General features: G+C 65.3%; 63 protein-coding genes and 1 tRNA gene (1 of these 64 running past the window's edge). 34 read left to right on the forward strand and 30 right to left on the reverse strand.

The genetic code is table 11. From position 1 onward, the window contains the following. The 6 genes from AC6H42_RS09430 to gabD all read left to right on the forward strand — a co-directional run. Positions 1-582: ATP-binding cassette domain-containing protein (locus tag AC6H42_RS09430; RefSeq protein ID WP_497547902.1), on the forward strand; the 582-nt coding region annotated here is incomplete at its 5' end. Then, the gene (gene araH, locus AC6H42_RS09435) at positions 579-1,622 is read left to right on the forward strand and encodes an L-arabinose ABC transporter permease AraH (protein WP_057158673.1); all 1,044 of its coding nucleotides are present in this window, start codon (positions 579-581) and stop codon (positions 1,620-1,622) included. The genes AC6H42_RS09430 and araH, both read left to right, overlap by 4 nt. Before the next feature lie 9 nt (positions 1,623-1,631). Continuing rightward, positions 1,632-2,417, forward strand: coding sequence for an SDR family oxidoreductase (locus AC6H42_RS09440; RefSeq protein WP_497547903.1), 786 nt, complete (start codon positions 1,632-1,634; stop codon positions 2,415-2,417). Positions 2,418-2,442: 25 nt separating this feature from the next. Continuing rightward, the gene (locus AC6H42_RS09445) at positions 2,443-3,396 is read left to right on the forward strand and encodes a LysR substrate-binding domain-containing protein (RefSeq protein ID WP_057158671.1); all 954 of its coding nucleotides are present in this window, start codon (positions 2,443-2,445) and stop codon (positions 3,394-3,396) included. 46 nt (positions 3,397-3,442) lie between these two features. Next, positions 3,443-4,255, forward strand: a complete 813-nt coding sequence (locus AC6H42_RS09450; RefSeq protein ID WP_057158669.1) for a PPK2 family polyphosphate kinase — start codon at positions 3,443-3,445, stop codon at positions 4,253-4,255. 74 nt (positions 4,256-4,329) lie between these two features. Beyond that, positions 4,330-5,781, forward strand: coding sequence for an NADP-dependent succinate-semialdehyde dehydrogenase (gabD, locus tag AC6H42_RS09455; RefSeq protein ID WP_497547904.1), 1,452 nt, complete (start codon positions 4,330-4,332; stop codon positions 5,779-5,781). On the opposite strand, the gene AC6H42_RS09460 is transcribed toward gabD, so the two are convergent. Then, a complete protein-coding gene (locus AC6H42_RS09460) occupies positions 5,778-6,227 on the reverse strand; it encodes a hypothetical protein (RefSeq protein ID WP_057158664.1) in 450 nt (149 codons plus the stop codon). The two genes, gabD and AC6H42_RS09460, sit on opposite strands and share 4 nt — an antisense overlap. Before the next feature lie 9 nt (positions 6,228-6,236). Continuing rightward, the gene (locus AC6H42_RS09465) at positions 6,237-7,493 is read right to left on the reverse strand and encodes an extracellular catalytic domain type 2 short-chain-length polyhydroxyalkanoate depolymerase (RefSeq protein WP_497547905.1); all 1,257 of its coding nucleotides are present in this window, start codon (positions 7,491-7,493) and stop codon (positions 6,237-6,239) included. A 134-nt stretch (positions 7,494-7,627) separates the two neighbouring features. On the opposite strand from AC6H42_RS09465, the gene AC6H42_RS09470 reads away from it, so the two are divergent. Next, entirely contained in the window at positions 7,628-8,227 is a 600-nt protein-coding gene (locus AC6H42_RS09470) for a glutathione peroxidase (protein ID WP_497547906.1), read from the forward strand. A 12-nt stretch (positions 8,228-8,239) separates the two neighbouring features. Further along, the gene (locus tag AC6H42_RS09475; RefSeq protein ID WP_057158660.1) at positions 8,240-9,490 is read left to right on the forward strand and encodes an esterase/lipase family protein; all 1,251 of its coding nucleotides are present in this window, start codon (positions 8,240-8,242) and stop codon (positions 9,488-9,490) included. A gap of 33 nt (positions 9,491-9,523) precedes the next feature. Here AC6H42_RS09475 and AC6H42_RS09480 read toward each other — a convergent pair whose 3' ends face one another. Further along, positions 9,524-9,934: a rhodanese-like domain-containing protein gene (locus tag AC6H42_RS09480; protein WP_057158733.1), complete on the reverse strand. Its 411-nt coding sequence runs from the start codon at positions 9,932-9,934 to the stop codon at positions 9,524-9,526. 94 nt (positions 9,935-10,028) lie between these two features. Here AC6H42_RS09480 and ftrA point away from each other — a divergent pair, with 94 nt between their 5' ends. Then, the gene (ftrA, locus tag AC6H42_RS09485) at positions 10,029-10,985 is read left to right on the forward strand and encodes a transcriptional regulator FtrA (RefSeq protein ID WP_057158659.1); all 957 of its coding nucleotides are present in this window, start codon (positions 10,029-10,031) and stop codon (positions 10,983-10,985) included. A gap of 97 nt (positions 10,986-11,082) precedes the next feature. Next, on the forward strand, positions 11,083-11,442 hold the full coding sequence (locus tag AC6H42_RS09490; protein ID WP_057158656.1) for a DUF1428 domain-containing protein: 360 nt from the start codon (positions 11,083-11,085) through the stop codon (positions 11,440-11,442). Here AC6H42_RS09490 and AC6H42_RS09495 read toward each other — a convergent pair. The 4 genes from AC6H42_RS09495 to AC6H42_RS09510 form a co-directional block, all read right to left on the reverse strand. Next, on the reverse strand, positions 11,429-12,040 hold the full coding sequence (locus tag AC6H42_RS09495) for a DUF6058 family natural product biosynthesis protein (RefSeq protein ID WP_497547907.1): 612 nt from the start codon (positions 12,038-12,040) through the stop codon (positions 11,429-11,431). The genes AC6H42_RS09490 and AC6H42_RS09495 overlap by 14 nt on opposite strands. A 97-nt stretch (positions 12,041-12,137) precedes the next feature. After that, entirely contained in the window at positions 12,138-13,985 is a 1,848-nt protein-coding gene (gene pabB, locus AC6H42_RS09500) for an aminodeoxychorismate synthase component I (protein WP_497547908.1), read from the reverse strand. A 20-nt stretch (positions 13,986-14,005) separates the two neighbouring features. Beyond that, complete coding sequence (slmA, locus tag AC6H42_RS09505; protein ID WP_497547909.1) at positions 14,006-14,581, reverse strand: nucleoid occlusion factor SlmA; 576 nt, start codon at positions 14,579-14,581, stop codon at positions 14,006-14,008. A 40-nt stretch (positions 14,582-14,621) separates the two neighbouring features. Then, the gene (locus AC6H42_RS09510) at positions 14,622-15,323 is read right to left on the reverse strand and encodes an HAD-IA family hydrolase (RefSeq protein ID WP_082552239.1); all 702 of its coding nucleotides are present in this window, start codon (positions 15,321-15,323) and stop codon (positions 14,622-14,624) included. Positions 15,324-15,400: 77 nt separating this feature from the next. On the opposite strand from AC6H42_RS09510, the gene AC6H42_RS09515 reads away from it, so the two are divergent. After that, positions 15,401-16,300, forward strand: coding sequence for a TraB/GumN family protein (locus AC6H42_RS09515; RefSeq protein WP_082552238.1), 900 nt, complete (start codon positions 15,401-15,403; stop codon positions 16,298-16,300). Positions 16,301-16,364: 64 nt separating this feature from the next. Here the strand turns inward: AC6H42_RS09515 and AC6H42_RS09520 are convergent. Together AC6H42_RS09520 and argB are read right to left on the reverse strand one after the other, a co-directional pair. Further along, positions 16,365-16,439, reverse strand: a tRNA-Thr gene (locus AC6H42_RS09520). Between the two features lie 43 nt (positions 16,440-16,482). Continuing rightward, complete coding sequence (gene argB, locus AC6H42_RS09525; RefSeq protein ID WP_057158646.1) at positions 16,483-17,409, reverse strand: acetylglutamate kinase; 927 nt, start codon at positions 17,407-17,409, stop codon at positions 16,483-16,485. 112 nt (positions 17,410-17,521) lie between these two features. Here argB and AC6H42_RS09530 point away from each other — a divergent pair, with 112 nt between their 5' ends. Genes AC6H42_RS09530 through AC6H42_RS09540 form a run of 3 tightly spaced genes read left to right on the forward strand, consistent with a single transcriptional unit; the run spans position 17,522 to position 18,522 of the window. Next, positions 17,522-18,103, forward strand: a complete 582-nt coding sequence (locus AC6H42_RS09530) for a sigma-70 family RNA polymerase sigma factor (RefSeq protein ID WP_057158645.1) — start codon at positions 17,522-17,524, stop codon at positions 18,101-18,103. Between the two features lie 9 nt (positions 18,104-18,112). Further along, entirely contained in the window at positions 18,113-18,313 is a 201-nt protein-coding gene (locus AC6H42_RS09535) for a zf-HC2 domain-containing protein (protein WP_057158643.1), read from the forward strand. Further along, positions 18,310-18,522 carry a cysteine-rich CWC family protein gene (locus AC6H42_RS09540; protein ID WP_497547910.1) on the forward strand — a complete coding sequence of 71 codons (213 nt, stop codon included), beginning with the start codon at positions 18,310-18,312 and terminating at the stop codon, positions 18,520-18,522. The genes AC6H42_RS09535 and AC6H42_RS09540 overlap by 4 nt, the downstream gene beginning before the upstream one ends. A gap of 23 nt (positions 18,523-18,545) precedes the next feature. Here the strand turns inward: AC6H42_RS09540 and AC6H42_RS09545 are convergent, their stop codons facing one another. Together AC6H42_RS09545 and AC6H42_RS09550 are read right to left on the reverse strand one after the other, a co-directional pair. Further along, positions 18,546-19,937, reverse strand: coding sequence for an extracellular catalytic domain type 1 short-chain-length polyhydroxyalkanoate depolymerase (locus tag AC6H42_RS09545; RefSeq protein WP_229418385.1), 1,392 nt, complete (start codon positions 19,935-19,937; stop codon positions 18,546-18,548). Positions 19,938-19,965: 28 nt separating this feature from the next. Further along, positions 19,966-20,379 carry a ribbon-helix-helix domain-containing protein gene (locus AC6H42_RS09550; protein ID WP_057158639.1) on the reverse strand — a complete coding sequence of 138 codons (414 nt, stop codon included), beginning with the start codon at positions 20,377-20,379 and terminating at the stop codon, positions 19,966-19,968. 141 nt (positions 20,380-20,520) lie between these two features. Here AC6H42_RS09550 and AC6H42_RS09555 point away from each other — a divergent pair, with 141 nt between their 5' ends. From AC6H42_RS09555 to AC6H42_RS09585, 7 genes are all read left to right on the forward strand, one after another. Further along, a complete protein-coding gene (locus AC6H42_RS09555; RefSeq protein ID WP_057158637.1) occupies positions 20,521-20,892 on the forward strand; it encodes a VOC family protein in 372 nt (123 codons plus the stop codon). A 31-nt stretch (positions 20,893-20,923) separates the two neighbouring features. Beyond that, on the forward strand, positions 20,924-21,139 hold the full coding sequence (locus AC6H42_RS09560) for a DUF1289 domain-containing protein (protein ID WP_057158635.1): 216 nt from the start codon (positions 20,924-20,926) through the stop codon (positions 21,137-21,139). 8 nt (positions 21,140-21,147) lie between these two features. Next, positions 21,148-22,059 carry an MBL fold metallo-hydrolase gene (locus tag AC6H42_RS09565; RefSeq protein WP_057158633.1) on the forward strand — a complete coding sequence of 304 codons (912 nt, stop codon included), beginning with the start codon at positions 21,148-21,150 and terminating at the stop codon, positions 22,057-22,059. Positions 22,060-22,139: 80 nt separating this feature from the next. Next, positions 22,140-23,093: an NAD(P)H-dependent flavin oxidoreductase gene (locus tag AC6H42_RS09570; protein WP_057158631.1), complete on the forward strand. Its 954-nt coding sequence runs from the start codon at positions 22,140-22,142 to the stop codon at positions 23,091-23,093. Positions 23,094-23,284: 191 nt separating this feature from the next. Then, positions 23,285-23,539 carry a FitA-like ribbon-helix-helix domain-containing protein gene (locus AC6H42_RS09575; protein WP_057158629.1) on the forward strand — a complete coding sequence of 85 codons (255 nt, stop codon included), beginning with the start codon at positions 23,285-23,287 and terminating at the stop codon, positions 23,537-23,539. Continuing rightward, entirely contained in the window at positions 23,536-23,949 is a 414-nt protein-coding gene (locus AC6H42_RS09580) for a type II toxin-antitoxin system VapC family toxin (RefSeq protein ID WP_057158627.1), read from the forward strand. The genes AC6H42_RS09575 and AC6H42_RS09580 overlap by 4 nt, the downstream gene beginning before the upstream one ends. 178 nt (positions 23,950-24,127) lie before the next feature. Then, entirely contained in the window at positions 24,128-24,595 is a 468-nt protein-coding gene (locus AC6H42_RS09585) for a helix-turn-helix domain-containing protein (protein ID WP_057158626.1), read from the forward strand. A gap of 10 nt (positions 24,596-24,605) precedes the next feature. Here AC6H42_RS09585 and AC6H42_RS09590 read toward each other — a convergent pair whose 3' ends face one another. From AC6H42_RS09590 to AC6H42_RS09635, 10 genes are all read right to left on the reverse strand, one after another. Next, a complete protein-coding gene (locus tag AC6H42_RS09590; protein WP_497547911.1) occupies positions 24,606-25,208 on the reverse strand; it encodes a transcriptional regulator in 603 nt (200 codons plus the stop codon). Positions 25,209-25,253: 45 nt separating this feature from the next. Next, the gene (locus AC6H42_RS09595; protein WP_057158622.1) at positions 25,254-25,832 is read right to left on the reverse strand and encodes a hypoxanthine-guanine phosphoribosyltransferase; all 579 of its coding nucleotides are present in this window, start codon (positions 25,830-25,832) and stop codon (positions 25,254-25,256) included. Between the two features lie 92 nt (positions 25,833-25,924). Beyond that, on the reverse strand, positions 25,925-27,190 hold the full coding sequence (locus tag AC6H42_RS09600) for a phenylacetate--CoA ligase family protein (RefSeq protein ID WP_497547912.1): 1,266 nt from the start codon (positions 27,188-27,190) through the stop codon (positions 25,925-25,927). Further along, on the reverse strand, positions 27,187-27,540 hold the full coding sequence (locus AC6H42_RS09605; RefSeq protein WP_057158620.1) for an MmcQ/YjbR family DNA-binding protein: 354 nt from the start codon (positions 27,538-27,540) through the stop codon (positions 27,187-27,189). The genes AC6H42_RS09600 and AC6H42_RS09605 overlap by 4 nt, the downstream gene beginning before the upstream one ends. A gap of 7 nt (positions 27,541-27,547) precedes the next feature. Beyond that, positions 27,548-28,375, reverse strand: coding sequence for an ABC transporter ATP-binding protein (locus tag AC6H42_RS09610; RefSeq protein ID WP_057158619.1), 828 nt, complete (start codon positions 28,373-28,375; stop codon positions 27,548-27,550). 72 nt (positions 28,376-28,447) lie between these two features. Next, a complete protein-coding gene (locus AC6H42_RS09615; RefSeq protein ID WP_057158618.1) occupies positions 28,448-29,752 on the reverse strand; it encodes an ABC transporter substrate-binding protein in 1,305 nt (434 codons plus the stop codon). Between the two features lie 30 nt (positions 29,753-29,782). Then, positions 29,783-30,841 (reverse strand): branched-chain amino acid ABC transporter permease, encoded by a 1,059-nt coding sequence (locus tag AC6H42_RS09620; RefSeq protein ID WP_057158617.1) that lies wholly within the window; start codon positions 30,839-30,841, stop codon positions 29,783-29,785. Positions 30,842-30,853: 12 nt separating this feature from the next. Continuing rightward, on the reverse strand, positions 30,854-31,750 hold the full coding sequence (locus tag AC6H42_RS09625; RefSeq protein ID WP_200954126.1) for a branched-chain amino acid ABC transporter permease: 897 nt from the start codon (positions 31,748-31,750) through the stop codon (positions 30,854-30,856). 16 nt (positions 31,751-31,766) lie between these two features. Then, positions 31,767-32,579: an ABC transporter ATP-binding protein gene (locus AC6H42_RS09630; RefSeq protein ID WP_057158615.1), complete on the reverse strand. Its 813-nt coding sequence runs from the start codon at positions 32,577-32,579 to the stop codon at positions 31,767-31,769. 20 nt (positions 32,580-32,599) lie between these two features. Then, positions 32,600-34,531, reverse strand: coding sequence for an AMP-binding protein (locus tag AC6H42_RS09635; protein ID WP_082552246.1), 1,932 nt, complete (start codon positions 34,529-34,531; stop codon positions 32,600-32,602). Between the two features lie 158 nt (positions 34,532-34,689). On the opposite strand from AC6H42_RS09635, the gene AC6H42_RS09640 reads away from it, so the two are divergent. Continuing rightward, positions 34,690-35,385: a Crp/Fnr family transcriptional regulator gene (locus AC6H42_RS09640; RefSeq protein ID WP_057158613.1), complete on the forward strand. Its 696-nt coding sequence runs from the start codon at positions 34,690-34,692 to the stop codon at positions 35,383-35,385. Here AC6H42_RS09640 and AC6H42_RS09645 read toward each other — a convergent pair. Beyond that, positions 35,382-35,654 (reverse strand): hypothetical protein, encoded by a 273-nt coding sequence (locus tag AC6H42_RS09645; RefSeq protein ID WP_057158612.1) that lies wholly within the window; start codon positions 35,652-35,654, stop codon positions 35,382-35,384. The two genes, AC6H42_RS09640 and AC6H42_RS09645, sit on opposite strands and share 4 nt — an antisense overlap. Before the next feature lie 295 nt (positions 35,655-35,949). Here AC6H42_RS09645 and AC6H42_RS09650 point away from each other — a divergent pair, with 295 nt between their 5' ends. From AC6H42_RS09650 to AC6H42_RS09680, 7 genes are all read left to right on the forward strand, one after another. Next, the gene (locus tag AC6H42_RS09650; protein ID WP_057158611.1) at positions 35,950-36,237 is read left to right on the forward strand and encodes a hypothetical protein; all 288 of its coding nucleotides are present in this window, start codon (positions 35,950-35,952) and stop codon (positions 36,235-36,237) included. Positions 36,238-36,298: 61 nt separating this feature from the next. After that, positions 36,299-38,125, forward strand: a complete 1,827-nt coding sequence (locus AC6H42_RS09655) for an aminopeptidase P family protein (protein ID WP_057158610.1) — start codon at positions 36,299-36,301, stop codon at positions 38,123-38,125. Further along, a complete protein-coding gene (locus AC6H42_RS09660; protein WP_056400700.1) occupies positions 38,122-38,388 on the forward strand; it encodes a hypothetical protein in 267 nt (88 codons plus the stop codon). Before AC6H42_RS09655 ends, AC6H42_RS09660 begins: the two co-directional genes overlap by 4 nt. 13 nt (positions 38,389-38,401) lie before the next feature. Continuing rightward, the gene (locus AC6H42_RS09665) at positions 38,402-39,154 is read left to right on the forward strand and encodes an MgtC/SapB family protein (protein ID WP_057158609.1); all 753 of its coding nucleotides are present in this window, start codon (positions 38,402-38,404) and stop codon (positions 39,152-39,154) included. Positions 39,155-39,163: 9 nt separating this feature from the next. Beyond that, on the forward strand, positions 39,164-39,751 hold the full coding sequence (locus AC6H42_RS09670; protein ID WP_057158608.1) for a DUF924 family protein: 588 nt from the start codon (positions 39,164-39,166) through the stop codon (positions 39,749-39,751). Continuing rightward, positions 39,751-40,596, forward strand: a complete 846-nt coding sequence (locus AC6H42_RS09675; protein WP_057158607.1) for a Rossmann-like and DUF2520 domain-containing protein — start codon at positions 39,751-39,753, stop codon at positions 40,594-40,596. The genes AC6H42_RS09670 and AC6H42_RS09675 overlap by 1 nt, the downstream gene beginning before the upstream one ends. Before the next feature lie 127 nt (positions 40,597-40,723). Beyond that, positions 40,724-41,086, forward strand: coding sequence for a hypothetical protein (locus AC6H42_RS09680; RefSeq protein WP_057158606.1), 363 nt, complete (start codon positions 40,724-40,726; stop codon positions 41,084-41,086). 27 nt (positions 41,087-41,113) lie between these two features. On the opposite strand, the gene AC6H42_RS09685 is transcribed toward AC6H42_RS09680, so the two are convergent. After that, complete coding sequence (locus tag AC6H42_RS09685; RefSeq protein ID WP_057158605.1) at positions 41,114-41,695, reverse strand: putative pterin-binding protein; 582 nt, start codon at positions 41,693-41,695, stop codon at positions 41,114-41,116. 18 nt (positions 41,696-41,713) lie between these two features. Here AC6H42_RS09685 and AC6H42_RS09690 point away from each other — a divergent pair, with 18 nt between their 5' ends. Beyond that, on the forward strand, positions 41,714-42,316 hold the full coding sequence (locus tag AC6H42_RS09690; protein WP_057158604.1) for an alpha-ketoglutarate-dependent dioxygenase AlkB family protein: 603 nt from the start codon (positions 41,714-41,716) through the stop codon (positions 42,314-42,316). 203 nt (positions 42,317-42,519) lie between these two features. Beyond that, positions 42,520-43,113, forward strand: a complete 594-nt coding sequence (locus AC6H42_RS09695; protein WP_057158603.1) for an outer membrane beta-barrel protein — start codon at positions 42,520-42,522, stop codon at positions 43,111-43,113. A gap of 151 nt (positions 43,114-43,264) precedes the next feature. Here the strand turns inward: AC6H42_RS09695 and AC6H42_RS09700 are convergent, their stop codons facing one another. The 4 genes from AC6H42_RS09700 to AC6H42_RS09715 all read right to left on the reverse strand — a co-directional run bounded on the left by AC6H42_RS09700 (position 43,265) and on the right by AC6H42_RS09715 (position 46,975). Further along, positions 43,265-43,744 (reverse strand): DUF6265 family protein, encoded by a 480-nt coding sequence (locus AC6H42_RS09700; protein ID WP_057158602.1) that lies wholly within the window; start codon positions 43,742-43,744, stop codon positions 43,265-43,267. 63 nt (positions 43,745-43,807) lie between these two features. Further along, on the reverse strand, positions 43,808-45,475 hold the full coding sequence (ettA, locus tag AC6H42_RS09705) for an energy-dependent translational throttle protein EttA (RefSeq protein WP_057158601.1): 1,668 nt from the start codon (positions 45,473-45,475) through the stop codon (positions 43,808-43,810). A 106-nt stretch (positions 45,476-45,581) separates the two neighbouring features. Further along, on the reverse strand, positions 45,582-45,914 hold the full coding sequence (locus tag AC6H42_RS09710) for a DUF5710 domain-containing protein (RefSeq protein ID WP_057158600.1): 333 nt from the start codon (positions 45,912-45,914) through the stop codon (positions 45,582-45,584). Between the two features lie 26 nt (positions 45,915-45,940). Beyond that, a complete protein-coding gene (locus AC6H42_RS09715) occupies positions 45,941-46,975 on the reverse strand; it encodes an alpha/beta fold hydrolase (protein ID WP_497547913.1) in 1,035 nt (344 codons plus the stop codon). A 130-nt stretch (positions 46,976-47,105) separates the two neighbouring features. Here AC6H42_RS09715 and AC6H42_RS09720 point away from each other — a divergent pair, with 130 nt between their 5' ends. After that, a complete protein-coding gene (locus tag AC6H42_RS09720; RefSeq protein WP_057158732.1) occupies positions 47,106-47,903 on the forward strand; it encodes a helix-turn-helix domain-containing protein in 798 nt (265 codons plus the stop codon). On the opposite strand, the gene rarD is transcribed toward AC6H42_RS09720, so the two are convergent. Further along, a complete protein-coding gene (gene rarD / locus AC6H42_RS09725) occupies positions 47,900-48,802 on the reverse strand; it encodes an EamA family transporter RarD (protein WP_057158598.1) in 903 nt (300 codons plus the stop codon). The genes AC6H42_RS09720 and rarD overlap by 4 nt on opposite strands. Before the next feature lie 175 nt (positions 48,803-48,977). Between rarD and AC6H42_RS09730 the strand changes: the two genes are divergently transcribed. Next, positions 48,978-50,855 (forward strand): potassium transporter Kup, encoded by a 1,878-nt coding sequence (locus AC6H42_RS09730; RefSeq protein WP_057158597.1) that lies wholly within the window; start codon positions 48,978-48,980, stop codon positions 50,853-50,855. Positions 50,856-50,986: 131 nt separating this feature from the next. Beyond that, positions 50,987-51,793, forward strand: a complete 807-nt coding sequence (locus AC6H42_RS09735) for an FKBP-type peptidyl-prolyl cis-trans isomerase (RefSeq protein WP_162249956.1) — start codon at positions 50,987-50,989, stop codon at positions 51,791-51,793. Positions 51,794-51,861: 68 nt separating this feature from the next. On the opposite strand, the gene AC6H42_RS09740 is transcribed toward AC6H42_RS09735, so the two are convergent. Continuing rightward, on the reverse strand, positions 51,862-53,094 hold the full coding sequence (locus AC6H42_RS09740) for a DUF4382 domain-containing protein (protein WP_497547914.1): 1,233 nt from the start codon (positions 53,092-53,094) through the stop codon (positions 51,862-51,864). A 143-nt stretch (positions 53,095-53,237) separates the two neighbouring features. Then, a protein-coding gene (locus tag AC6H42_RS09745; RefSeq protein WP_057158594.1) for an ABC transporter permease crosses the window boundary here: on the reverse strand, positions 53,238-53,399 show its 3' portion. 2,238 nt of this gene lie beyond the right edge of the window; 162 of the gene's 2,400 nt are visible here — the last part of the coding sequence; the start codon falls outside the window, past its right edge; the stop codon is at positions 53,238-53,240.

Genomic DNA, 53,399 nt, shown 5'->3' on the forward strand with positions numbered 1-53,399 from the left:
CCCGCCGGCGGCCCGTCGGCCGCCATCGCGGCCGGCATCGTGCTGTGCCCGGAGGACCGCAAGGAACAGGGCATCCTGGCGCGCGCCTCGGTGGCCGAGAACATCAACATCAGCTGCCGCCGCAACAACCTGCTGGGCGGCCTGTTCCTGCGCCACAAGCAGGAGGCGGCGCGGGCCGACGATTTCATCCGCCGCCTGCGCATCAAGACCCCCAGCCGCGAGCAGGAAATCCGCCTGCTCTCCGGCGGCAACCAGCAGAAGGTGATCCTGGCGCGCTGGCTGGCCGAGCCGGACCTGAAAGTGCTGATCCTGGACGAGCCCACGCGCGGCATCGACGTCGGCGCGCGCAACGAGATCTACCGCATCATCCATGAAGTGGCCGAACGCGGCTGCTGCGTCATCGTCATCTCCAGCGACCTGCCGGAAGTGCTGGGCGTGGCCGACCGCGTGCTGGTCATGCGCGAAGGCCGCATCAGCGGCGAACTGTCCCGCGCCGACGCCAGCGAAACCGCCGTGCTGCGCCTGGCGCTGCCCGACGCAGTGGACACCACCGACAACACCCCATCCCGGAGTTTGCAATGAACAGCCTCAGTTCCCCCCCATCCGCCGCGCCGGATGCGCCAGCCTCCGCGGCAGCTCCAGCCACCGCTGCCGCGCCTGCCGTCGCAGCCAGCCACCGCAAGCACGCCTGGCTGGCCGACTACAGCATGCCCCTGCTGTACATCGCCCTGTTCACCGTGCTGGCGCTGACGGTTGAAAACTTCTTCTCGGCCGGGAACGTGGTCGGCCTGATGCTGTCGGTGGCGCAGATCGGCATGGTGGCCTGCACCATGATGTTGTGCCTGGCCTCGCGCGACTTCGACCTGTCGGTCGGCTCCACCATCGCCTTCTCCGGCGTGCTGGGCGCCATGCTGCTGGAACGCACCGGCAGCGTGGTGGTCGCCGTCGGCGGCGGCCTGCTGGCCGGCGCCCTGATCGGCGCCGGCAACGGCGTGCTGATCGCCTACCTGCGCATCAACGCGCTGATCGCCACGCTGGCCACCATGCTGATGGTGCGCGGCCTGGCCTTCATCGCCTCGCAAGGCCAGGCGGTGGGCATCGCCGATGAAACCTTCATCAGTTTCGGCGACGCGCGCGTGTTCGGCATGCCGTTGCCGGTGCTGGTGGTGGCGGCCTGCTTCCTGATCTTCGGCGTGCTGCTGAACCACACCGTGTTCGGCCGCAACACGCTGGCCGTGGGCGGCAACCCGGAGGCGGCGCGCCTGGCGGGGGTGAAGGTGGAGAAGCTGCGCGTATGGATCTTCCTGCTGCAAGGCCTGGTCACCGCGATGGCGGGCCTTATCCTGGCCTCGCGCATCACCAGCGGCCAGCCCAACGCGGCGCAGGGTTTCGAGCTCGATGTGATTTCGGCCTGCGTGCTGGGCGGCGTATCCCTGCAGGGCGGCAAAGCGCGCATCATCGGCGTGCTGGTGGGCGTGCTGATCATGGGCACCGTGGAAAACGTCATGAACCTGATGAACGTGGACGCGTTCTACCAGTACCTGGTGCGCGGCCTGATCCTGCTGGCCGCCGTGCTGCTGGACCAGCTCAAGACGCGCGGCGCCAGCGGCCACCGCGACTAAGCGGCGGCCATGGCTTCCCGCATACAGGGCAGGGTCCAGGACAAGGTCGCCATCGTCACCGGCTCCACGCTGGGCATCGGAGCGGCGGTGGCGCGCCTGTTCGCGCAGGAGGGCGCGCTGGTGGTGCTCAACAGCCACCGCGACGACGATGCCGCCGCCGCCATGCGCGCGCAGCTGGATCCGGCGCGCACGCTGTTCGTGCAGGGCGACGTGTCCGACAAGGCCGCCATGCAGGCGCTGGCCGGGCAGGCGGTGGCCCGCTTCGGCCGCATCGATATTGTCGTAAACAACGCGGGCATGAATATGTTCACCGACCCGCTGGAAATGAGCGAAGACCAGTGGCAGCGCTGCTTTGCGGTGGACCTGGAAGGCGCCTGGAACGCCACCCGTGCTGCGCTGCCGCACATGCTGGCGCAGGGCGGCGGCAGCGTGGTCAACATCGCCTCGGTGCACGGCCACAAGATCATCCCGGGCTCCTTCCCCTACCCGGTGGCCAAGCACGCGCTGATCGGCCTTACCCGCTCGCTGGGGATTGAGTACGCCGCGCGCGGCATCCGCGTAAACTCGATTTCACCGGGCCTGGTCATGACGGAGAACGTCGTGGCCTGGCTGGATTCCTGCCCCGACCCGCAGGCCGAACGCGCCAGGCAGGCGGCCCTGCTGCCTTGCCGGCGCATCGGCGAACCGCGCGAAGTGGCTTACACGGCGTTGTTCCTGGCCAGCGACGAGGCCCGTTTTATCAACGCCACGGACATCCTGATTGACGGTGGAAGGTCACAGATCTATCATGACTGATGACTTTTTGCCGCCATAGGCCTGCATGCCCGATCCACGCTCCGACCGATTTGTCCGTTCACACCTGAAGACGCGCCACCTGGTTCTGTTGGTAGAACTGGGCCGGCATGGCTCCATCCTGCACGCCGCACAAGCCGCCAACCTGACGCAACCCGCCGCTTCCAAGCTGCTGGGCGAGCTTGAACACGCCCTCAACGTCCAGCTATTCGAGCGCCTGCCGCGCGGCGTGGTGCCGACCTGGTACGGCGAAGTGATGATACGGCGCGCCAGCGCGGCGCTGGCCGAGATGGACGCGGCCCACCAGGAAGTGATGGAGCTGCTGTCCGGCTTGAGCGGCCGGGTGGCGCTGGGCACCGTGCTGACACCGTCGGCTGGGCTGGTGACGGACGCCGTGAAATTGATCAAGAGCCGCAACGCGCGCTTGCAGGTGGCCATCACGGTCGACACCAGCAAGGTGCTGGCGGAGCGCCTGCGCGCCGGCGAACTGGACCTGGTGATCGGCCGCATCCTGGACACGGCGCTGACCGCCGAACTGAATTTCGAGCCGCTGACGGACGAACCGCACAGCGTGATCGCCGGCGCGGGCCATCCGCTGGCCGGCCGCAAGGACCTGCAGCTGGCGGATTTGTCGCGCGAAGGCTGGGTCCTGCCGCCGGCCGGCAGCATCCTGCGCGACCGCCTCACCGCCCTGTTCCTGTCGCAGGGCCTGGAGCCGCCGTCGGAAACGGTGGAGACGCTGGCGCTGCCGGTGGTGACCAACCTGCTCAGCGGCAGCCGCATGGTGGCGGCCTTGCCGGAGGAGCTGGTGCGGCCCTATCTGGACGCGGGGCTGCTGGTGGTGCTGCCGTATGAGCTGGGCCTGCGCATGGATTTGTATGGGATCGTCACGCGCCGCCAGCACCAGCTGTCGCCGGGCGCCGAGGCCATGCTGGCCACCGTGCGCGAAGTGGCCGCGCTGCGCTATCCGGCGCGGACCTGAGCGCCGATCTGCTAGTCTGGCGGCTTCAGCATAAAGAGGCCTCGCCATGAAAGCCCGCGAACTTTTTCGTCTTGCCACCGATGTGAAGCTGCGCGATGCCGACGCCGCGCGCCAGCCCCTGGACAAGGGAAATGCGGACAAGCAGGACACCAAGGACGCCGCCCAGCGCCTGCTGGAGCGCATCGCCGAACTGCAGCCCATGCTGCACGCGCAGGGCAAGCACAAGGTGCTGCTGGTGCTGCAGGGCATGGACACTTCCGGCAAGGACGGCGCCATCCGCAGCCTGTTCGGCGCCATCAACCCGGTCGGCTTGCGTGCCGTGTCCTTCAAGGCGCCGACGGAGATCGAGGCCGGCCACGACTTCCTGTGGCGCGTGCACCGCCAAGCGCCCGCCAAAGGGGAGATGGTGGTGTTCAACCGCAGCCACTACGAGGATGTGCTGATCACCCGCGTGCTGGGCATGGTAGACGCCAAGGAATGCAAGCGCCGCTACGCCCATATCCGCGATTTCGAGCGCATGCTGGCCGAAACCGGCACCACCATCATCAAGGTCTTCCTGCACATCTCCAAGGACGAGCAGCGCGCGCGGCTGCAGGCGCGCCTGGACGACCCTGCCAAGCAGTGGAAGCTGGACCCGGCCGATTTCGAGCAGCGCAAGAAGTGGACCGCGTTCCAGCGCGCCTACGAGGACGCCATGCGGGCCACTGACGCCGATCACGCGCCCTGGTACGTGGTTCCGGCCGACTCCAAGCCGCACCGCAACCTGGCCATCGCCTCGCTGCTGCTGGAGACGCTGGATAGCCTGAAGCTGGCCTGGCCCAAGCCCGACCCGGCCCTGCTGGCGCTGAAGATCAAGTAAGCGCCGGCTTCCTGCACGCGCGCCGGCTCTGTGGCATAGTAGGCAATGATATTCACTATGCACGGAGACCCGCTATGCAATTGAAAGATCCCACCCTGCTGCGCCAGCAAGCCTACATCAACGGCGAGTGGACCGATGCCGACAGCGGCAAGACGCACGCAGTGACCAACCCCGCCAACGGCGAACAGATCGGCACCATTCCGGACTGCGGCGCCGCCGAAACGCGCCGTGCCATCGAAGCGGCCAACGCCGCCTGGCCGGCCTGGCGCAAGAAAACCGCCAAGGAGCGCGCCGCCGTGCTGCGCAAATGGTCCGACCTGATCGTGGAGAACGTGGACGACCTGGCACTGCTGATGACCACCGAGCAGGGCAAGCCGCTGGCCGAGTCCAAGGGCGAGGTGATCTTCGGCGCCTCCTTCATCGAATGGTTCGCCGAAGAGGGCAAGCGCGTCGCCGGCGACACCCTGGCGTCGCCATGGCCGGACCGCCGCCTGATCGTCACCAAGGAGCCGATCGGCGTATGCGCCGCCATCACGCCGTGGAACTTCCCGGCCGCCATGATCACCCGCAAGGCCGGCCCGGCGCTGGCGGCGGGCTGCCCCATGGTGCTGAAGCCGGCCGAAGCGACGCCGTTCTCGGCGCTGGCGCTGGCCGTGCTGGCCGAGCGCGCCGGCGTGCCGCCGGGGGTGTTCAGCGTGGTGACCGGTTCGCCGCGTGAAATCGGCGCTGAAATGACCGGCAACCCCATCGTGCGCAAGCTGACCTTCACCGGCTCGACCGGGGTGGGCCGCCTGCTGATGGAGCAGTGCGCGCCCACGATCAAGAAATTGTCGCTGGAGCTGGGCGGCAACGCGCCCTTCATCGTGTTCGACGACGCCGACCTGGACGCGGCGGTGGAAGGCGCCATCGCCTCCAAGTACCGCAACGCCGGCCAGACTTGCGTCTGCGCCAACCGCATCTACGTGCAGGACGGCGTGTATGAAGCCTTCGCCGAGAAGTTCGTGGCGGCCGTGTCCAAGCTGAAAGTGGGCGCGGGCACCGAGCCGGGCGTGACGCAAGGCCCGCTGATCGACGGCAAGGCCGTGCAGAAGGTGGAAGAGCACGTGGCCGACGCGCTGGCCAAGGGCGGCCGCCTGTTGTTGGGCGGCAAGCGCCACGCGCTGGGCCACAGCTTCTTCGAGCCGACCGTGATCGCCGACGTGACGCCGACCATGCGCGTGTCCGACGAGGAAACCTTCGGCCCGCTGGCGCCGCTGTTCCGTTTCCACACCGACGACGAAGCCGTGGCGCTGGCCAACAGCACCGAGTTCGGCCTGGCCAGCTATTTCTACTCGCGCGACATCGGCCGCATCTGGCGCGTGGCGGAAGGACTGGAATCGGGCATGGTGGGCGTGAACACCGGCTTGATTTCCAATGAAATCGCGCCCTTCGGCGGCGTCAAGCAATCCGGCCTGGGCCGCGAAGGGTCGGTGTACGGCATGGAAGACTACCTGGTCATCAAGTACATCTGCCTGGGCGGCATTTAAGCGTCCGGCATGACGGTGGCGGGCGCGGCGCTCGCCGCCGGCTGCAGCAAGTGCAGCAACTGCTGGCTTACCGCTTCATAGCGCGCGCGGTCCTGGGTGCGCAGCGTGCGCAGATAGTCGGCGATCAGTTCGCCGCTCAGCTCTCCCGGCGCCAGGTAGCGTCGCTGCAGCTTCATGCGCTGGATGTCGGCGTTGGCCAGGCGCAGCTTGCCGAGCGGACTTTTCTCGTCCGCCGGCACATCCTTCATGGTTTCCAGCAGCACTTCCGTGATCCAGCCCAGCTGGCTGCCATAGGACGCGCGCTTGAACGCCGCTTCCTCGATGTCGCCATCGCCGGCCGAGCGCGGGATCGCGTTGAAAAACCGGTCCAGCTCGATGTCCTGCCTTACACTGCCGCTCCACGGCAGGAAAAACTGCGGCGATAGATTCCAGAACAGGGGAAACATGGCGATCTCCTATGGGCAACTGCCTACGACGAAATGGCTGGGCGCGGTGCGCCGCAGCGTGGTGCGCACGAACAGGCTGTTCAGGCCCATGCTCTGGCCTGATCCCTGCGCATACGCGAAGAAGAAACGCTCGTAGGCGCGGCCGGCGAGCACATGGTCGGGATTGCTGGCGGTGAAGCAGACCGCGTCGCCGGGCGGCGGCGGCGCGGCGCCGCCGCCGGTCAGCCGGTCCGCCATGGCCTTCACGGCAGCCATCTGGCGGCCGTTCTTGCGGGCGAAATTGGCGTCGTCGTAGTTGAACCAGTCCCAGCAGGCGTTCGGGTTGGCCAGCGGAAATACCGGCGCCGCTTGCGGGAACAGCACCAGGATGCGGTTGCTGTCGGCCCAGCGCAGGTAGCCGGTGTCGCGGATGAATTTATCGCCGATGCTGCGCGCGTCCTGCTTGCAGCCGTGGAAAGCCACGTGCAGCTTGCAGCCCTGGCTGCCGCCGCCGTCGCAGGCGGGCGGGATGTACAGGAAGCCGCTGGCGGCCATGCCGTGCGCGGTGGGGTCGGCCAGGTATTGGCCCTGGTCGAATTCCAGCAAGCGGCCGGCCGGGGCGCTGGCGCTGCGCGGCGCCAGGCCGGGGTAAATCCACTGCAGCAGCTGGCCGGCGGCGTCGACGCCGCAGTTGTTGATGTAGGGCGAGCCCAGGCTGGCGCAGGCGTTGCCGGCGCTGTCGGTGGGCATGGCATGCTGGGCGGCAACGTCCTTGCGGTAGCTGATGTTGTCGGCCCCCATGAAGCGCCGGTAGTAGCCGTGCAGGTCGTTCATGACCGCTTGCGGCACGACGGTGTCGGCGGTGCCGGAAAACAGCCAGATGCGCTGGCCGGCAAGGTTGGAAACCGGATCGATGCTGCGGGCGGCGGCATATTGCTCGGTGAGGGCGGCCAGCGCGGCCACATTGGTGCCGCCGGGGCTGACCCGGCACATGCCGAGGCCGGTGCAGCTGCACAGGGTGGTGGCGGTGTCCACGCTGCCGCGCGAGCAGCTGTAGGGACCGCCCGCCACCACGCCTGCCCCCTTCACGCTGGCGGAATAGGCTACGCCATACTGGACCGCCATGTAGCCGCCGGAGGACAGGCCCGACACCGACACGTCGGAGGCCTGCATGGCCGGCAGTCCGGGCAACTGGGCGCGCAGCGGCAGCAGTAGCAGCGCGATGCCGATCAGTGCCAGCAGGACCGCCACGTGCAATACGCGGCGTGAGCGGGGGAGGCGATGCATGGGAAAGCTCGTCGATGGCAAAGTAGACGGCCATTTTGCTGGCGCGGCGCAGGCATGGGTTTAATCTGCATCAATAGTGCGGCGCTTATGGCTTTGGCATAGAATGGATTTTTTTATCAGATTGCGCACCCACCATGTCCAAGAAACCTGCCGCCTTCGCCTTTGTGTCCTCGCTGGGACTGCTCGCATGCGTTGCCGCCGCTGCGCAACCGGCGGCTCCCGCCGCCGCGCCGGCTGCAGCACCGGCCGCCAGCTGCCCGGCCATCCTGAAACAGTCGTTCAACCGCCTGCAGGACGAGGCGCCGCAGGACCTGTGCCAGTACGCCGGCAAAGTGATTCTGGTGGTCAATACCGCCAGCTATTGCGGCTACACCAAGCAGTACGAGGGGCTGGAAGCGCTGTACGGCAAATACAGCGGCAAGGGCCTGGTGGTGCTGGGCTTCCCGTCGAACGACTTCGGCAAGCAGGAACCGGGTTCGGCCAAGGAAATTGCCGACCTGTGCTACAACACCTATGGCGTGAAGTTCCCGATGTTCGCCAAGACAGTGGTGTCCGGCACGGCCGCCAATCCCTTGTACGCCAGCCTGATCAAAGCCACCGGCAAGAGCCCGGTCTGGAACTTCCACAAGTACCTGATCGATCGCAACGGCAAAGTGGTGGAGAGCTTCCCGAGCAAGGTCACGCCGGAAGACAAGCAGCTGGTCGGCGCGGTGGAAAAGGCGCTGGGCGGCTAAGCGGCCCGCGCCATGGCCGCCAAGCCAGCCAAGCCGGCCAAGGCAGCCCCGGCGGCGCGTGTCCGGCCCGTGGCGCCGTCCGGATCGTCCCGCGTGGCCGACCTGATCGGCGCAACCCGCCTGGCGGCAAGCGCGGTAGGCGGCGTGGCCGAGCTGGCGGAGACGCTGCACATGGCCGTGCTGGGCAATATCGCCGCGCCTGTGGGCCGGCCGCTGGCGCGGGCAAGCGCGCTGGTCTACCGCAGCGTGCGCGGCGTGGCCGGACTGGCCGGCGGCGGCCTGGAGCGCACCCTGGCGCGCCTGCAGCCCCTGCTGGGCGAGCGTAGCGGCTGGTCCGGGCGGGAAGCCGTCCTGGCCGCGCTGAACGGCGTGCTGGGCGACCAGCTTGCGCGCGACAACAATCCTCTCGCCATCCCCATGCAGTTGCGCCGCGCCGGCGTGCTCCTGGCCTTGCCGGACGCTCCGGGCGCGGCTGCAACTGCGTGGAGCAGCCGTGTCCTGGTGCTGGCGCACGGCCTGTGCATGAACGACTTGCAATGGCGGCGCAACAGCCACGACCACGGCGCCCTGCTGGAGCGCGAACGGGGCTATACGCCCGTCTATTTGCATTACAACACCGGCCGCCACATCTCCGAAAACGGCGACGAATTCGCCCACAAGCTGGAAGCGCTGCTGGCGCAATGGCCAGTGCCGGTGGCAGAACTGGTGATCGTCGGCCACAGCATGGGCGGCCTGGTGGCGCGCAGCGCCTGTCACTACGGCGCGCAGGCCGGCCACCGCTGGCTGGCGCGGCTGAGCAAGCTGGTCTTCCTCGGTTCGCCGCACCACGGCGCGCCGCTGGAGCGCGGCGGCAACTGGGTGCACCTGCTGACCGAACTCACGCCCTACACCGCGCCCTTCACCCGCTTGGCCAAGCTGCGCAGCGCCGGCATCACCGACCTGCGCCACGGCAGCTTGCTGGATGATGACTGGGCCGGCCGCGACCGTTTTGCCCACGGCGGCGCGCCGCCGGCACCGGTGCCGCTGCCAGCCGGCGTGGCCTGCTACGCCGTCGCCGCCACCATCGGCAAGGATGCGGACCAGCTCAGCGGCCGGCTGGCGGGCGACGGCCTGGTCCCCCTGGCCAGCGCCCTCGGCCGGCACCCTGACCCGCAGCGCAGCCTCGACATCCCCGCCGAACGGCAGGCGACCGTGTACGGCGTCAACCACATGGAACTGCTGGACGCCCCGCAAGTCGCCATGCATCTGCTGGCCTGGCTGTAGTCTTGTTGTGGGCTCCCTGCGGCCCGCATGGAATTACGCGGCGGCGGGGAGGGCGGAGCGCTCCAGCGAAAAACCTTCATCCAGCCATCCGGTGATGCCGCCTGTCATCAGTTTGACGGGCAGGCCCAGCCTGGCCAGGCGGATGGCGGCCCGCGCGGCGCCGTTGCAGTGCGGCCCGGCGCAATAGACCACGAACAAGGTGCCGTCCGGGTAGGCCGCCATCTTCGAGCCGATGATCTTGCGGTGCGCCAGGTCCACCGCGCCCGGCACATGGCCGGCTGCGTATTTTTCGCTGCCGCGCACGTCCAGCAGTACGAAATCCTGCTTCCCGGTACTGAGCGCGTCGTGCACGTCCCAGCAGTCGGTTTCGAATCTGAATTGCGCTTCAAAATGCGCCAGGGCGAGCCGGCTGGGGGCGGCGGCGGTTTCGGTGACGAACGACATAACGGACTCCTTGTTGGTTGCGGTGAGGCCATTATCGAAGTTGCCGGCGGCGCCCGGCAGTGGCGCATATGCCAATATGCAGTAAGATTGCGCCATGAGAAAGCATCTTGTCGTCGCGCTGGCCTATGACCGGCTGTGCACCTTCGAGTTCGGCTGCGTGGTCGAACTGTTCGCGCTGGAGCGCCCTGAACTGGGCGTGGACTGGTACGACTTCAAGGTGTGCGCAGTGGAGCCCGGCCCCATCCGCGCAGCGGGCGGCATCACCGTGCAGGCGCCTTACCAGCCGGAACTGCTGGCGCTGGCCGACACCATCGTCATCCCCGGCTGGCGCGATGCCGACGAAGCGCCGCCGCCAGCGCTGCTGGACGCCATCCGCGCCGCCCATGCGCGCGGCGCGCGCCTGTGCTCGATCTGCTCCGGCGTGTTTGTGCTGGCCGCCGCCGGGGTGCTGGACGGCCTGCGCGCCACCACCCACTGGCGCTATACCGAGCGCCTGGCGCGCCGCCACCCGCGCGTGGTGGTGCGGCCGGACGACCTGTACGTCGACCAGGGCCAAATCATCACCTCGGCCGGCTCCGCCGCCGGCATCGATATGCTGCTGCACCTGGTGCGGCGCGACCACGGCGCGCGCGTCGGCAACCTGGTGGCGCAGCGCCTGGTGGTGGCGCCGCACCGGGAGGGGGGCCAGGCCCAGTTCCTGCCGCGCCCCATGGCGCACGACGAGCAGGGCCGCCTGTCGCGCCTGATGGACTGGCTGCGCGCCAACCCGGCCCAGCCGCACACCGTCAAATCGATGGCCGCGCAAGCGGCCATGAGCGCGCGCACCCTGCAACGCCAGTTCCAGGATGCAACCGGCATGGGGCCGGCCGAATGGCTCACGCGCGAACGCATCGCCATCGCCAAGGACCTGCTGGAAGCGGCCGATGTGCCCTTGGCGCAAGTGGCCGAGCGCGCCGGCTTCGGTTCCGAAGAGTCGCTGCGCCACCACTTCCGCCGCCTTGCCGCCACCAGCCCCGGCGCCTACCGCCGCCGCTTCGCTGCCATCGTTTAGCCGCACCGCCTTTGATCCCGCGCTATCGTGCGCGCCTTGTGTTGCACGCGGGCTTGGCCTAATCTGGGAAGTTCACAACCCCCCGAAGGAGACAGCCATGCCTTATGTCGATGGATTTGTTTTGCCGGTACCGTTGAACAATATGGACGCGTACAAGAAGATGTCCAACGCTTGCGGCGCCATCTGGCGCGAGTATGGCGCGCTCGAATATCGCGAGTGCGTGGGCGACGATGTGAAGCCGGGCGAGCACACTTCGTTCCCGCAAGCCGTGAAGCTGGAGGAGGGCGAAACGGTGGTGTTCTCGTGGATTATTTATGAGTCCCGCGCCAAGCGGGACGAGGTCAACGAGAAGGTGATGAAGGACCCCCGCCTGGCCGACTGGATGAAGCCGGAGAGCTTGCCGTTCGACGGCAAGCGCATGTTCTGGGGCGGCTTCGAGATGATCATCGATTTGTAGCGGCCAGCTGCGCACGCAGCGTGTCGATTAGTGTGTGTCGCGAGCTGCGCGCGCGTTCATGCGGGGCGAATGGCGAGCTGGCCAGGTCCAGCAGGGCTATGGCCGCCACCAGCCGCTCGTGCTGCGCACCTGTCAGCTCGGCCACGCCGTCCGCCGACAGGCTGCGGATGGTGGCGGCGGCCAGCTCCTTGGCCGCGATGTCCTCCGGCAGTCCGGAGCGCGTGCACAGCCCGTAGGTGCCGTTCAGGAAGTGGCGCCATTCGTCGCGCAGGTCCGGCCGGTGCGCCGCGCCGCCCAGCGCTTCCAGCCGTGCCAGATAGCGCCCGGCAAACAGCCTGAAGCCATCCTCTTCGTGCGCCAGCGCGCGCACCGCGCCGATCCACGCTACGCAGCCTTGCGCGTAGTAGCGCGCGCCGCTTTGTTCCGTATGCGCGCCGAAACAGGAATCGCAGGCGACACCCAGTTGCAGCGTGTAAGAAGGCCGCGGCATCAGCTTGCGCGCTTGCAGGTCCATCAGTCCGGCCGCGTCCAGGCCGCTTGCCGAGAGCAACTGTTCCTCGCTGAGATAATTTGTTTCCAGGTAGCGTATCAGTTCCATGTTTGTTCCGCGCAGTGATCGATGGCGCTCACTGTACGGCGGCGGCTGCAGCCTCGCTTCGGGCTGCGGCGAAACGAGGAATGCTTACAGGGAGCGCTTACAGGACCGCGCGCACCGCGCCGCGCAGGGCGTTGCAGATCATGATGTCTTCGGCCTGCGCCAGCATGGCGCGCGTGATTACGCGTTCGCTGGCGTTCCAGGCCGGATCGTCCAGCATGGCCGCGCGCATCACGCCGGGCAGCAGGCCGCTTGCCAGCGGTGGCGTGTACCAGCGGCCATCCAGCTTGACGAACACGCTGCTGCGGCCGCCTTCGGCCAACTCGCCGCGCTCATTGAAGAACAGCATGTCGAATGCGCCCTGCGCCTCGGCCGCGCGCCAGGCGGCGTCGTAGCGGGCGCGCAGGTTGGTCTTGTGGCGCAGGAACAGGTCGCCGCTGTCGGTGGCGTCGTCGGACAGCAGCACGCGCACCGGCTCGGCCAGCGGCGCCAGCACGCCTTGCTGCACGGCGAAAGCGCCGGCCTGGTTCAGCGCCAGGCGCAAGCGCGTTGGCGTGGCGGGCGCCATCATATTGCAGGCCATGGCGACGTAGGCGCGCGCGGCGCCGTCGTTGTAGGCGAAGCCGAAGTAGCGCGCGGATGCGGACAGGCGCTGCAAATGCCGCTCAAGATTGCGCGCACCTTGTTCGCGCGTGGCATACATGGTTTCGAACAGTTCGAAATCGTTGGTCAGGCCGGTCAGGAAGCGCGCCTTCAGCTGGCACTCTGCGAATTCGTCGTTCGCTTCGCTGTCGTAGACGATGCCGGCGCCAACGCCCATTTCTCCGGCCCGGACGCCATTCACCGGCGCTTGCAGCGCCAGGGTGCGGATCGGCACCGACAGGCAAAAGTCGCCCACGCCGTGGTCGGACGGCTGGAACCAGCCGATGGCGCCGGTGTACAGGCCGCGCGGCGCCGGCTCCAGTTCCGCGATGATCTCCATGGTGCGGCGTTTGGGGGCGCCCGTGATGGAGCCGCAGGGATAGAGCGCGTGGAAGATGCCGGCCATGTCCACGCCGTCGCGCAGCCTGGCGCGCACGGTGGAGGTCATCTGCAGCACGCTGCTGTAGCGCCGCACTTCGAACAGCGCCGGCACTTCCACCGTGCCGGTCTGCGCGATGCGGCCTATGTCGTTGCGCAGCAGGTCCACGATCATCAGGTTTTCCGCGCGGTTCTTGGCGTCCGCCGCCAGCGCCGCCGCGCGCTGCGCGTTCTCGGCCTCGTCGTTGCCCGCCGCTGCGGGGGCCGTGCCCTTCATCGGGCGTGCGGTCAGTTCGCCGTCGGCGTGGCGCACGAACAGTTCGGGCGACAGCGACAGCACCGCCGTGCCGTCCTCCAGCGCCACCAATGCGCCGTAGGGCACCGGCTGGCGCGCGCGCAGGCGTTCGTACAGGCCGAAGATGGAGCCGAAGGTGTCGAAGCGCAGGCGGTAGGTGTAGTTCACCTGGTAGGTGTCGCCCGCCGCAATGTACTCGCGGATGCGGTTGATGGCATCGGTAAATTGGTCCTGGCCGACATTGGCGCGCACGCCGGCGATGCCGGCCGGCGTTTCGTCGGCTTCCGAGCAGGCGGCCAGCCAGGCCGCCACTTCGGCTTGCGACAGCAGGTCGCAACGGTTGAAGATCAGGATCTGCGCCAGCGGCGCGCCGGGCTGCTGCTGCTGCTGCTGCTGCTGCGCCGGCATGCCGGCGATATGCGCACCCAGCTCGTAGGCGCACAAGGTGACTGCATGCTGGCCGTTGCCCAGCGCGGTCTCCATCTGCTCGAGGATGCGGTGCCAGCCGGCCAGGTCGTGGCAGCGCAAGGTGGCAGCATGGCTGGTGTACAGGCGCGAGCGCGCCGTGGCCATGCCGTCCGGGCTGGCATCGTCCAGCAATGCGAAGCACTGCACACTCGGTTCAATACGCATGTTCTTGCCCGTTCCCTTACTCAGCTCAGCAGCAGGGAGATCTGCAACGCCGCGTCCTGCGCCGGATTCAGCCTGAAGCCGCTCTTGGCGTAGCGGTGCCAGCGGCCCGCCACATAGCTTACCAGCATGGCCGCGCGTGCGGCGACGTCGGCCTCGTGGCCATGGCCGGTGCTGGCTGCCAGGCGCAAGGCCTGCTTGAGCGCCAGCTCCACGCGGTCATAAAACTGGTTCATGCGCTGCTGCAGGCGCTCGTCCTCGTTCACCAGCGCGTCGCCGATCAGCACCCGCGTCATGCCCGGATTGCTGCTGGCGAACTGCAGCAGCATGCCGACGATGCCGCGTGCCTGCGCCATGCCGTCCTCCTCGCGTTCCGCGATCTGGTTGATCAGGCCGAACACGGTGGCCTCGATAAACTCGATCAGCCCTTCGAACATTTGCGCCTTGCTGGCGAAATGGCGGTACAGGGCCGCTTCTGAAAATTCCAGTTTACGGGCCAGCGCGGCGGTGGTGATCTTGTCGCCTTTGGGCTGCTCCAGCATCTCGGCCAGAGCTTCCAGAATTTGTTGCCTGCGTTGGCCTGGCGGTGTGCTTGCCATGGGATCTCGACGGTTGGTAAGAAAGCGGGATGAAAAAGAGTCAGCGCAACCGGGACAGGCGCGCAGGCAGATGCCTTACGGATTTTACTTTGACATCGACCCAAGCGGGGCGAATAAGTCTTTTCGGCACGTGGGCCGCGCCGATAGGGTCGGCCATTTTCAGGTATTGCGTCACCCACGCGGTGCGCATGCCCATGCCGTGCGCGGTACGCAAGTTGGCCAGCGTGTCCTCCACCAGGATGCAGCGGCCCGGCGTCAGGCCCTGTTTACGCATCAGCTTGCGCAGCATCAGGCGCGATGGCTTGGGCCGCAGCTGGCGGTGCACGCGCATCGATTCGATCGCGATGTGGTGCGAGAAGTGGCGGTGCAGCCCCATGTGCCGCAGCACCATGGCGGAATAGCGGTGCGGCGCGTTGGTCAGCAAGACCTTGCGGCCGGGCAGGGCGCGCAGCAAACGGCCCAGGCCCTTCTCGGCCCGTATCATGTGCGCCAGGCCGGGCATGTTGTGGGTCTCGTGCAGGAAGTGCTCGGAGCGTACGCCGTGGTGCTTCACCAGGCCCAGCAGGGTAGCGCCGTAGCGCTGCCAGTACAGCTTGCGCGCTGCGTTGACCTCATCCGCGCCGGCCGGCGTGCCTTCCTTGCCCAGCACGCGCGCGATGTAGGCGTTCATGTTGGCGGTAATGGCCGGGAAAATGGCATGCGACGCGTTGTGCAGCGTATTGTCCAGATCAAACAGCCACACAGGTGCCCTGGTGGAAGGTTTATTATTCACAGCTAAGCTCAGTACAAAAGGTAAACATGCGACGCCAGATTATAGTGATGTTTTGCAGTCTCTTCCTGCTGGCCTTTGGGCTGGCCCAGGCGGAGGCGCCGGCGCCGCAAATCGCCGTCCCCAACCGCGGCGCGCTGTTCAAGCTGGAGCAGGGCGGACATACAGCTTACCTGTTTGGCACCATCCATGTCGGTGCGGCCGATTTCTATCCGCTCGAGCCGCGCGTGATGCAGGCTTTGCAGCAGGCCACGGTGCTGGCGCTGGAAGTCGATCCGCTGGGCGACCCTGCCAAGATCGGCCACGCGGTGCGCGAGCACGGGCTCTACCAGCGCGGCCGCGGCCCGGCCGCCGCCGAGCTGCCCGCGCCGTACCGGCCGCGCCTGGAGCGCCTGCTGCGCCGCTACGCCATCGCCGACGAGGCGGTGGCGGCGATGAAGCCCTGGATGCTGGCCAGCCTGCTCACCGTCAGCGAATTCGCCGCGCAGGGTTATGAGGCCGGCCTGGCGGTGGACGCCTGGCTGTCGCAGCAGGCGCGCGCGCGCAAGCTGCGCGTGGTGGAACTGGAGTCGGTGGCGGGCCAGATGGCGCTGTTCAACCGCATGACCATGGCCGAACAGTCGCTGTTCCTGCAGGAAGGCATCGCCGCCATCGAGGACCAGGAGCAGGCCGCGCAGGCGCGCGAGATCGCCAATGCCTGGCGCAACGCCGACGTCGCCGCGCTGGACGCGCTGGCGCGCAAGGCTGCCGGCGACGACAGTTTCTCGGGCCGCTTCGTGCAGAAGGTGCTGCTGGACGGGCGCAATCCCGCGCTGGCGGACAATGTGGTGAAACTGATGGCGCGCGAAAAGAACAGTCTGGTGGCGATCGGCATCCTGCACCTGGTGGGCACGGGCAGCGTTCCGGAATTGCTGAAGCAGCGCGGCGTTGCGGTGGAGCGGATTTACTAAGGGAGATGTACTGCAGGAGATGTACTGCAGGAGATGTGCTACGGGAGGGTGCTGCAGGAAAGGATGGTGCCCTTGACGTGGATTGAACACGTGGCCTCTCCCTTACCAAGGGAGTGCTCTACCACTGAGCTACAAGGGCATACACATCGGCGGTGCAAGTGGTCTTCAGCACCGCCAAAACTTTAGTGAGACCGGATCATAGTGCCAAAAGCCTGTTCCGTCAAGACTTCGAGCAACAAAGAATGCTCGATGCGGCCATCGATGATGTGCACCGTGTTCACGCCGGACTTCGCCGCGTCCAGCGCTGACGAAATTTTAGGCAGCATGCCGCCGGAGATGGTGCCGTCGGCGAACATCTCGTCGATCTCGCGCGCCGACAGGTCGGTCACCAGGTTGCCGTTCTTGTCCTGCACGCCGGCGATATTGGTCATCATGATCAGCTTTTCGGCTTTCAGGATTTCCGCGATCTTGCCCGCCACCACGTCGGCGTTGATGTTGTAAGCCTGGCCATCCTGGCCGAAGCCGATCGGCGAAATAATTGGAATGAAGGCGTCGTCCTGCAGCGCTTTCACCACCGCCGGGTTGATCGCGTCGATCTCGCCGACGAAGCCGATGTCCAGGAACTGGCCCGGATTCTCGCGGTCGGGCATGGCCATCTTGCGCGCGCGGATCAAGCCGCCGTCCTTGCCGGTCAGGCCCACTGCCTGGCCACCGTAGTGGTTAATCAGCATCACGATGTCCTGCTGCACTTCGCCGCCCAGCACCCACTCCACCACTTCCATGGTTTCTTCGTCGGTGATGCGCATGCCCTGCACGAAGGTGCCTTGCTTGCCGATTTTCTTGAGCGCGTTGTCGATCTGCGGACCGCCGCCGTGCACCACCACCGGATTCATGCCCACCAGTTTCAACAGGATCACATCGCGCGCGAAGCCGTGTTTCAGGCGCTCGTCGGTCATCGCGTTGCCGCCGTATTTGATGACGATGGTCTTGCCATGGAAATTACGGATGTAGGGCAGCGCCTCGGCCAGGATCTGTGCCTTGATTGCGGGCGAGACCGCAGTCAGGTCGTCAGGGGGTACGGCCAGGTTCAGGTTGGTGAGTTGGGTCATGGCGAATCCGGTAAAAAGGTGAGCGATTTTAAGTCAAAAGCTGGCTTCCAGCACGCATTATAGGGCCTTTTGCTGTTGTAATTTCCGGGACGTTCCGCTAGGCTGGGCCAAAATGGATCCTACCGTGCCAACCACCCAACCACTCCATAGCCAGCTCGAGGCTATGCGGCCCCAGCTCGTCCGCTTCGCACTGTTGCAATTGCGGAATCAGGCGCTGGCGGAAGACGCGGTGCAGGACACGCTGATCGCGGTGCTGGAACAGCCCGAACGCTTTCAGGGCCAGTCGTCTCTGCGCACCTATGTCACCGGCATCCTGAAGTACAAAATCATCGACAACCTGCGCGCTTCCACCCGCGAACGCCAGATCGACACTGCCGAGGACCAGTCCGAGGACGATGCCATCGACGCGCTGTTCGCCGCCGACGGCCATACGGTGGACATGCCGCGCCAGTGGGGCGATCCCGACCGCACACTGGAGCAGAAGGACTTTTTCAAGGTGTTGGAGGTGTGCCTGGAAAAGCTGCCCGCCAAGAATGCGCGCATATTCATGATGCGCGAGTGGCTGGAACTGGAGACGGAAGAAATTTGTAAGGAATTGACGATTACTTCGGCTAATGCCTGGGTGCTGCTGTACCGGGCGCGTTTGCGCCTGCGCGAATGCCTGGACTTGAACTGGTTCGGCGCACGGGGATAAAGCGGAGAGATGATGAGTCAGGACGGCCTGAAGCCAACTTGCAGGGAAGTGCACCGCCTGGTATCCGAAGGCATGGACCGGGAACTGTCGCTGGTCGAGCGCACGCGCATGCGCCTGCACCTGATGGTGTGCGGCGCCTGCACCCGCTTCAACAACCAGATGGATACCCTGCGCAAAGCCATGCGCGTGTTTCCCGGGGACGAGCCTTGAGCGTATGCAAGCGCTGCGGCGCTGCCTTCAGCTGCGCCATGGTGGACGGCAACGATGGCGGCCCATGCTGGTGCACCGCCATGCCGCCGGCCGTACCCGTGCCCGACGTCAGCACGGACCTCACATGCTGGTGCCCCGCGTGCCTGAAGCAGCACATCGCCGAGCGTGAAGCCCGCGCCGCCACCGCAGGGCGGCTTAGCGGAGCGTAACCCGCCAGCGCCGCGGCAAACGCCTATCCTGCCACGGTACGGAAAAACCGCATCATCTCCCTGCTCGCGTCCGGCCCTTTGCCGTCGGTATAGCTGCCCGCCGCACTGCCGCCCGACCACGCATGGCCCGCGCCATGCACCACCCAATGCTCGCCCAGCGGCGTGCCGTCCTCGTGACGGTGCGTGGTCACGGTGTAGCGGTGCCCATTCGGCACGCTGCCCGCATCGGCTTCCGCCCTGGCCTGCGCCAGGCCGTGCGCGCGCAGCTTCTGCTCCATCACCTGCTCGCCGTTGCGCGGATGGACCGTGTGGTCCTGGTCGCCATGGAACACGATGATGGGCGGGCTGGCGCCCTCGGTGTGCGCCGCCTTGTTTACATTGCCCGATGCGCCGCGCTTCATGGCGCTCAGCGCCGAAGGCAGATCCTGCGCCGACGCGTACGGCAGGCCCGAATGCACACCCACGGCCGCGAACAGGTCCGGGTACAGCGTGCCGGCGATCACGGCCATCGCGCCGCCCGCCGACAGGCCGGCCACGTATACCTGGCGTTCATCGACCGGATAGTCGGCGATCACCTGTTGCGCAATGCCGGCAATGATGGACGGTTCGCCCTGGCCGCGCTGCTGGTCGAGCGCATTGAACCAATTCCAGCACTTGTGGTTGTTGGCTTGCTGCGACTGCGCGGGATACACCACGAAGCACTGCTTCTCCTCCGCCACGGCGTTCATCTGGGTGCCGGCCGCGAAATCGTCAGGATCCTGGGTACAGCCGTGCAGCATCACCAGCAGCGGCATGGCCTGGCCATGATAGGTGCTGGGGATGTACAGCTTGTAGCCGCGCGTGCCGGCATGGTTGGTGTAGCTGCCGCTGATGAATTGCGCCCCTTCCGGCAGCGGCGCCGGTTTGCCGCCCTTCATGCCGGGCAGGTCGAAATCCGGCATCTCGAAATTGCCGAGGTCCAGTCCTTGCGGCAGCTTGCCGCCATTGACGCCCAGCTGGCCCAGCAAGTCTTCGACGAAAGCTTGCGCATTGGGCGGCATCTGCGGCATGGCCGGCGGCGTCCAGGCCTGGCCCGCTGCTGCTTCGGTTTCCGCGTGAGCGCCGCGTGGGCCAGCGTGCTGGCCTCCACTGCGCGAAGGCTGCGCAAAGCTTGCTGCATCGGCATGCGGCGCCGCGCCGCTGCCGTGCGTGGCGTCGGCGCGCGCGGCGCCGGGGGGGGGATTGATGTCGCGCATCGGCGGCGCTTCGGGCGCTGCTCCCGGCGCGGATTGGGGCCGGCGGCTGCCCAGGTTCAGACCGGCCAGCGCCTGCTGGATCGCGGCGGTGGCCGCCGCCGCCCCCTTGCCTGGTCCTTTACCGAACAATTGCTGCGTGGCCGCTCGCATCTGGCTGAATAGTTGATGATTCAATTTCATGTCCTGCCCCTCAAGCGCCAAATCGGCGCTAATGAATGCGCCCTGCAAGCGCGGTTTTCAATACGGCGCTGGCGTGCAATGCACCCAGCACGAATATCGATTCTATGGTCGCCAGTGCCAGTTCCACCGACACGTCGTTGGCAATGCTGGCCAGTCCCAGCACATGGATGCGCAAGCGCTCGCCGGCCGCCTGCAACTGCTCCAGGTCCTGCCGGCTGTAGTGCTGCATACCCAGTACCAGGCTCTTGCGCGCGACGGTCTGCTTCACCACGTCGGCATGCTGCGCCAGCTGGTTGCGGATCGCGGTGCGGATCAGATCGGTGCGGTTGGCGTAGAACCCTTCCTGCACCAGCAAATCGATTTGCCCGAGGTCGATCGGCCCCAGGTTGATCGTGATCTTTTCCGAATCGCTTGTTTTCAATCTCAGTTCTTGCGTTGCCATAGTCTCCTGTTCCTTCCGGATGGCATCTGTGTGCCATCCACCTGGATGGTAGTATAGGGCCGAACCTTCTAATTGCAAGCGCCTTTTCCGGGCTTGGAGTATGGTTGAGGGATGTTCACATAGGTAAACCTCGGCAAAACCATGGCAAAAATAATTGGACTCGACCACGTGCAGGTGGCCCTCCCGGTCGGCGCGGAAGATGCAGCGCGTGATTTTTATGGCAATGTTCTGGGCATGCAGGAGCTGGAAAAGCCGGCCAACCTGGCCGTGCGCGGCGGCTGCTGGTTCGCCGCCGGCAAGCAGCAGATCCATCTGGGCGGAGAAAGCAACTTCCTGCCGGCAAAGAAAGCCCACCCCGCCCTGCTGGTGGACGACCTGGCCGGCTATCTCGCGGAATTGAAGCAGCGCGGCCTGGACGGCGGCTTCGACGAGCCGGTGCCGGGCGCACTGCGCGCCACCATCTTCGACCCCTTTGGCAACCGGATTGAACTGGTCGAACGCCTGGCGCGGTAAAATGCGCACATTCTTCCCGTAAAACTGCGCAATGAGCACTGAAAATCCCACCGGCACGCCCGAACTGGCCTCCCCGGTGCCATCCCCCTGCGTCAGCCTGTGCAAAATGAACCGCGACACCGGTTATTGCGAAGGCTGCATGCGCACCATCGATGAGATCGTCCAGTGGTCGCGCGCCGACGACGATTTCAAGCGCACCGTGTGGGCCGAAATCCGCCGCCGCGAGCAGCTGATCGATTTTGAGTAGACGTAACAATGAAAGCATTGCCCGATAATGTCCACGTCTTCGAACGTGGCTGGCTCTCGTCCAACAACGTGCTCATGCTGGGCCGCCACGAGACCACGCTGGTCGACAGCGGCTACCTGATCCACGCGCCGCAAACGCTGGATCTGGTGCGCCACGCCCTCAAGGGCCGCCGCCTGGACCGCATCGTCAACACCCACCTGCATTCCGACCACTGCGGCGGCAACGCCGTCCTGCAGGCGCACTATGGCAGCGAAACCCTGGTGCCGGTTTCCGAGCTGGACAATGTGCGGCACTGGGACGAGGAAAAGCTCAGCTTCAAAGCCACCGGCCAGCAATGCCAGCGCTTCAACGCGGACGGCGTGCTCACACCGGGCGACAAGCTCACCATGGCCGACCTGGAATGGCAGGTGATGGGCGCGCCCGGCCACGATGCGCACTCGCTGCTGCTGTACTGCCCCCAGGAAGCCATCCTGATCTCGGCCGACGCGCTGTGGCAGAACGGCTTCGGCGTGATTTTCCCCGAGCTGGACGGCGAGTCCGGCTTCATCGAGGAACGTGCCACGCTGGACCTGATCGCCTCGCTGGACGTGCGCACCGTCATCCCGGGCCACGGGGCCGTGTTCACCGACGTGGCGGCGGCGCTGAAACGCGCCCGCACCCGCCTCGATTTCCTGTCCGGCAACCCGGTACGCAACGCCGAATACGCCGTCAAGGTGCTGCTCAAGTTCCTGCTGCTGGAGCGCCAGCGCATGGCGCTGGACGAGCTGCCTGCGCTGTTCGCCTCGCTGCCCATCATCCAGGCCGCCTCCCGGCGCTACCTGGACAAGACGCCGGAAGAAACGGCCGAGTGGACTATCAGGCAGCTGGTGCGGGCCTGCAGCGCCCGCATCGAGAGTGGGTACTTACTCAACGACGGCTAGAGGCGAAGTTATCGCACGATCGTACTTTTTTCGTTTTATAATGGATTGATCGTTTTCAACCATATCATTCGGAGTCCGACATGGCCTTGCCTACCGTGCTGCAAAACCTGACCCTTCCCGTCATCGCCTCGCCGATGTTCATCGCCAGCGGCCCGAAACTGGTGGCGGCGCAGTGCAAGGCCGGCATCGTCGGCTCCTTCCCGGCGCTCAACGCGCGGCCGGCCGAGCTGCTGGACACCTGGCTGACCGAGCTGCAAGCCGAGCTGGCCGAGTTCCAGGCCGCCAATCCGGGCAAGCGCGTCGGCCCGATTGCCGTCAACCAGATCGTGCACCAGTCGAACGACCGCCTGGCGCATGACGTGGAAGTATGCGTGCAGCACCAGGTACCCATCATCATCTCCTCGCTGCGCGCGCCGCCGAAGGAGATGATGGACGCCATCCACAGCTACGGCGGCATCGTGCTGCACGATGTGGTGTCGATCCGCCACGCGCAAAAGGCGCTGGAAGCGGGCGTGGACGGCCTGATCCTGGTGGCCAGCGGCGCCGGCGGCCACGCAGGCACCCTGTCCCCGTTCGCGCTGGTGGGCGAGGTGCGCAAGTTCTTCAAAGGCCCGATCGCCCTGTCCGGCTCGATCGCCACCGGCGACGCCATCCTGGCCGCGCAAGCCATGGGCGCCGATTTCGCCTACATCGGCTCGCGCTGGCTGGCCACGCAGGAATCGAACGTGACCGACGCATACCGCGACGCCATCGTCGAGTCGGCGGCGGCGGACATCGTCTACACCAACCTGTTCACCGGCGTGCACGGCAACTACCTGAAGAAATCCATCGTCAATGCCGGCCTGGACCCGGACGCGTTGCCGGAATCGGACAAGAGCAAGATGAGTTTCGGCTCCGGCAGCGCCAAGGCCTGGCGCGACATCTGGGGCGCCGGCCAGGGCGTGGGCCTGATGGACGACGTGCCGAGCGTGGCCGAGATGATGGAGCGCCTGAAGGCCGAATACGCGGCAGCCCGGGCCCGCCTCAGCCTGTAACGATTGCTGCTGGCGTAGCGGTCAAAGAAAGTGCGCGCCACGATTGTGCCGCTTGGCTGCGCTGCTTTCAGCAAGCCTTCGCATTCAGCAGTAAGTCGCGTTCGGTCTTATCACTCGGCTTGAGTGCTCCTTGCGGTACTGCATGCAATTGCATACGATGAATGCATTGAAGGCGCTTCCGGGGTGATGTCATGGCTATGCTAACAATACGCAACTTGCCCGACGAGGTGCACCGCGCCTTGCGGATGCGGGCTGCACAACATGGGCGTAGCACGGAGGCTGAAGTGCGCGAAATACTGGCCAGTGCAGTGCAGCCGCAGACGCGCGTCCATATGGGCGACGCTCTCGCCGCATTAGGGCGCGAGCTTGGCCTTGCCGACGAGGATTTTGAAGTTTTCAACGAGATCAGGGACAAATCCCCGGCTGAGCCACCGAGGTTTGAATGATCGTCCTTGATACCAACGTTGTTTCTGAAGCGATGAAGCCGGCTCCCAATCCGCACGTGCGTGCCTGGCTGAACAATCAAGCCGCAGAAACGCTGTATCTGACGAGCGTGACATTGGCTGAATTGTTGTTTGGAATACGGCTACTGCCGTCAGGCAAGCGTAAAGACATATTGGTCCAGGCCCTTGACCGTCTGATGGCGTTGTTTAGGGATCGGGTACTTCCATTCGATACCGATGCTGCCAAGTTTTATGCTGAGCTTGCGGTAGCGGCCAGAGGTGCCGGACGCGCATTTCCGACGGCAGATGGTTACATAGCCGCGATCGCTGCCTCCCGGCGGTTCATGGTGGCTTCGCGCGATGTGGCGCCCTATGAGGCAGCCAAAATCGTTGTCATTAACCCGTGGGATTGATCCGCAGTTGCTGTCGCCCAGGCCGCCAAGAGTTTCTCATGCAACGCCAACCCCTGCAGGTTGGCGTTGTCGTTTCTGGCCTAAAACTCCCGCTGTCGGGTAAAAGTCAGGTAGATTTCGTCACCGACAGGGCAGGTCACGCTGGATACTCAAGGTTCACAAGCACCGGAGCGCATGAATGATACTCAAGCAACTACGCCTCAGCCGCAATCTATCCCAAGAGCAGTTGGCTCAGATGTCCGGCCTGAACGTCCGGACCATCCAGCGGATCGAAAGCGGCCACAAGGCCAGTGTCGAGTCTCTGAAATGCCTGGCTGCGGCGCTCGAAGTGGAGATATCAACTTTGAACCAGGAGAAATTCGTGATCGACAAACATACGCATAACTGGGAGAGCCTGCCGTTGTGGCTCAAATGCTGTTTCTCCCTGAACTTGCTCGCTGTCCAGCCAGCCCGGAAGGCCGCCCGCAGGATCGAAATCATTTCCCATGTCAGCGGTTTCGTGTTTTGCCTGCTCGGCCTCATCAACGAGGCTGCGCTGGCCGGCGGCTTGCTGATGCTGGCGAACGCCTACCTGTTTCATCTGCTGATATGGCAGGGCGACAAGCTCGGCATCTGGTACGACGCGCCCGAGATCGCCGCGCACTGAACGGACGCCGTCAGGGATGCTGGGCCAGCCTGATCAGTTCGGCCTCCGTGCCCTGGATGAAAATCTTGGGCTGTTCCAGCACGGCGCGCAGCGCCGCGTCGCCGCTGCGCCATAGCTGGCCGAATTGCCCGGCCGTGTGGAAGGCCGGCCGCACTTCGCGGCCCAGCTCGCCCGTCAGCGCTCCCAGCGCCTGGCGCAGTGCAAGCTGCCGGATCTGGGGCGCAATCACCATCAGATCGATGCCGCTGCTGGCGTGCACCGTGCCCGCCACCGCGTCGCCGTGGATGAAAACGGCGTCCAGCTGTGGCAGCTGGGCTTGCAGCGCGGCGCGGATCAAATCCCCCGCGCCGAAGGTTTTCACGACGATGCTGTGCAGTTCCTCGAAGATGGTGGCGTCGCGGTCGACCTGGTAGTGCTTCTGGTTGCCGGCGCGCCAGCTGTGCACCAGGCCGGATTCTTCCAGGCTGGCCAGCTCGCGCTGCACCGCGCCGGAACCGCAGGCGGCCAGCGCGATGATTTCGTTGGCGTAAAAAGACCGGTTGGGCTGGCCATAGAGCACGGCCAGCACCCGTTGCTGCGTCTTGGTGAATAGTACGTCGGCGAAGATACCCATATTGGGTATCTTAGTTCGCCCCGGCACGAACGTCCAGAAGCGTGTCTAGACGTTCAGGTCGTCGGTGTTGATGGCCCACAGCCCCGGCAGGTTGCGCCAGTAGCCATAGGCGTCCATGCCGTAGCCGACCACGAAGCGGTTCGGGATGGTGATGCCGACGATGTCGGCCGTCACCGGCTTGACCTTGCCGATGGCCTTGTCGCAGAACACGGCCAGGATCACTTCGGCCGCGCCCATGTCCAGCAGGCGCTGTTTCACGTGGGCCAGGGTTTCGCCTTCGTCCAGGATGTCGTCCAGCACGATCACGGTGCGGCCCACCACGTTGGAGCGCGGGATCACTTTCCACACCACGGCGCCACCCTTGTCCTCGTCGCCATAGCGGCTCACATGGATATAGTCGAATTCAAGCGGGAAGGTCAGTTGCGGCAGCAGGTTGCCGGTGAATACCACCGCGCCGCCCATCACGCCCAGCACCAGCGGGAAGGCTTGGTCTTCCGGCCGGTCGAAGCGTTCGTTCAGCTCGCCGGCCATGCGGCTGACGGCTGTCTGCACGGCTTCTTGGTCGAAAATTTCTTCTGCGTTCTTCAGCAGGTCACGGGCGCGGTTGTGATGAAAGTCTTGCATGATCTGGTCTTATTCTGACATCGGTAGGAATGGTCTTTATTATCCGCCATATCCCGCGCGCCCGCTCCGGCGTTGGATTCCTGCTACAGATGTCAGGAATAATCGCGTACGTCGTCGATCACCTTGCCATCGTTCGGCAAACTGCCTTTAACCGCAAACGCCACCTCGCCCCGCAGCTTGGTCAGGTCGCGAATAGTTTCTATGATGGAATTGGCCTGTACAACGCCGGGATTGTCGACTTCGCAATGCAAGGTCATCACGTCGTTGGCCATCTTGCCCGACACCACCAGCCGCGCCTTCAGGATTTCCGGGTGCCGGCGCGCGATTTCATGCACTTGCGAAGGGTGGACGAACATGGCGCGCACCTTGGTGGTCTGGTCGGCGCGGCCCATCCAGCCCCGGATGCGCAAGTTGGTGCGCCCGCACGGCGAGGGCGGGGCGTCGGTCAGGATCGCCGACAGGTCGCCGGTGGCGAAGCGGACCAGCGGATAGTCGGGGTTGAACAGGGTTACCAGCACTTCGCCCACTTCGCCCGGCGGCACCGGTTCGCCGCTGCCGGGGCGCACGATTTCCAGCAGCACGTCCTCGTCCAGCACCATGCCGGGATGGACCGTGCCGCCGCTGCGGGTTTCGTAGGCGATGCTGCCGATGTCGGCCGAGGCGTAGGTTTGCAGCACGTGCGGCACGCCGTTCTCGGCGAACCAGCGGCGCAATGATTCGGGCAGCGCTTCGGCGCCCATCATGGCCTGCTTCACGCTGCTGATGTCGGCGCCCATTTCGCGCGCCTTCTCGATGATGATCTTGAGGAAGGACGGCGTGCCGATATACGTGTCCGGCTTGAGCGATTCCATGGCCTGCACCTGCATCTCGGTCTGGCCGCTGCCGGCCGGGATCACCGCGCAGCCGATGCGGGCCGCGCCGCCTTCCACCATGAAGGCGGCTGGCGTGAAGTGGTAGGCGAAGCAGTTTTGCAGCAGGCCGCCGGCGCGCACGCCGGCAGCGTACATCGGCCGCGAGAAGCGCCACCAGTCGGCGCCGCGTCCCTCGGGATCGAAGATGGGGCCGGGCGACATGAACACGCGTCCCAGCTGGCCCAGCGGCGTGGCGTTCAGGCCGCCGAACGGCTTGATCTCCTGCTGCAACCCCTTCAGTTCGGACTTGCGCGTAACCGGCAGCGCGGCCAGCGCTGCGCGGCTGTTGATGGTGTTGGGGTCCACGCCGGCCAGGATGCGGCCCCAGCCCGGCGCACTTTGCGCGCGCGCTATCAGGCCGGGAAGGCGTGCCAGCAGTTCGCGTTCGCGCTGCTCGGGCGCGCGCGTTTCCAGGCTGTCCAGGGTGTCGCTCAGGATTTCGTTCATGACGGCGTGTCTCCGATTTCGCGCTGCAGTTTCTTGGTCAGTTTGCCGAAAATGATTTCGTAAGAACGTTTCAGCAGCGCGGCCGCTTCGGCATCGCTCACCGCTTTCAGGTCTTCAATCTTTACCCACTTGGCGCGCGCCAGGTAGGGCGCGGGGACGATGCCCGGACGGTCGGTCAGCTCGAGGAAGCGGTCATCGTCCACTTTGAAACTGATGCCGTCGGCCGCTTCGCTGCCGGTGACGGCGAACATTTTCTCGCCCACCGAGAACACCAGGTCGGCGCCCCATTTGATGTCTTCAGTGGCGCCGGGCAGGGCGCGGCACACGGCTTTCGCCTTCTCGATATTCATGCTCGCCTCATGCCAGCCAGCGCTTGCGGCGGCGGTAAAACTTCATGTCGCGGAAGCTCTTGCGGCCGGCGCCGGACATGCCGAGGTAGAACTCTTTGACGTCCTCGTTGTTGGCCAGTTCGGACGCTTCGCCTTCCATCACCACGCGGCCGTTCTCCAGGATGTAGCCGAAGTCCGCGTAGCGCAGGGCCACGTTGGTGTTCTGCTCGGCCAGCAGGAAGGACACATTTTCCTTCTGGTTCAAGTCCTTCACGATGCCGAAGATCTCGTCGACGATCTGCGGCGCGATGCCCATCGACGGCTCGTCGAGCAAAATCATGGAAGGCTTGGCCATCAAGGCACGCCCGATGGCGCACATCTGCTGCTCGCCGCCCGAAGTGTAGCCGGCCTGGCTGGCGCGGCGCTCCCTCAGGCGCGGGAAATAGTGGTACACCTTGTCCAGCGATTCCTTCAGTTCTGCGCGGCTCAGGCTGCGCGTATAGGCGCCGGTCAGCAGGTTTTCCTCGATGGTGAGGTGGCCGAAACAGTGGCGCCCTTCCATCACTTGCGACAGGCCGCGCTTCACCAGTTCGTTCGGCGTCAGCTGGTCCACGCGCTCGCCCTTGAACTGGACTTCGCCCTTGGTGACGTCGCCCCGTTCTCCGCGCAGCAGCGTGGACACGGTCTTGAGCGTGGTGGATTTGCCAGCCCCGTTGGCGCCCAGCAGCGCCACGATTTTCCCTTGCGGGACTTGCAGCGAGACGCCTTTGAGCACCAGGATCACGTGGTCGTAGATGACCTCGATGTTGTTCACCGAGAGGTAGGGAGGCGGAGCGGCGATGGCGGCAGTGTTCATATGCGTTCTCGATCAGGTTTGGTAGGGCGGGTGGGCACGCCAGTGCGTCACCCGCCAGCGCGGCAGGCCGGCTTACTTGGCGCAGGCCGGCGTAATGCCTTTCTCGGCCGCGTACTTGGCGGACGATTCCTCCACCAGCTTGCGGGTCAGTGCCTTGTCGCCCACCACCCAGTTCGGCGTGATGGCGACCCACTTCTTGCCATCCCATTGCTGCACTTTCACCGCACCCGAACCTTCGTGGTCGTCGCAGGTTGTTTTCACCGGCGGGAACATGCCCAGTGCGCCCAGCGCTTTCTGGCGCGCTTCGTCGATGTTCAGGTTCTCCAGGCCCCAGCGGATCTGGTCGCCGGTCATGACCTTGCCCTTGCCGAATTTTTCCTGCGCGGTGCGGATCGCCTCGCCGTACAGCACGCCGGCCGTTACGCCGCGCATGTGGTACACCGAACCGATGCGGCCCTGGTCCGCCAGGTTGCCTTTGCCGGCCGCATAAACCTTCTTGCGCAAATCATCGAGCAAGGGGTAGTTGCCGGGGGTGTTGAAGGTCATCGAGGTGTAGCCTTTGGCGGCGTCGCCCGAGGCGATGGTGTCCTCCTCCGAGCCGGCCCACCACACGCCCAGCATCTTCTCGCGCGGGAAGCCGTTGCGCTGCGCGGTCTTGATGGCGACCGAGTTCATCACGCCCCAGCCCCACAGGATCACGTGGTCCGGGTTGGCCTGGCGGATCTGCAGCCACTGCGACTGTTGCTCGCTGCCCGGCGGCGCCACGGCGATCTTGATCAGCTCAAAGCCGTGCTGCTTGGCCAGCTCCTCCAGCACAGGCAAGGGTTCCTTGCCGAATGCCGAGTCGTGGTACAGGTGCACGATCTTTTTGCCCTTCAGCTTGGCCATGCCGCCGTTTTTGTCGCCCAGGTATTTGATCATGGCGGCGGCCTGGTTCCAGTAGCTGGTAATCAGCGGGAACACATACGGGAAGACCTTGCCGTTGGCGGCGTCCGAGCGGCCGTAGCCCAGGGTGGTCATCGGCACTTTGTCCTTGGCCACGCGGTCCAGGATGCCGTAGGCGATGCCGGTCGACAGCGGCTCGACCAGGGTGGCGCCGCCGTTCTTGGTCTTCATGCGCTCGTAGCATTCGATGCCGCGCGACGGGTTGTATTCGGTCTCGCATTCCTCCCACGAGATCTTGGTGCCGTTGATGCCGCCATTGGCGTTCACCAGGTTAAAGTAGTCGATGATGCCGCCGTAGAAGCCGGAGCCGCCGGCTGCGTAAGGGCCGACGCGGTAGGACGGCAGCGCGATGAACTGTTCGGACTGGGCGAAGGCGCCGCCCACGGATGCCAGCAGCGTTGCGCCTATCACCAGGGATTTGATCGATTTCATTTTTGTCTCCTTCGTTGTTGTAGGTCGCGCTCAGTGCGGGAAAGGCCACAGGCGCAATTTCTCTTTGCCGATTTGCCACAAACGCGCCAGACCGTGGGGTTCCACGATCAGGAAAAAGATGATGAGGGCGCCAAACACCATCAACTCGAGATTCGATGCCACGCTGGTCGGCAGCCCCAGGCCGTGCGCCAGAATGTTGAGGAACACCGGCAGCAGCACGATGAATGCCGCGCCCAGGAAGGAGCCCAGGATGGAGCCCACGCCGCCGATGATGATCATGAACAGGATGCGGAACGACAGGTCCAGGTTGTATGCTTCCGGTTCCACTGTGCCGAGGTAGGCGAAGGCGTACAGCGCTCCTGCCACGCCGCAGTAGAAGGAGCTCACCGCGAAGGCCATCAGCTTGGTGCGCAGCGGGCGAAAGCCGATCACTTCGGCCGCCACGTCCATGTCGCGGATCGCCATCCAGGAGCGGCCCACGTTGGAGCGCACCATGTTCTTGGCCAGCAGCGCCATCACCGACACCACCAGCAGCACCAGCAGGTACTTGCGGGCCGGAGTGTCGAAGGCGTAGCCAAGGATTTCCATTTTCTGCGCGGTGATCACGCCGGACGAGCTGTAATTGGTCAGCCAGCCTATCTTGGTCAAGCACCACACCACGAAGAACTGCGTGGCCAGCGTGGACGCGGCCAGGTAGAAGCCGCGGATGCGCAGCGACGGCAGGCCGAAGGCGATGCCCACCATGGCCGCGCACAGGCCGCCCAGCACGAAGGCCAGCAGCACCGGAATGCCGGGAATGCGCAGGATGAAGTTGTAGGAGGCGAAGGCGCCCACCGCCATGAAGGCGGCGGTGCCGAGCGACAGCTGGCCGGCATAGCCGGTGAGGATGTTCAGTCCCAGTGCGGCCAGCGCAAAGATCAGGAAGGGGATCAGGATGGCCGACAGCATGTAGGGCGACGCCAGCAGCGGCAGCACCAGCACGGCCACCACCATGGTGACGGTGACGGCGATGCGGTCCTGGCGGATCGGAAAGATCTGGCCATCGGTTTCGTAGCGGGTTTTGAATTGTCCTGCTTCACGGTAGAACATGGTGGAGTCCTCTCAAATCCTGCGGATGATTTTTTCGCCGAACAGGCCTTCGGGCCGTACCAGCAGGAACAGCAGTGCCAGCACGTAAGGGAACCAGCCCTCGATGCCTCCGCCCACCATGGGGCCGATGTAGACTTCCGCCAGCTTCTCGGAAGCGCCGATGATCAGGCCGCCGACAATCGCACCGGGCACCGAGGTGAAGCCGCCCAGGATCAGCACCGGCAAGGCTTTCAGCGCGATGAAGGTGAGCGCGAACTGCACGCCGTTGCGCGCACCCCAAAGCAGGCCGGCCACCAGGGCCACCATGCCGGCCACCGCCCACAGGATGCCCCAGATGCGCTGCAGCGGAATGCCCACCGCCAGCGCGGCCTGGTGGTCGTCGGCCACGGCGCGCAGCGCGCGGCCTACCTTGGTCTTGGAGAACACCAGGGAGAGGATCAGTACCATGACGCCGCACACCGCCGCCGCCATCACGTCGAATTGGGAGACGATGATGTTGAACTTGTCCATCAGGATCTGCAGCGGCACGTCCTCGATGGGCAGCTCCAGGCGGTGCACTTGCGAGCCCCACATCAGCTGCGCCAGGCCTTCGATGAAGAAGGCCAGGCCGATGGTGGCCATGAACAGCGTGATTTCAGGCTGGTTTACCAGCGGCCGCAGCACGACGCGTTCGATCGCCAGGCCGAGGATGATCATGGCCACCACCGTGGCCGGTATCGCCAGCCACAGCGAAAAGCCGAACTTGTCCATCAGGCCGACGCAGGTCAGGGCGGCGAAGAACACCATCGCGCCCTGGGCGAAGTTGAACACGCCGGACGCCTTGTAGATCAGCACGAAGCCGATTGCCACCAGCGCATACATCACGCCGGACAGCAGGCCGCCGATCAGCACTTCAAAGAAAAAACTGATATTCATGTGGCGCCCCTTAATGCGTGCCGAGATAAGCGTTGATCACGTCCTGGTTGCTGCGCACTTCGTCCGGCGTGCCGTCGCCGATCTTCTTGCCGTAGTCCAGCACCACCACGCGGTCCGAGATATCCATCACCACGCCCATGTCGTGCTCGATCAGCACGATGGTGGTGCCGAACTGGTCGTTCACATCGAGGATGAAGCGGCACATGTCCTGCTTCTCCTCCACATTCATGCCGGCCATCGGCTCGTCCAGCAGCAGGATTTCCGGCTCGGCGGCCAGCGCCCGGCCCAGCTCCACGCGCTTTTGCAGGCCGTAGGGCAGGCGGCCCACCGGCGTCTTCCGGATGGCCTGGATTTCCAGGAAATCGATGATCTCCTCGGCCTTCACGCGATGTTCGATTTCCTCGCGCCGCGCCGGTCCCCAGTACAGGGCCTGCATCAGGAAGTTGGATTTCATCTTCAGGTTGCGGCCGGTCATGATGTTGTCCAGCACCGTCATGCCCTTGAACAGCGCGATGTTCTGGAACGTGCGCGCGATGCCGGACTTGGCCGCCGCGTAGCAGTCCATGCCCTTGCGCTGCTGGCCCTTGTGGATGATGGCGCCCTGCTGCGGGCGGTACACGCCGTTGATCACGTTCAGCATCGAGCTTTTGCCGGCGCCGTTGGGGCCGATGATGGCGCGGATCTCATGCTGGCGCACGTCGAAGGAAATGTCGGTCAGCGCCTTCACGCCGCCGAAGGACAGCGAGATGTTCTTCAGGTCCAGGATCACGGGGCCAACGCGCCGCGTGGCGCGCAGCAGCGCGTCGGGTTCGTTCATTTGCATGGAAGTCTCCTCGATCGCGCTCACGCGGCTTTCCCGACGATGGGATAGGTTTTGCTGTCCTGGATGCGCAGGTCTGCGGCGGCCGTGCCCACGCGGCCATCCTCGAATTTCACCTGCGTCTCGATGTACTGCGATGGCTTGCCGCTGTAGAGCGCATCGATCAGCACCGCGTACTTTTCGGCCACGAACTTGCGGCGCACCTTGCGGGTGCGGGTCAGTTCATCGTCGTCCGGGTCCAGCTCCTTGTGCAGCACCAGGAAGCGCGAGATCTGCGTGTTGCCCATCAGCGCTTCCGAAGCCAGGTCGGCGTTGACCTTCTCGATGCATTCCTGCACCAGCTCATAGGTTTGCGGCAGGCCGGCCAGGTCGGTGTAGCCCGAGTAGGCGATGCCGCGCCGCTCGGCCCAGTTGCCCACCGCTTCGATGTCGATGTTGATGAAGGCGCACACCTGGTCGCGCTCATGACCGAAGGCCACCGCCTCCTTGATGAAGGGGAAGAACTTGAGCTTGTTTTCGATGTAGTTCGGCGCGAAGATGGTGCCGCACTTCATCTTGCCCACGTCGGCCGCGCGGTCGATGATCTTCAGATGGCCTTCGCTGTCGAACACGCCCGCGTCGCCGGTGTGGAAGTAGCCTTGCTCGTCCACTGCCTCGGCGGTGGCGTCGGGTCGCTTGTAGTAGCAGTGCATGGTGGAGGCGGACTTCACCAGCACTTCGCCATTGGACGCCAGCTTCACTTCCACGCCCGGCGCAGGCAGGCCCACGCTGTCGAACTTGATGTTGCGGTCCGGCTGCAGGCAGATGTAGGCGCAGGTTTCGGTGGAGCCGTAGAACTGCTTCAGGTTCACGCCGATGGAGCGGTAGAAGCGGAACAGGTCCGGGCCGATGGCGGCGCCCGCCGTGTAGGCGACGCGCACGCGCGACATGCCCAGCACGTTTTTCAGCGGGCCGTAGACGAAGAAGCGGCCCAGCGCGTACTTGATGCGGTCGCCCATGGGAACCGGCTTGCCGTCCAGGATGTCGGCGCCGCTGCGGCGCGCCACGTCCATGAAGTAGTGGAACATGCGCTGCTTGATGGCGCCGGCGTCTTCCATCCGTATCATCACCGTGGTCAGCATGTTCTCGAACACGCGCGGCGGGGCGAAGTAGAAGGTGGGACCGATTTCGCGCATGTCCGTCATGACGGTGTCGCCGGACTCCGGGCAGTTCACGGTGAAGCCGGCCACCATGGCTTGCGCCATCGAGAACAGGCAGTCGCCCACCCAGGCCATCGGCAGGTAGGACAGCACGTTCTCGTCGTCGGTCAGCTTCTCGAAGGTCACGCCGCCCTCGCCGGCCTCGATAAAGGCGGCGTGGGTCTGGCACACGCCTTTCGGGCGGCCGGTGGTGCCCGAGGTGTACAGGATGATGGCGGTGTCGCCGGCCTGGCCGGCCTGCACGGCGGCGTCGAAGAAGCCGGGGTTGGCCTTGTCGTAGGCGCGGCCCAGTTCCTGCAGCCTGGCAAAGGAGATCAGCTCCTTGTGCGTGTAGTGGCGCATGCCGCGCTCATCGTCGTAGGCGATGTGCTCGATGTGCGGATAGAGTTCGGCCAGCTCGTGCAGCTTGTCGACCTGTTCCTGGTCTTCCACGATGGCGTAGCGGATTTCCGCGTTCTCCAGCACGTAGGCCATGTCGGCGGCGGGCGCGTCCTGGTACAGCGGCACCGGCACGCCGCCCAGGCATTGCGCGGCCAGCATGGACCAGTACAGGCGCGGACGGTTGTCGCCGATGATGGCCAGGTTCATGCCGCGCTCGAAGCCGAGCGCGGCCAGGCCGCAAGCCAGGGCGCGCACTTCCTCGTTCACCTGGCCCCAGGTCCAGGTCTGCCAGATGCCCAAATACTTTTCGCGGAACGCAGGCTTGTGCGCTCTCACTTTCCCGTGCTGCAATAAGCGGCGGGGGAATGTCTCCAGATCTTTCTGCACCGTTGTCTCCTTCGTGGCCCGTGAGAGCGAGGGGTATACTAATGTCTGGTTCAGTGCTTTTTTGTGTGATGATAGTAGCTCGCGATTTGCCGGCGCGTTGTCTTTTCGGTGACAATTCACTCATATTTTGACGTTGCTATGCAACAATGACAAACAACCAACCGACTCTTAAAGAAGCGCTGCGCTCCGCCATCTGGGCGCAGGCGCTCACGCCCGAGCAAATGGCCCGGGTAGAAGCCGACACTTACGAGACGTTCGTGCCGAAAGGCGGCTTTGTGTGCCGTAAAGGCGAAGAGGTCGACAACTGGGTGGGCATCATTGCCGGCATGGTGAAGATGAACAATTTCTCCCCGTCCGGCAAGAGCGTCACCTTCACCGGCGTGCCGCCCGGCGGCTGGTTCGGCGAAGGTTCCCTGCTGAAGAATGAACCGCGCAAGTACGACGCCATGGCGCTGCGCGACAGCCGCATCGCGCGCATGCCGGCCGACACTTTTAACTGGCTGCTGGAAACGAGTCTACCGTTTACCCGCTTTTTATTGATGCAGCTCAATGAGCGGCTGGGGCAGTTCATCGGCATGGTGGAAAACGACCGCCTGCTCGACATCGACACACGCGTGGCGCGCTGCCTCGCCGGGCTGTTCAACTCGCTGCTGTATCCGGGGATCGAGAAGCTGGTGCAGATTTCGCAGGAAGAAATCGGCCTGCTGTCGGGCGCCTCGCGCCAGCGCGCCAACCAGGCCTTGCAGGTGCTGGAGAAGCAAGGCCTGCTGCGCCTGGACTACGGCGGCATCCGCATCCTCGACCTGGAAGGCTTGCGCCGCTTCGAGACGTCCGAGCCTTAGAACCAGTTGCGCCTGAGGCCGAAGGCGATCCCCAGCAATGCGGCGCCGGCCAGGGACAGGACGGCGGCGCGCTTGCTTTGCATCATAAGCGGCGTTTGCCCGTCAACTCGCAGCCGCAGCCATTCGAGCAGGTAGGCCAGCGCGAACGCAAAGTATCCCAGACTGGCGAGCAATTCGTACTTCTTCCCTTCGGAAATTCCGGCAAGCAGATCGGAAATCGCGGCAATCAGGAACAGGCCGGCAATCCAGGGGGCGTATTTTCTTTGCATGCAGCAATTTTATCATCTGACAACATTGTTGGGGGGTGTTGCTCAGCGGGTGGAAGGGGAAGCCCGGTTTGTTCATCTGCGTCGGAGCCTGAGCCGCGTCGAGCGCAACCAGTAGCGGCGCGCGCATGGCTGGACAAGCTGGGCCTTGACTACAGCACCGGGCGCAAAGCGCGTACTGGGAAAGCGCAAGGCGTGCGCTGTCCGGGCCGCTGGCAGTGTTAGTGGCATAACACTGCGCGGTGAGCAGTTGGTATAAGCTGTGGGGTATCACTCACCTGTTGCAGGAGGGCACAGCATGGATACCCTGGCACGCCGGATCGGCGAAATGTTGGTGTTGCGCGGCGCGGCGTCGGCCGTGGCACGGTGGGGGTTGATGCGCGTGGTCGGCGTGGCCGGCCTGGCGGCGCTGGCCGGCTACTACCTGTTCTCCCACAAGAAAGACGAGCAGCAGCAGCGCCTGCTACCGGCGCCCGATGCCGGCGAACGCAGCGCTTCGAGCGGCTGGCCCGGCGAAGACCGCCGCCGCGCCCCCGAACTGGAACCTGGCATGACCTATCCTGGCGAGCGGCGCACCCTGCATTGAGGTCTACATCAAAGTTTGCTGCAAGGTATGATAGAGCCAAGTCGACTGCATCACTTTGCTCATGCCTAACTTAGAACTTTCTTCCATCGCCGGCCGCCTCGCCGCATTGCGGGCGGCCATGCGGGACCACCAGATCGACGCCTGCATGGTGCCGTCCGCCGATCCGCACCTGTCCGAATATTTGCCGCAGCACTGGCAGGGCCGCGAATGGCTGTCGGGCTTCACCGGCTCGGTCGGCACCTTCATCATCACGGCCGATTTTGCGGGCGTGTGGACCGACGGGCGCTACTGGACCCAGGCCGAGTCCGAGCTGGCCGGCAGCACGATACAGCTGATGAAGATTTCATCCGGCGCCAGCGTGCAGTATGTGGACTGGCTGGCCGAGCATATGCAGCCCGGCCAGACCGTGGCGGTCGACGGCGCGGTGCTGGGCCTGGCCGTGGCGCGCCTGCTGCAGCAGGCGCTGGCGGCCAAGAGCGTCACCCTGCGCACGGAGCGCGATCTGCTGAACGACATCTGGCAGGAACGCCCCAGCCTGCCAGCGGCGGAAGTCTACGAACTGCTGCCGCCTTACGCCACCACCAGCCGCACCGAAAAACTGGCCGACCTGCGCGCGGCGATGGCCAGCCACGGCGCCGGCCGCCACGTGATTTCCACGCTGGACGATATCGCCTGGCTGTTCAACCTGCGCGGCGCGGACGTCAATTACAACCCGGTTTTCCTGGCACACGCCCTCATCGATCCGGTACGCGCGACATTATTCGTGGCCGAAGGCAAGGTGCCGGCCGCGCTGCGCGCCGCTTTGGCGGAGCAGGGCGTCGACCTCGCGCCGTATGCCGGCTTCACCGCCGCCCTGGCGGCGCTGCCGCTGGACCAGCCGGTGCTGCTGGACCCGCGCCGCGTCACCTACGGCACGCGCCAGGCGCTGCCGGCCGGCGTGAAAGTGGTGGAAACGGTCAACCCGACCACCTTGGCCAAGTCCAGGAAATCCGCTGCCGAGGCCGCGCACGTGCGCGCTACGATGGAGCAGGACGGCGCCGCGCTGTGCGAATTCTTCTGCTGGCTGGAACAGACCCTGGCCGACCCGCAGCGGGCACCGTTGACCGAGCTGGACATCAACACCCGCATCACGGCCGCCCGCGCGCGCCGTCCGCGCTTTGTGAGCCCTAGCTTCGGCACCATCGCCGGCTTCCAGTCGAACGGCGCCATCATGCACTACCGCGCCACCGAGGCCAACCACGCGGTGATCGCGGGCGATGGCCTGCTGCTGATCGATTCCGGCGGCCAGTACACGGGCGGCACCACCGACATCACGCGCGTGGTGCCGGTGGGCAGCATCACCGCCGAGCACAGGCGCGACTTCACGCTGGTGCTGAAAGGCATGATCGCCCTGTCCGCCACCAAGTTTCCGAAGGGCACCAAGTCGCCGATGCTGGACGCCATCGCGCGCGCGCCGATCTGGGCGGCGGGCATCGATTTCGGCCACGGCACCGGCCACGGCGTGGGCTTTTTCCTGAACGTGCATGAGGGGCCGCAGTCGATCTCGCCGTCGGCCATGCCGGAGCCGCACACCGCCATGGAAGAGGGCATGATCACCTCGATCGAACCGGGCATCTACCGGCCCGGCCGCTGGGGCATCCGCATCGAAAACCTGGTGCTGAACCAGCCGGTGGAGATGGGCGAGTCCGGCGGCGAATTCGGCGCCTTCCTGCGCTTCGAAACGCTGACACTGTGCCCGATCGACACGCGCTGCCTGGAGCACGCGCTGCTGCGCGACGACGAGCGCGCCTGGCTCAACGACTATCACGCCACGGTGCGCCAGCGCCTGGCCCCGCACCTGTCCGGCGACGCGCTGGCCTGGCTGCACACCCGCACGGAGGCAGTATGAGTTCAGCCCGTTCCACTCGCGCCAGCAACGCGCTCGACCGGTTGAAAGAGCGCAGCGGCAACAAGCTGTACACCATGTCGCGCACCGGCAGCGGCCATTTCTTCCTGACCGCCGGTCCTGGCCAGCCGCCGCTGTGCCCGCCAATGGAACTGGACGAGTTCGTCGCCTTCGTCAACGCGCAAGGACCGCAGCAGGTGCGCCGCGTGAGCAAGCTGGACGTGGCGTTTGAAAAGCAGCTGACCAAAAAAACACCCGAAAAATAACCTGGGGACGGCCATGCCTACCAACGCATTACTGGAAGCCTACTGGTCCGCCAGCGAACTCGCCACCAACGGCATCGTGCTGCTGAACATCTTCGGCGCTTTGTTGCTGGGGCTGCTGGTCGGCTATGAGCGCTCCTACCACGGGCGCGCGGCCGGCATGCGCACGTACGGCCTGGTGTGCATGGCGTCGTGCGCGCTGACCGTGATCTCCGGCTATCCTTCGTTCTGGTACGGCGGCCATATGGCGCAGGTCGGCGGCCTGATCGGCACCGACCCCACCCGTGTCATCCAGGGCATCGTCACCGGCATCGGCTTCCTCGGCGCGGGCGTCATCATGCGCGAAGGCTTCAACATCAGCGGCCTGACCACGGCGGCGTCGATCTGGGCCTCGTCGGCCATCGGCGTGATGATAGGCGTCGGCTTCTATATGGGCGCCATGGGACTGGCCTTCCTGTGTTCCATGTCGATGATTTACCTGTCCAAGCTGGAAGCCTGGCTGCCATCGCGGCACGCGGTGGCGATGACCATGCGCTTCAAGGCGGGTTACGTGCCCAACGAAGCAGCGCTGCGCGACATAGCGCTCAAGCGCGGCTATGAAATTGCCGGGGGATCGATGATGATCGCCAGCGACAAGGGCATGCAGGAGTGGCGCTTTGTCGCCATTGCGCTGAGCAAGCGGTCCGGCGCTTCGATGTCGGAACTGGCGGCGGAGATGGCGCAGTTCGACGGCCTGGAGGGTTTCCAGGTCTCCCACGCGCGCAATTGAGGGGACTTTATGGTGTCAGCGACAGCACAAGACGTACTGGATTTCTGGTTCCTGCCGATCGGCGTCAAGGGCCACAACACGCAGCGCCCGGAATGGTTCCGCAAGGACGCGGCCTTCGACGCGCAGATCCGCGCCCGGTTCGGCGAGCTGGTCGAACAGGCCCTGCAGGGCGGCCTGCGCCACTGGGACGACGAGGGCACGCAAGGCACGCTGGCGCGCATCGTGGTGCTGGACCAGTTCACGCGCAACATCCACCGCGACACGCCGCTGGCCTTTGCGGGAGATAGCCTGGCGCTCGAAGCGGCGCTGGCGCTGGACAATTCCGGCGCCAACCAGACCTTGCCGCCGGTGCAGCGCATGTTCGCCTACTTGCCGTTCGAGCATGCGGAAAGCCTGTCCATGCAGCTGCGTTCGCTGGATCTGTTCGACATGCTGCGCGCCTCGGCCACCGGCTTTGAGAGCACCTACGACTACGCCAAACGGCATCACGAAATTATTCGCCGCTTCGGCCGTTTCCCTCACCGCAACGCCATCCTGGGCCGCGCATCGACGGCGGAAGAGACCGAGTTTCTCAAGCAGCCGGGATCGGGATTCTGATGCGCAGCCTGAGCGTGATCGGCGGCGGCCACGTGGGCCGCGCGCTGGGGCGCCTGTTCGCGCAAGCCGGCGGGCCGGGCGGCGCTGCTGCGCCGTTCGCGCTGCAGGACGTGCTGGCGCGCTCGCCCGCAACGGCGCAGCGCGCGGCGGACTTCATCGGCGCCGGCACGGCGGTTGACGGTTATGCTGCGCTGCGCCCGGCCGACGTCTACATGCTGTCGGTGGGCGACGACCAGATCGTTGCGGCTTGCGCCGCGCTGGCGGCGGCGCTGCCGCTGAAAGGCGCCATCGTGTTCCATTGCAGCGGCGCGCTGGCCTCCGACCGCCTGCAGGTGGCGCGCGACGCGGGGGCTGTTGTAGCCAGCGTCCATCCCATCCGCAGCTTTGCCGATCCCGAAGCCGTGGCCGCTTCGTTTGCCGACACCTTCTGCGGCATCGAGGGCGATCCGCCGGCGCTGGCGGTGCTGGCGCCCGCGCTGCTGGCCATCGGCGCGCGCCCGGTCGCCATCGACGCCGCCGCCAAGACGGTCTACCACGCCGCCGCCGTGTTCGCGAGCAACTACCTGACCACCGTGCTGGACGCCGCCTTGCGCGCCTACCAGGCCGCCGGCATTCCCGAAGCCATTGCGCGCGAGCTGGCCCAGCCGTTGGTGACGGAGACCGTGGCCAATGTGTTCCGCCTCGGCGCCGCGCCCGCGTTGAGCGGCCCCATCGCGCGGGGCGACATGGCCACCGTGGCCCGCCAGCAGCAAGCCGTATCGCACTGGGACGCGGCCACGGGCGAGCTTTACCAGGCCCTGGTGGCGCCAACTGTGAACTTGGCGCGCCGAAAGCACAACAAATAGAGAGAGTTGCTCCTCTACACTTCCGATTTCCTTGTAAAACCTCGGCAGAAGCAATAAGCTTAATTACTGGAAAACAAGAGCATGCCGGCCCCAATGGCGCGGCGGCCAAAGCGATAGGGGCAAGACCATGTTATTTCTGAAAAGTACGTCCGTGACCAAGGCGCCAGGCATCTACGAAGTAGATATCGCCGCCAAACCGCCAGGCAAGACTTACGGCGTCTACCTGGCCACGGACCCGGACAATCCGCCCGCCGACGTGCTGGCGGCGCTGGCAGCGGCCGGTTTCCAGAACACCCACAGCTCCGGCTACACCCATAAAGACCGCGGCAAGGTGCTGGACCTGCATTTCCAGAAAGATGGCACCGACCTGTTCAAAGGCTGGAAGCCTGAAGAGAACGAAGCCAACATGGCCCAGATCACCAAGATCTTCAGCGATGTCGGCATTGCCATCGCGCCGCGCGTCATGTCGCTGGCCGAAGCCTACGCCTAACTCCCTGCGCTGATCCCGGCAGGCCGGTCAGGCCTGCACTTCAATGTGGTACAAGGCCCATGGGCAGGAACCGAAGCGGTCCTGCACGGGCTTGCTTGCCATTTCCGGCACCTTGTCCGCCTCGTACACCGCCCATAGCGGGCCCAGGCCGCCCAGCGCCATCGGGGCTCCGTCCATTTGCGTGGCGACAATGTAGCGGTGCGCGCGCGCCTGCGCCACCGTGATGCCGGCCGCGTAGCCATCTACTGCGCGCAGCACGATCTTGCTGCTGTCCGCCAGCGTGGCCCCGGCCGCCTTCAACACGTCCAGCAGCAGCGGGCCGCGCAGCGCGTGCACCTTGCCGTCGTATTCCAGCGTCGGCTGGATGGCGATGGCCGGCAGCGCCGACAGTGCGGCGAAGTCGAAGGCGTGCGCCTTGTCGAAGCTCAGCTTTTGCTTGTGCATCATCTGGTCGCGCACCGGCTCGAAGGGGCCGCGGTTGGGCCTGGCGATGGCGCCGGTGACGGTGAGCAGGGCGGGGCCGCGCGCCGGGACGGCTGCGTGGGCAGATTGCAGGGCGGGCAGGGTGGCCGCCGTGGCCAGCGTGCCGAGGAAGAGTCGTTTTTTCATGCAGGTATGATAGCGGTTATGGACCTTTTTTCCGAGCATTCCGGCGTGCTGGACGCCATCCCCATAGACGACGGCGAGCTGTACTTCATGCCCTGCCTGCCGCTGTCTCGGGACAGCGCCGCCGTGCTGGCGCGGCTGCTGGCAGAGACGGACTGGCGCGCCGAGTCGATCACGCTGTGGGGCAAGCAGCTGCTGCAGCCGCGCCTGACCGCCTGGCACGGCGAGGCGCGCTATAGCTATTCCGGCATGACGCTGCAGCCGCAGCCGTTCACGCCGCTGCAGCTGGAGATCAAGCAGGCCGTCGAGCAGGCCAGCGGCCAGCGCTTCAACAGCGTGCTGCTTAACTATTACCGAGACGGCCGGGACAGCATGGGCTTCCACAGCGACGACGAAAAGGAACTGGGCCGCAATCCCGTCATCGCCTCGGTCAGCTTCGGCGCGCCGCGCACCTTCATCCTCAAGCACAAGCGGCAGCCCCGGACGGTCAAGCTGGCGCTGGGCAACGGCAGCCTGCTGGTGATGGCTGGCGCGCTGCAGCATCATTGGCGGCACGGCATCAACAAGGAAAAGTCCGCTGCCGGGCCGCGCGTCAACCTCACCTTCCGCAATATCCTCGCTTAAACCCTTCCTTAAGTCCTTCTTAAGCTAAGTTCTGCCATTTTGTGGCGATCTTCGCCGTTTCAATAGCGATTACAACTTCTAACAATTATTACGGAATCCGGTGGGACGGAGTGGCTTTGCCAATGCTATCGTCCTTACATCGCGCTTCCAAACGAACTGCGATCCCAAGCAAGTCCCTTACTTTTTGCTGAAAGATCACTAACATGAAAAAGATTCTGTTCGCACTGATTACCTCCGCTACCGCCCTGGGCGGTATTTCCGCAGCCCAGGCTGCCGAACCAGGCACGGCTTACGTTGGCGCCGGCGTCGTGGCAAGCCAGCACAAGTACAACCTGTCCAACGACACCAGCACCGGCGACCGCAAGAGCGATGAATGGTCCGGCAAGATTTATGGCGGCTACCAGATCGACAAGACCTGGGCGGTTGAAGGCGGCTACACCGATTTCGGCAGCTCCAACTACAAGTACTCCGTCGGCAACAACAACGGCGCCATCGACAGCAAGTCGCACTCCTTCTACGTAGCAGGCAAGGGCAGCTACCCGATCAACGAGCAGTTGTCCGCGTTCGGCAAGCTGGGCGTGGCCTACAACAAGAATGAGGTGCACGGCACCGGCCTGGCCGCGCCGTACGCGCTGGGCGACAGCAACCGCACCAACCTGTACGCGTCGGTGGGCGCCGAGTATGCGATCAACCAGAAAGTGTCGCTGTCGCTCGAGTATGAGCACTACGGCAAGAACGATATCGACCAGGGCCGCAAGAAAGGCGCAGTCACCCTGGGCGCGCGCTACAACTTCTAAGCCGAACGCTTAGCGCGGTTGCCGATCGAGGCCGGGCGCGACAGCGGCATCCTTGCGATGCTTATGTCCTTGTGCCCGCCTCCCAGTTTTAAACCAGCTTCACACTGCTTCAAACCTGTTTCAACTGCTTCAACTGTTTTCTCCTCCCTTTTTACTTCCCCTCGCAGCTGACGCGCTGCAAGGGGAAATCTTTTCCCCTTGCCTTGCCGTTCATGGTGCCCTCGATACGGGCCTGCAGCTTGTCGCCTTCGCGCTTGTAGATGATGCGCTGCGGGAAGTCATGCTGGGGGTTCTCGAATACCGCGCTGCTGCCTTCCACGCTGACCAGTTTGAATGAGGCCTCCGGCTGGCTGTGCGGTTTGGCCACATAGGCCAGCTGGCCGTCGACTTCGCGGATCTGCAGGAATTCCCAGGCGGTGGTCTTGCCGTTCTTCACCGTGCGGCTCATGCCGAGCAAGGTGCCGCCGGCCGGCGCCATCCACTGCTCGCCGGAGCCGGCTTCGGCGCCGGGCGCGGCCCAGCAGCCGGCGAGCCAGCCGAGCTGGCCGATGGCGTCGGCGTTGAGCGGCGCGGCGGCGGCGCCGCCGGCGGCCAGGACTGCTGCCGCAGCGGCGGCGAGGGCTGTCTTCATTTTTTTCTCCCGGGAATAAAAAAAAGGCACGGTAGTAACCGTGCCTTTCGATGTTACACCTGATTAAGTCGTCAGGGGCTTGTAGCGGATACGCTTCGGCTTGGCGCCTTCTTCACCCAGGCGCTTCTTCTTGTCGGCTTCGTATTCCTGGTAGTTACCGTCGAAGAAGGTCACTTGCGAGTTGCCTTCAAAGGCCAGGATATGGGTCGCGATACGGTCCAGGAACCAGCGATCGTGCGAAATCACCATCACGGAGCCGGCGAATTCCAGCAGCGCGTCTTCCAGCGCACGCAGGGTTTCCACGTCCAGGTCGTTCGACGGTTCATCCAGCAGCAGGACGTTGCCGCCCATCAGCAGGGTCTTGGCCAGGTGCAGACGGCCGCGCTCACCGCCGGACAGGTTGCCGACAATCTTCTGCTGGTCGCCGCCCTTGAAGTTGAAGCGGCCCAGGTAGGCGCGCGACGGCATTTCAAAGCGGCCCACGCTCAGCATGTCGGCGCCGCCGGTCACGTCTTCGAACACGGTCTTGGCATCGGACAGGGCGTCGCGGTGCTGGTCGACGATGGAAACCTTGGCCGTTTTGCCGATGATCACTTCGCCGCTGTCCGGCACTTCTTTGCCGGTGATCATCTTGAAGAGCGTGGATTTACCGGCGCCGTTCGGACCGATAATGCCGACAATCGCGCCGGCAGGAATCGTAAAGCTCAGGTTGTCGATCAGCATGCGGTCGCCGAAGGACTTCGACACGTTCTTGAACTCGATCACTTCATTGCCCAGGCGCTCGGCCACAGGGATGAAGATCTCCTGGGTCTCGTTGCGCTTCTGGTATTCGTGCTCGCTCAGCTCGTTGAAGCGGGCCATGCGGGCCTTGGACTTGGCCTGGCGCGCTTTCGGATTCTGGCGCGACCACTCCAGTTCCTTCTGCAGCGCCTTCTGGCGGGCCGATTCGGTGGCTTCTTCCTGCTTCAGGCGGGCCTGCTTCTGGTCCAGCCAGGAGCTGTAGTTGCCTTTCCATGGAATGCCGCTGCCGCGGTCCAGTTCCAGGATCCACTCGGCCGCATTGTCCAGGAAGTAGCGATCGTGGGTGATGCCGACCACGGTGCCGGGGAAGCGCACCAGGAACTGCTCCAGCCATTCGACCGATTCCGCGTCCAGGTGGTTGGTCGGCTCGTCGAGCAGCAGCATGTCCGGCTTGGACAGCAGCAGCTTGCACAGCGCCACGCGGCGCTTTTCGCCGCCGGACAGCACGCTGATCTGCTGGTCCCAAGGCGGCAGGCGCAGCGCGTCGGCGGCCATTTCCAGCTGCAGGTTCAGGTTGCCGCCGTCGGACGATGAAATGATCGCTTCCAGGCGCGCCTGCTCGGCGGCCAGCGCGTCGAAGTCCGCGTCTTCCTCGGCGTAGGCGGCGTACACGGCGTCCAGCTTGGCTTGCGCTTCGAACGCTTCGCCCAGGCCGGATTCCACTTCCTGGCGCACGGTCTTGTTCGGGTCCAGCTGCGGTTCCTGCGGCAGGTAGCCAATGTTCAGACCCGGCATCGGGCGCGCTTCGCCCTGGATGTCGGTGTCGATGCCGGCCATAATTTTCAGCAAGGTCGATTTACCGGAGCCGTTCAGGCCCAGCACGCCGATCTTTGCGCCCGGGAAGAAGGACAGCGAAATATCTTTGAGGATCTGGCGCTTGGGCGGGACGATTTTGCCCACGCGGTTCATGGTATAGACGTAGTTTGCCATTAGGAAATTCTCGATATGTTACGAAGGTCAACAAGGATACGCCAAACGCCGCCATCCAGCTAGTTTCGGCTGGTTTCAGCGCGTTTGGCTGGCGTTCCGGCTGCGATCAGGCGGTCCAGCGGGCGAACAGGGCCGCGTCCACGCCCGGCGGGACGTACCATTTGCGGCGCTTGGGGTCCCAGCGGGCGCCGAGCTGCTTGGCCTCGTCCTTTTCGGCAAACGGCACGTTCAGCACCGTGACCGCGCGCGCGGACTGGCCGGGCTGGCCGGCGCGCTGGGCCGGCGCATCGGCGCCGGCCATGCCGGCGGGCGGCATCGCCGCCGGCGCGCTGGTCTCCACCATGGAGCCGTCGGCGCGGACGTCCATCCATTTCACGCTGCCGTCTGCGAGGACGATGCTGGTCTTGTATGGCGGGTCAAACGGCGGAGTGCTGGTCATGGGCTTTCTGCATGGGGACTGTCGGGCTATGTATTATATGGCGGCCGGGCGCCGCTCCACAGTGCGCGTGCCTCGGCGACGATCACCTCCGGCCGTTCCTCTGGCCAGAACAGCTTGCTGCCCGCCAGGCGCAGCACGCCTTGCGACCTGCCCAGCGTGCGGTCCAGGTAGTTGGCGCCGGCCGGGGAGAAGATGGTGTCGCTGCTGCCCCACAGGATGCGGGTGGGGATGGCGGACGCTTTCAGCCCCGCCTCGACGCCGGCCAGCACGTTGCGTTCCAGTGCGATGGCGTAAGCGTGCACCAGCTGTTTGCGCTGCGGCGACGCGACCAGCGGACGCAGATAGGTGTCGATGGCTTCGTCGCTGGGCTGGCGCGGATCCTGGTAGCACTGGCCGCCCAGGCCCTGCGGGGAACGGGCCAGTTCCTTGTCGGCCACCCAGGCGGCCAGCCAGGCGTCGGCGAAAGTGCCCGCGTGCGCCATCTGGATAACCGGCTTCAGGGCTTCGGGAGGGCAATCGATTTCGCTGTCGCAATTGGTCAGCAGCAGGGTGCGCACCCGGTCCGGGTGGCGCGTCATGAACAGCTGTGCGACGGCGCCGCCGCTGTCGTTGGCCACCAGGTCCACCTTGCCGACCGCCAACTGGTCGAGCAGGGCGATCAGCATCGCCAGCTGCGCGTCCGGCCCCACCTCCTGGCCGGGGGCGGGTTCGGTGTAGCCCAGGCCGAGGAAATCGGGGGCGATGCAACGGCGGGCCGTGGACAGCGGGGCAAGCACGCCGCGCCACTGGAAGCCGTTGAGGGGAAAGCCGTGCAGGAACAACGCCGCCTCGCCGCTGCCGCGCTCCACGTAGGCGATGCGGCCGAAACGCGTCTCTGCGAAGCGGCGTGCCGCATGAAACCCGGCGGCCGATAGCGGAGCGTGCGGTCCGGCTGGCTGCGCCGCCTGCGGCAGGCTGAGCGCTGCGGCGGTGCTTGACGCGGTGGCCGTCGCCGCTGCCTGGCGCGGCGCCGCGATCGACATGGCAGCCAGGGTAAGTCCGATGAAGTCTCTGCGTTGCATGGTCAGCTCCTCGTATGGTCAGGGCTGCATCTTCGCGCGCGCGCCGGCGGGCCGCAATGCCGCGCGGCGTCATGAAAACATGACTTCGGAGGTTATGGAAGCTGGCCACGCGCTTCATTACAATGCTTGCATGGAAAACAAAACCCCAGCAGCAGTCGGCGCCATGTTGCGCGAGTGGCGCATCGTGCGGCGCCTGAGCCAGCTCGACCTGGCACTGCAGGCCGATATCTCTGCGCGCCACCTGAGCTATGTGGAAACCGGCAAGGCCCAGCCCAGCCGCGACATGATCGCGCGCCTGTCCGATACCCTGGAAGTGCCTTTGCGGCAACGGAATGCGCTGCTGGTGGCCGGCGGCTTCGCCCCGGTCTATCCCGAAACCGGGCTGGACGCGCCCAAGCTGGCGCAAATGCGCTACGCCGTGGAAGCCATGCTGGCGCAACAGGAGCCTTATCCTGCCTTTCTGCTCAACAAGCATTGGGACGTGCTCATGGCCAACGAGGCGGCGAAAAAGCTCAACCGCTTCATGCTGGGCGGACGGGACAGCAAGCACGGCAATATGCTGCGGCAGATCTTCGATCCGGACGACCTGCGCCCCGCCTTCGCCAACTGGGAGGAACTGGCCGGCAACCTGCTGCGCCATCTGCAAAACGAGGCAGCGGCCGCGCCGGCGGACGGCAAGGCGCAGGCGCTGCTGGATGAAATGCTGGCCTATCCCGGTGTGCCCCGCCACTGGCGCCACCGCACACCGGACAGCGCGCCGGCGCCGGTGCTGACCACTTCGTTCGACCGCCATGGCGAGCAGCTGGGCTTTTTCTCCACCATCACCACCTTCGGTACCCCGCGCGACGTCACGCTGGCCGAGTTGCACATCGAGTCCTGCTTTCCGGCCGACGCGCGGACGGCGGCATTCTGCCGCCGGTTGCGCTAGCCGGCGGCCTTGGCGCCGGCCGCCGCGGTGGCCCGCCGCGAGGCCCACAGCCCCTCGGCCATATAGATGCCCAGCGCGCTCCAGATCACGATGAAGCCGGCCAGCCGCTCAGCGGAGAACGCTTCGTGGAAGATCCACACGCCCAGCAGCATCTGCATGGTGGGCGACAGGTATTGCAGCATGCCCAGCACGCCCATCGGAATGCGGCGCGCGCCGGCGGCGAACATCAGCAGCGGAATGGCGGTGATCGGGCCGGCCGCCGCCAGCAGCCAGCGGGTGCTGTCGTGCGGCGCGTTGATGAAGGTGTTCTGGCCGTGCAGCGACAGCCAGATGACATAGGCCAGCGCCAGCGGGAACAGGATGATGGTCTCGAAGGACAGGCCTTCCAGCGCCGCCAGCGCCGCCGTCTTGCGCAGCAAGCCGTAGCCGCCGAAGGTGATGCCCAGGATCAGCGCGATGTACGGCGGCTGGCCGGCCTGCCAGGTCAGCCAGGCCACGCCGCAGGCCGCGATGCCGACGGCGATCCACTGCCCGCGCCGCATCTTTTCCTTCAAGACCAGCAGGCCCAGCAGTACGTTGACGAGCGGATTGATGAAATAGCCCAGGCTGGCGTCGATCACGTGGCCATTGTTGACGGCCCAGATATAGACGAACCAGTTCGCCGTGAGCAATACCGCACTTGCAACAAAACTGGCCACCACGCGCGGCTTGCGCAGCACGTCCGGCAGCCAGCGCCACTGGCCGCGCGCGGTCAGCACCAGTGCCAGGAACAGCAGCGACCACAACATGCGGTGGGCCAGGATTTCGATCGGCGGCACCTCGCCGAGGGCATGGAAATACAGGGGGAACAGGCCCCAGCAGAAAAACGCGAGTGTGGCGTACAGGATGCCGGTGTTCATGGGTTGACTGGATATGGGGCGGCGGGTCTGCCATTATCCGGGAAAACGCCATCCGGCGCTGGCGGCGGTAGAATGGACGCCAAAAACAGCGGAGTCCGGCCATGCCAGAATGCACTTGCAAATTGACCATAGTTGGCCTATTGTGCAACGCACCAGAACAAACTCAGGTGCAATCTTGACGTCGGAACATAAGAAAAGCAGCCTCGTCGCACTGACGCTAGCTGCCGTCGGCATCGTCTATGGCGATATCGGCACCAGTCCCCTGTACACCCTCAAAACCATCTTCGACCCCGAACACGGGCTCGCGCTGAGTACCCCCAACCTGCTGGGCATCATCTCCCTGATCTTCTGGGGGCTGACCATGATCGTTTCGCTCAAATACGTCAGCCTGGTGCTGCGCGCGGACAACCGCGGCGAGGGCGGCATCATGGCGCTAATGGCGCTGGCCCTGAATTCGGTCAGCAAGCGCTCCGGCTGGCACGGCCCGCTGCTGCTGCTGGGCGTGTTCGGCGCCACCATGTTCTACGGCGACAGCGTGGTCACCCCCGCCATTTCGGTGCTGGGCGCGATTGAAGGCCTGGAAGTGGCTGCGCCGGCGCTGGAGCAGTACGTGGTGCCGCTGACCATCATCGTGCTGGTGTCGCTGTACGCGGTGCAGCGGCACGGCACTGCCGGCATCGGCCGCTTCTTCGGCCCCATCATGGTGGTGTGGTTTGCCGCGCTGGCGGCGATGGGCGTGGTCAATATCGTGGCGGCGCCGGAAATCCTGGCCGCGCTCAATCCGCTGCACGCCTTCCGCTTCATGCTGGAGAATAAATACAGCGGCTTTGTGGCGCTGGGCGCCGTGGTGCTGGCCTTCACCGGCGCCGAGGCGCTGTACGCCGACATGGGCCACTTCGGCAAGCAGCCGATCCGCATGGCCTGGTTTCTGGTCGCCATGCCGGCGCTGGCGCTGAACTACCTGGGCCAGGGCGCGCTGCTGATCACCCGCCCCGAAGCCATCTCCAATCCCTTCTTCCAGCAACTGGGCAGCTGGAGCGTGTACCCGCTGGTGGTGCTGTCGACCATGGCGGCGGTGATCGCCTCGCAAGCCACCATTTCCGGCACCTTCTCCATGACCAAGCAGGCCATCGCCCTGGGCCTGCTGCCGCGCATGCGCGTCATGCACACCTCGGAAAGCCAGATCGGCCAGATCTACATCCCGGCCGTGAACTGGCTGCAACTGGTGGTGGTGCTGATCGCCGTGGTGGGCTTCGGTTCGTCCGACAAGCTGGCCGGCGCCTACGGCATTGCCGTTACCGCCACCATGCTGTGCACCACCATCCTCACCTTCTTCGTGATCCGCTACCGCTGGCACTTGCCGCTGGTGCTGAGCTTCGCCGCCACCGGCTTTTTCATCGCCATCGACATCATGCTGTTCTCGGCCTCCACGCTGAAGCTGCTGCACGGCGGCTTCTTCCCGCTGCTGTTGGGCGGCGTGCTGCTGACCATCATGCTGACCTGGCGCGAAGGCCGCGACCTGGTGTTCAAGAACCTGGAAAAGCACGCCATTCCGCTGGAAGCCTTCCTGTCCTCGCTGTTCATGGCGCCGCCGGTGCGCGTGTTCGGCACCGCGATCTTCCTGCGCGGCGAAAGCGACGGCGTGCCGCACGCGCTGCTGCACAACCTGTCGCACAACAAGGTGCTGCACGAGCGCGTGGTGTTCATCACCGTGCACATCGTCGAGGAGCCGTGGGTGGCGCCGGAGGAGCAGGTCAAGATCATCGACCTGGGCCACCAGTGCTACCAGGTCAACGTGCAGTACGGGTTCAAGGACGAACCGGACATTCCGAATGTGCTGGCGCTGTGCGGCAAGCACGGCCTGGAGTTCGAGATGATGGAAACCTCCTTCTTCATCGCGCGCCAGACCGTCATTTCCACTCCGGGCGCCGGCATGGCGTCGTGGCGCGAGAGCCTGTTCGTGGCCATGTCGCGCAACGCGCGCGCGGCGGCGGATTATTACCAGATTCCACCCAACCGGGTGATCGAACTGGGTACGCAGGTGGAAATTTGAGACAGGCAATTTGTAACTGAATGTTCTGCCTGAAAAGGCGCCGTTGCAGTCTGATACACTTCTGCTCCGACGGCGCACGGATGGAGTGCCAGCGCAGTGCAAGTTACATGTTCAACAATACAAAGGTAATCATGAAATCGATGTTCCAACTGATCGCGTCGCTCGCCTGCGTAGCGGCACTGACCGCGTGCGGCTCGCCTGCCAGCACCACCAAGACCGAGGAGCTGCCGCCCCAGCCGGCCTACGCCAAAACCGAACTGGCAGCCGGCAGCGGCGATCCGGTAGTGGCCAACGACCTGGTGCAAGTGAGCTATTCGACCTTCCTGTACGACTCGACCAAGCCCAATTCGCGCGGCGCCCAGGTGGACGGTTCGCCTTCGGCGGTGTACGCGATCGGCACCGGCCGCTGGCTGCCGGGTGCCGACCAGGGCGTGATCGGCATGCGCAAGGGCGGCACCGTGCAGCTGGTGCTGCCGACCAACCTGGCCTACGGCGTGTACACCTTCGAAAACAAAACCTACACGCCGAACAAGGTCGCTGCCAACACCCCGGTGGTCATGGAAATCACGGTACTGGGCATTTCCAAGCCGTCGCCGTCGGCCCAGGTCACCATCATCGACAAGGTGATCGGCACCGGCGCCGAAGTCGCTGCCACCAAGACCCTGAGCGTGCACTACACCGGCTGGATCTACGACAAGACCGCCGCCGACCAGCACGGCGCCAAGTTCGACAGCTCGGTCGACAAGGGCACGCCGTTCGAATTCACGCTGAGCAGCAGTGTCATCGAAGGCTGGAAGCGCGGCGTGGTGGGCATGAAAGTGGGCGGCAAGCGCACCCTGATCATCCCGCCTGAACTGGGCTACGGCTTCACCGCGCAGACCTCGATCCCGGCCGGTTCCACGCTGATCTTCGATATCGAACTGCTGGCGGTCAAGTAATCCCGGGTCTGCAACGCGACCCATGAAAAAGGGCGGCCGACAAGCCGCCCTTTTTGCATGGCGCCGGCTTACGGCGCCAGCGTGAAGTTGACGCCGGCCTGGTTGGCCGCCGTGATGTCGACCGAGGCGGCGCTCTGGCGCGCGTAGCCGGCGGCGGTGGCGTCCACCTGGTATTTACCCACGCCCGGCAGCACCGTGGCGGCGCTGGCGAAGGTCAGCGGCAGCGTGGCGCTGTACGGCGCGTACAGCGGCGCGGCCAGCGGCAGGCCGGCCAGCGTGTAGGCGCCGCTCGCCAGGTCCGCGCCCTGGTACTTGATGGTTACCACCGGACCGGCGGCAAAGGTCTGCTTGGCGGCCACGTAGGCGGCCTCGGTGGCGCTGGCCGGCGCCAGCGTCACGGTGCCGGCGATGCTGCCGGTCAGCGAGGCCGGCAGCCCGATTGGCGTGGCGGCCTGGCTGACCGGCACCATGGCGCTGGTGCTGGTCACCGGCACCGCGCCGATCACGGCGGCGGCGCGGCTGTCGGCCGTCACCACCACGTCGTAATTGCCGAGCGGCAGGCGCGTCAGCGCGAACTCGCCGGTGGCGGGGTCGGGCACGGTGGCACTGACGATGGCGCCGTTCTGCTGCGCGCTCACCATCACCCGGCTGCCCAGCAGGCTGGTGGCGACGTAGCCGCTGATGCCGTTCAGCGCGGTCGGGACCACCTTGACCACCGGTTTCAGCGCGTACTTGCCGTTGCCCCGGGTGACCACTGATTTGCAGGCGTCGAAGTCCAGCACCAGGTCCACGCGCTGGCCGGCGGCCACGTCGAATTCACTGGTCAGCTTGATGCCGCTCTGCACCGCGCTGGGGGTTTCCAGCGAGACTACGGCGGTGCCGCCGGACGGCACCACGGAGTTGGCCAGGCCGCTGCCGGTGTTGGCGTCCAGCACCAGGCGCAGCTGGGTGTAGCGGCCGGCCGCCAGCGAAGTCTGGCCCAGCGCGTCGAGCGTGCCGTTGGCCAGGTTTAACAGATTGATCTTGCGGGCCGGGGACAGCACGATTTCGCTCCAGCCGCTGTCGGTGTCGCCGGCGGTGGCGCTCTGGTGCACGCGCACCTTGCTGACGGTGACGTTGACGGCGTCGAAGCCGCAGGCCGGGGCGTCGGTCAGCGACACGCCCAGCGTGCCCAGGGTGACCGGCGGCGGCGTGGTGCCGCCACCGCCGCCGCCGCCGCAGGCGGCCAGGGTGAGGCCCAGGGCGCTGGCCGCAGCCAGTGCGCCGGTGCGCAGTAGGGGGGAATATGCAAGTGTCTTCATGGTGGACCTCTCTGTCGGTGGCGGTCTTCGGCTTCGATAGCGAGGAGCTCGCTATCTGGCCATTATCCGCCTGCAGCAGAGGCCGCTACGTGCGTTGTCGCACATAGCTGATTGCAAGTTACATCATTTACACGGCAGCGCCGCTAGCTGCGCAGCGCCAGGGCCGGCGACATGCGCAGCGCCGCCAGCGTGTGGCGGGCGGTGGCCAGCAGCGCCACCAGCGCAGCCAGGCCCAGCGCCGCCAGCAGCGGCCAGGCCCCCATCGGGGCCCGCTCCACGTAGCCGGCCAGGTAGCGCTGGATGGA

It is taken from the genome of Massilia sp. NBRC 108631 (assembly GCF_059704565.1).

Bases quoted from the DNA above. Each gene is read 5' to 3' on its own strand.
- AC6H42_RS09665 (WP_057158609.1), top strand. From the start codon at position 38,402: ATGCCTACCAACGCATTACTGGAAGCCTACTGGTCCGCCAGCGAACTC.
- AC6H42_RS09695 (WP_057158603.1), top strand. From the start codon at position 42,520: ATGAAAAAGATTCTGTTCGCACTGATTACCTCCGCTACCGCCCTGGGC.
- AC6H42_RS09650 (WP_057158611.1), top strand. From the start codon at position 35,950: ATGGATACCCTGGCACGCCGGATCGGCGAAATGTTGGTGTTGCGCGGC.
- AC6H42_RS09515 (WP_082552238.1), top strand. From the start codon at position 15,401: ATGTTTTGCAGTCTCTTCCTGCTGGCCTTTGGGCTGGCCCAGGCGGAG.
- araH (WP_057158673.1), top strand. From the start codon at position 579: ATGAACAGCCTCAGTTCCCCCCCATCCGCCGCGCCGGATGCGCCAGCC.
- AC6H42_RS09615 (WP_057158618.1), bottom strand. From the start codon at position 29,752: ATGAAATCGATCAAATCCCTGGTGATAGGCGCAACGCTGCTGGCATCC.
- AC6H42_RS09630 (WP_057158615.1), bottom strand. From the start codon at position 32,579: ATGCAAATGAACGAACCCGACGCGCTGCTGCGCGCCACGCGGCGCGTT.
- AC6H42_RS09685 (WP_057158605.1), bottom strand. From the start codon at position 41,695: ATGAAAAAACGACTCTTCCTCGGCACGCTGGCCACGGCGGCCACCCTG.
- rarD (WP_057158598.1), bottom strand. From the start codon at position 48,802: ATGAACACCGGCATCCTGTACGCCACACTCGCGTTTTTCTGCTGGGGC.
- AC6H42_RS09715 (WP_497547913.1), bottom strand. From the start codon at position 46,975: ATGCAACGCAGAGACTTCATCGGACTTACCCTGGCTGCCATGTCGATC.
- gabD (WP_497547904.1), top strand. From the start codon at position 4,330: ATGCAATTGAAAGATCCCACCCTGCTGCGCCAGCAAGCCTACATCAAC.
- AC6H42_RS09605 (WP_057158620.1), bottom strand. From the start codon at position 27,540: ATGAATATCGAGAAGGCGAAAGCCGTGTGCCGCGCCCTGCCCGGCGCC.
- AC6H42_RS09570 (WP_057158631.1), top strand. From the start codon at position 22,140: ATGGCCTTGCCTACCGTGCTGCAAAACCTGACCCTTCCCGTCATCGCC.
- AC6H42_RS09465 (WP_497547905.1), bottom strand. From the start codon at position 7,493: ATGCATCGCCTCCCCCGCTCACGCCGCGTATTGCACGTGGCGGTCCTG.
- AC6H42_RS09740 (WP_497547914.1), bottom strand. From the start codon at position 53,094: ATGAAGACACTTGCATATTCCCCCCTACTGCGCACCGGCGCACTGGCT.
- AC6H42_RS09610 (WP_057158619.1), bottom strand. From the start codon at position 28,375: ATGAACACTGCCGCCATCGCCGCTCCGCCTCCCTACCTCTCGGTGAAC.
- AC6H42_RS09735 (WP_162249956.1), top strand. From the start codon at position 50,987: ATGAAATCGATGTTCCAACTGATCGCGTCGCTCGCCTGCGTAGCGGCA.
- AC6H42_RS09555 (WP_057158637.1), top strand. From the start codon at position 20,521: ATGGCAAAAATAATTGGACTCGACCACGTGCAGGTGGCCCTCCCGGTC.
- AC6H42_RS09575 (WP_057158629.1), top strand. From the start codon at position 23,285: ATGGCTATGCTAACAATACGCAACTTGCCCGACGAGGTGCACCGCGCC.
- pabB (WP_497547908.1), bottom strand. From the start codon at position 13,985: ATGCGTATTGAACCGAGTGTGCAGTGCTTCGCATTGCTGGACGATGCC.
- AC6H42_RS09495 (WP_497547907.1), bottom strand. From the start codon at position 12,040: ATGGAACTGATACGCTACCTGGAAACAAATTATCTCAGCGAGGAACAG.
- AC6H42_RS09550 (WP_057158639.1), bottom strand. From the start codon at position 20,379: ATGGCAACGCAAGAACTGAGATTGAAAACAAGCGATTCGGAAAAGATC.
- AC6H42_RS09560 (WP_057158635.1), top strand. From the start codon at position 20,924: ATGAGCACTGAAAATCCCACCGGCACGCCCGAACTGGCCTCCCCGGTG.
- AC6H42_RS09585 (WP_057158626.1), top strand. From the start codon at position 24,128: ATGATACTCAAGCAACTACGCCTCAGCCGCAATCTATCCCAAGAGCAG.
- AC6H42_RS09640 (WP_057158613.1), top strand. From the start codon at position 34,690: ATGACAAACAACCAACCGACTCTTAAAGAAGCGCTGCGCTCCGCCATC.
- AC6H42_RS09535 (WP_057158643.1), top strand. From the start codon at position 18,113: ATGATGAGTCAGGACGGCCTGAAGCCAACTTGCAGGGAAGTGCACCGC.
- AC6H42_RS09680 (WP_057158606.1), top strand. From the start codon at position 40,724: ATGTTATTTCTGAAAAGTACGTCCGTGACCAAGGCGCCAGGCATCTAC.
- AC6H42_RS09655 (WP_057158610.1), top strand. From the start codon at position 36,299: ATGCCTAACTTAGAACTTTCTTCCATCGCCGGCCGCCTCGCCGCATTG.
- AC6H42_RS09700 (WP_057158602.1), bottom strand. From the start codon at position 43,744: ATGAAGACAGCCCTCGCCGCCGCTGCGGCAGCAGTCCTGGCCGCCGGC.
- AC6H42_RS09450 (WP_057158669.1), top strand. From the start codon at position 3,443: ATGAAAGCCCGCGAACTTTTTCGTCTTGCCACCGATGTGAAGCTGCGC.
- AC6H42_RS09595 (WP_057158622.1), bottom strand. From the start codon at position 25,832: ATGCAAGACTTTCATCACAACCGCGCCCGTGACCTGCTGAAGAACGCA.
- AC6H42_RS09710 (WP_057158600.1), bottom strand. From the start codon at position 45,914: ATGACCAGCACTCCGCCGTTTGACCCGCCATACAAGACCAGCATCGTC.
- AC6H42_RS09530 (WP_057158645.1), top strand. From the start codon at position 17,522: ATGGATCCTACCGTGCCAACCACCCAACCACTCCATAGCCAGCTCGAG.
- AC6H42_RS09675 (WP_057158607.1), top strand. From the start codon at position 39,751: ATGCGCAGCCTGAGCGTGATCGGCGGCGGCCACGTGGGCCGCGCGCTG.
- AC6H42_RS09480 (WP_057158733.1), bottom strand. From the start codon at position 9,934: ATGTCGTTCGTCACCGAAACCGCCGCCGCCCCCAGCCGGCTCGCCCTG.
- AC6H42_RS09445 (WP_057158671.1), top strand. From the start codon at position 2,443: ATGCCCGATCCACGCTCCGACCGATTTGTCCGTTCACACCTGAAGACG.
- AC6H42_RS09670 (WP_057158608.1), top strand. From the start codon at position 39,164: ATGGTGTCAGCGACAGCACAAGACGTACTGGATTTCTGGTTCCTGCCG.
- AC6H42_RS09590 (WP_497547911.1), bottom strand. From the start codon at position 25,208: ATGGGTATCTTCGCCGACGTACTATTCACCAAGACGCAGCAACGGGTG.
- AC6H42_RS09690 (WP_057158604.1), top strand. From the start codon at position 41,714: ATGGACCTTTTTTCCGAGCATTCCGGCGTGCTGGACGCCATCCCCATA.
- AC6H42_RS09660 (WP_056400700.1), top strand. From the start codon at position 38,122: ATGAGTTCAGCCCGTTCCACTCGCGCCAGCAACGCGCTCGACCGGTTG.
- AC6H42_RS09645 (WP_057158612.1), bottom strand. From the start codon at position 35,654: ATGCAAAGAAAATACGCCCCCTGGATTGCCGGCCTGTTCCTGATTGCC.
- ftrA (WP_057158659.1), top strand. From the start codon at position 10,029: ATGAGAAAGCATCTTGTCGTCGCGCTGGCCTATGACCGGCTGTGCACC.
- AC6H42_RS09440 (WP_497547903.1), top strand. From the start codon at position 1,632: ATGGCTTCCCGCATACAGGGCAGGGTCCAGGACAAGGTCGCCATCGTC.
- AC6H42_RS09470 (WP_497547906.1), top strand. From the start codon at position 7,628: ATGTCCAAGAAACCTGCCGCCTTCGCCTTTGTGTCCTCGCTGGGACTG.
- AC6H42_RS09620 (WP_057158617.1), bottom strand. From the start codon at position 30,841: ATGTTCTACCGTGAAGCAGGACAATTCAAAACCCGCTACGAAACCGAT.
- AC6H42_RS09545 (WP_229418385.1), bottom strand. From the start codon at position 19,937: ATGAAATTGAATCATCAACTATTCAGCCAGATGCGAGCGGCCACGCAG.
- argB (WP_057158646.1), bottom strand. From the start codon at position 17,409: ATGACCCAACTCACCAACCTGAACCTGGCCGTACCCCCTGACGACCTG.
- AC6H42_RS09475 (WP_057158660.1), top strand. From the start codon at position 8,240: ATGGCCGCCAAGCCAGCCAAGCCGGCCAAGGCAGCCCCGGCGGCGCGT.
- AC6H42_RS09720 (WP_057158732.1), top strand. From the start codon at position 47,106: ATGGAAAACAAAACCCCAGCAGCAGTCGGCGCCATGTTGCGCGAGTGG.
- slmA (WP_497547909.1), bottom strand. From the start codon at position 14,581: ATGGCAAGCACACCGCCAGGCCAACGCAGGCAACAAATTCTGGAAGCT.
- AC6H42_RS09580 (WP_057158627.1), top strand. From the start codon at position 23,536: ATGATCGTCCTTGATACCAACGTTGTTTCTGAAGCGATGAAGCCGGCT.
- AC6H42_RS09460 (WP_057158664.1), bottom strand. From the start codon at position 6,227: ATGTTTCCCCTGTTCTGGAATCTATCGCCGCAGTTTTTCCTGCCGTGG.
- AC6H42_RS09565 (WP_057158633.1), top strand. From the start codon at position 21,148: ATGAAAGCATTGCCCGATAATGTCCACGTCTTCGAACGTGGCTGGCTC.
- ettA (WP_057158601.1), bottom strand. From the start codon at position 45,475: ATGGCAAACTACGTCTATACCATGAACCGCGTGGGCAAAATCGTCCCG.
- AC6H42_RS09600 (WP_497547912.1), bottom strand. From the start codon at position 27,190: ATGAACGAAATCCTGAGCGACACCCTGGACAGCCTGGAAACGCGCGCG.
- AC6H42_RS09490 (WP_057158656.1), top strand. From the start codon at position 11,083: ATGCCTTATGTCGATGGATTTGTTTTGCCGGTACCGTTGAACAATATG.